Here is a 56,985-nt window from a genome sequence, read left to right as displayed (position 1 = left end):
GACAGTGAGAGAACTAGACAGCTCCACTCTCGACCGGAGGTCCTCACCCGTCTACAGCTGAATCACACCTCGACCAACGTCCCTGGGCAGCACAGCTAGAGCGTTTCGCCCAACGCCCGGTACTGGCGTTCGTGGTAGATCAGCGCCTCGTCGTCATCGCCGAGGCCGCCGCCCTCGATCTGCACTACGACCACAGCAGAGTTGTGCACGGTCACGCGCTCCACGATCCGTCCCACCATCCACGACGTCACGTTGTTGAGAACGGGCAGGCCGTACGGTCCCACCCGCCAGTGATCGCCGACGAAGCGCTCGGCGTTGGGTCCGGCCAGCCGCTCGGCCAGGGTGCGGTTGCGCAGCCCGAGCAGGTGGATGACGACGCGCTCGGTCTCGTTGATGGCCGGCCACGAGCTGGCCGACTTCGCCATGTTGAAGGTAGCCAGGGGCGGCACCGCCGACATGGACGCCAGGGATGTCGCGGTGAATCCGACGGGCTTGCCCTGAGCGTCCAGCGCGGTCACGACCGCGACGCCCGCCGCATGACGGCGAAACGCGTTCTTGAACGCGGCCAGGTCGCCAGGCGCGTTCGGGTCGGTGTCGAGGGCCGGGGCGTGGGGGAGACCTGCGGAGGGAAGACCTGCCGGTGCGGTGGTGCGTTCGTTCATAGTGGTGCCAATCGTTTCACCGATCAGCCTATTCCCGTGCGAGCACCGTTCTTGGATAAGCTGGAGTGACATGATCCAGACGATTGACCTTCGAGGAACGCGGCCTGCTCCGGCCGAACTTTTGGCCTCGGTGCCCCGGGCGCTCACCAGCGTCACGGTCGCCAGTGACGTTGCCGCCGAACTGATCGATGATGTGCGCGCACGCGGCGAACAGGCCCTGCTCGACCAGGCCGAGCGCCTCGACAGGGTACGCCCCGAGCACGTTCGCGTTCCGGCTTCCCACGTCGCCGAGGCCCTTGAGGCCCTCGACCCGGATGTCCGCGTCGCGATCGAGGAGACCATCCGCCGGGTACGCCTGGCCAGTGCCGCACAGGTGCCGCCCCTGGTGACCACCACGATCGCCGACGGCGCCGAGATCGTGCAGCGCTGGCGCCCCGTCCAGCGGGTCGGCCTCTACGTTCCCGGCGGCAAGGCCGTCTACCCGTCCAGCGTCGTGATGAACGTGGTGCCCGCGCAGGTGGCCGGGGTCACCTCCATCGCCCTCGCATCCCCGCCGCAGAGCCACTTCGATGGACGAGTGCACCCCACCATCCTCGCCGTCGCCGGTCTTCTCGGCGTCGACGAGATCTACGCCATGGGCGGCGCCGGCGCCGTGGGCGCCTTCGCCTACGGCGTGCCCGGCCTCGGCCTCGACCCCGTGCAGCTCGTCACCGGCCCCGGCAACGTCTACGTCGCCGCCGCCAAGCGGCTCGTTCGCGGCGTCACCGGGATCGACTCCGAAGCCGGACCGACCGACATCCTCGTGATCGCCGATGCCGCGGCCGACCCGGCCTTTGTCGCCGCAGACCTGGTCAGCCAGGCCGAGCACGACGAACTCGCCGCCGCCGTGCTCGTCACGGACTCCGCCGAGCTCGCCGAAGCCGTCGAAGCGCTCCTGAACGACCTGGCCACCACCACCACGCACGCCGAACGGGTCACCGCATCGCTGGGTGGCAGCCAATCGGCCATCGTGCTGGTGGACGACCTCGAGCAAGCCGCCGCGTTCAGCAACGCGTTCGGTCCGGAGCACCTCGAGATCCAGACCGAAGACCCCGACGCCGTCCTCGGCCAGATCGACAACGCCGGCGCCATCTTCCTGGGCCCGTACGCGCCGGTCAGCCTCGGCGACTATGCCGCCGGCTCCAACCACGTGCTGCCCACCGGGGGACAGGCGCGGTTCTCGGCGGCCCTCGGCGCGTACACCTTCCTGCGCCCGCAGCAGGTCGTGCGCTACACCAGAGACGGCCTCGCCGGCGTGGCCGACCACATCCTTGCCCTGTCCGCTGCAGAGGCGCTGCCCGCCCACGGTGACGCCGTCAGCGTCCGATTCAGCACGGCCGCGGAACGGTAGGCTCGTAGGCACAATGTATTGCCCGTTCTGTCGCCACCCAGATTCCCGTGTCATCGACTCCCGCACCAGCGACGACGGGCTCTCGATCCGTCGCCGCCGGCAGTGCCCGGAGTGCGGTCGCCGGTTCAGCACCACCGAAACCGCCAGCCTGAACATCATCAAGCGCAGCGGCGTGGTCGAACCGTTCAGCCGGGAGAAGATCGTCTCCGGCGTGCGCAAGGCCTGTCAGGGCCGCCCGGTCACCGACTCTGACCTGGCCATGCTCGCGCAGAAGGTCGAGGAGACCATCCGTCAGACCGGTGCGTCCCAGATCGAGGCCAACGACATCGGCCTGGCCATCCTCGCCCCGCTGCGCGACCTCGACGAAGTGGCCTACCTGCGCTTCGCCAGCGTCTACCAGGCATTCGATTCGTTGGAAGACTTCGAGAGTGCGATCGGCCAGCTGCGCACCGAGCACACCGCCGCCTCGGAATCCGATCCCGAACCCGAACGGTAGACGTGTACCCCACCCTTTTCAAGCTGGTGCTCACCCGGATCGACCCCGAGCGGGCTCACCACTTGGCCTTCGAGGTCATCCGGTGGATGCCGCGCCTCGGTCTCGGCCCGCTTGTGCACAGGTTCACCCGCCCGCGCACCGACATCGGGGTGGACACCCTCGGCTTGCATTTCGACTCGCCGTTCGGTGTTGCGGCGGGGTTCGACAAAGACGGCCACGCCGTCATCGGGCTCGGCCGGCTCGGCTTCGGGCACGTCGAGGTCGGCACGCTCACCGCGGTCGCCCAGCCCGGCAACCCCACACCGCGCCTGTTCCGTCTCGTATCCGACCGCGCTGTCATCAACCGGATGGGCTTCAATAACGGCGGTGCCGAGGCGGCCGTCGCGCGCCTGGGCCAGGTTCGCCGTACCCCCAGCCGTCCGGTCCTGGGCATCAACATCGGCAAGAGCCGAGTCACCGCGGTCGAAGACGCCACGGCCGACTACCTGGTCAGCACCGTTGCACTGGCCCCTCTCGCGGACTACCTGGTGGTCAACGTGAGCTCCCCCAACACCCCGGGCCTGCGTGGCCTGCAAGAACTCGATCAGCTCGCCCCACTGTTGCGGGCGGTGCAGGAACACGCCGGCGATACCCCGCTGCTGGTCAAGATCGCACCCGACCTCACCGATGACGAGGTGACCCGCATCGCCGGTCTCACCGTGGAACTCGGCCTGGCCGGCATCATCGCCACCAACACCACCCTCAGCCGGGAGAATCTGTTGACCGACCCGGCCGTCGTGGCCGAGGCCGGCGCCGGCGGGCTCTCCGGTGCGCCCCTGAACGACCGGTCGCTGTCCGTCCTGCGCCTCATCCGGGCCTCCGTGCCGGCCGAACTGTGCGTCATCTCGGTCGGCGGCGTCGAGACTGCGCAGCAGGTCGTCGAGCGTCTCGACGCCGGCGCCACCCTCGTGCAGGGCTACACCGGCTTTCTCTACCGCGGACCGCTCTGGGCACGCCAGATCAACCGCGGACTCGACAGACTCCTCGCGGGTCGTTCCACCGGCCCGATCCTCTCCTGACCGGCAGGCCGGCACCCGCCGGCGCCCGGCCACGAGTCAATCGGTGGGTCCGGGCGCTCCGGGATCAGTGATGAGTCCGAGGCCGGCCAGCTGGGCCGCGAGGCTCGCGCCGTCGGGTCCGTAGACCCAGAGCGGATCCGGCTTGGCCTCCACGGCGTCCTTGGCCCTACGGCCGGCCAGCACGGCCTCGCTCGGCGACAGCCGACGGATGGCGACCGCGGCGACGCACTGCGGGAAATCCTGTTGGAACTCGCTGTAAATCGCCTCGTCGTGCTGACCGTCGTCGCCGATGAGGACCCACTTCATGTCGGGGAACTCGTGCGCCAGCCTGCGCAGGTTGTCGCGTTTGTGCTCCTTGCCACTGCGGAACAGCCTGTCGTGGGTGGGTCCCCAGTCGGTGAGCAGCAGCGCCCCGGCCGGGTAGAGGTTACGGGAGAGGAACCGGCTGAGCGTCGGCGCAACATTCCAGGCACCTGTGGACAGGTAGATCACCGGAGCCCCCGGTGTCGCATCGGCGAGGCGGTCCAGCAGCACAGCCATGCCCGGCGTCGGAACGCGAGCGTGCTCGTCGAGGACGAAGGTGTTCCACGCGGCCAGGAGCGGACGGGGCAAAGTGGTGACCATGACGGTGTCGTCGACGTCGGAGATCACGCCGGTGCGCACATCGGGGGCGACCACGAAGACCGGAGCGTCGACGCTGCCGGAGGCGTGGGTGTGCAGCGAAGCGGTGTGCCAGCCCGGCTCGAGGTTGACCTGCATCACGGTGTCGACGACTCCGCCGCGGTCGGCCTGCACCCGGTGTGCCTTGCCGCCGATGTCGATGGTGACGGTGACGTCGTTGACCGGCACGCTGGTGAAGCTCCGCCAGCCGCGGATGCTCCCGTCACGTCTGTCGGTGCGACGCCGCTTGGGGGTGGTGCCGGTGGACTTCACGGGTTTTGCCAACAGGACGCGGCAGAGAATCCGCACGCGTTCCGTGGTGCCATAGCCGGTGTAAGGGATGACGACCGGCAGGTGTCCGCGCCGACGGGCGAACTTTTCCCGCTTGTCGTGAAGCCAATCCTCGATCCGCGCGGCTCGGTGCATGAGGCGCACGGGGTTGAGGGGAGTGGACGGTGTGGCGGGGGACTTTGACACAGTTCAGTCTCTCATGCGCCGCGGGGCTGCTCGGCACGGTCCCGGGGTGGAGAACCACCACGGCGACCCGCCCGGGGCAGCCGCTCCCACTCCGTTTGGGGGGTGTGTTCTGTGTCTGGGTGTCAGTCGGGGGCCCTAAGATTGTGACGTATATTCAAGGAGGACACGTGGCGCTGATCGACATATTCGGGGGAGACTCTGTCGCACAGGGGCGGCAGATCCGCACCGAGCCCATCCAGCAGCGCAGTGCCGCCAGGTTGACCGCACTTCTGGACGCTGCGGCCGAGGTCGTCGACGAGGTCGGTTTCGACCGCATCACGACGGCCATGGTCGCCGAACGTGCGGGAGCCTCGATCGGCACTGTGTACCGCTACTACCCCGATCGGGTCGCGGTCCTCGAGGGACTGCGCGAGCGTGCGGTCCAGCGCTTCCGGCAGCGTGTCGCCGACACCCTCAAGGAAACCCAGCCGGGAACCTGGTGGGAAGCCGTCGACTGCGGGATCTCGGCCTTCGTGGAGCTGTATCGCGCCGAACCCGGATTCCGCATCCTGCACTTCGCCGATCGTGAACGCGCCCAGTCCACCGGGCCGGACCAGCTGGATTCGGGATTCTTCGCCAACCAGATCGCCGGAGTCCTGTCGGAAGAATTCGGCCTGTCCGGTGGCCCCGACCTCATCTTCAGACTCGAAGTCGCCGTCGAAATGGCCGACTCCCTGCTGTCTCGCGCCTTCACCTGGAACACCCAGGGTGATGAGCGCTTCATCGCAGAGTGCCGACGCATCATGCACGACTACCTCGTCGGCTACTACGGTACGGACGCCTAGCCCGACTCGTCGCCTGTGGCGCTGACGACGAACCACGGCAATCCGCTTTGGATTCGGCTCCGAAGAATGATTGGCTGGTCATCCGCACTTGCCTGCTTCCGTCGCCCCGCATCCGCGGGAGCGAGGGACGTCAAGCCCGCACCGAGGATTGAGCCCAGCCATGATCGAGTTCCGTTCCGTCAGCAAGCGCTTCCCCGACGGCACCCTCGCAGTCGAGGATTTCAGCCTGGTCCTGCCCTCCCACAAGACCACAGTGCTCGTCGGGTCCTCCGGATCGGGCAAGACCACTCTGCTGCGGATGATCAACCGCATGGTCGACCCCACCAGCGGCTCGGTCGAGATCGACGGCGAGGACATCGCCACTCTGCCCCCCGTGAAGCTGCGCCGCGGAATCGGCTACGTCATGCAGAACTCGGGACTCCTGCCGCACCGCACCGTCCTCGACAACGTCGCCACGGTGCCGCTGCTGCGCGGCACGCCGAAGCGTCAAGCCAGGGCGGATGCCCTGGCGATGCTGGACACCGTCGGGCTGGACCGCGCGCTGGCCGACCGATACCCGAGCCAGCTCTCCGGCGGCCAGCAGCAACGCGTCGGCGTGGCCAGGGGGTTGGCCGTCAACCCGAACATCCTGCTGATGGACGAACCGTTCGGGGCAGTTGACCCCATCGTGCGCGCCGAGCTCCAGCAGGAGTTGGTTCGGCTGCAGAAGGAGCTGGACAAGACCGTCGTCTTCGTCACCCACGACATCGAGGAAGCGTTCCTGCTGGGAGACCAGATCGTGATCCTGCGGGACGGCGGCCGCATCGCCCAGGTGGGCTCGCCCGCCGAGCTGCTCGCCAACCCCGCCGACGACTTCGTCGCCAGTTTCGTGGGCGCCGATCGGGGCCGGCGGGCGCTGCACGTGGAGCGGCACGGGAATGAGGACGTCGTGGTCGACAGCGACGGGCGCCTCGCCGGTGTGCTGAAGCCAGAAAGCGCCCGATGACCTGGGTCCTGGCCAACCTCGGCCTGATCTGGGCGCGCACCCTCGACCACGTGGTGCTGAGCCTGCCGCCGATCGTGATCTGCTTCGTGATCGCCGTTCCGCTGGGCTGGTCCGCCCGGCGCTACCGGGTGAGCCGCGGGATCATCCTCACCGGCGCCGGCCTGCTCTACGCGGTGCCCTCGCTGCCGCTGATCTTCGTGCTGCCGGCCGTGATCGGCACCAGCCTGCTTTCCCCGGTGAACGTGATCATCGCCCTGACGCTCTACGGCATCGCCCTGATGGTGCGGGTCGTCGCCGACGGTCTCGCTTCGGTGGATGCCGACGTCCGCCAGTCCGCCTCCGCGATGGGCTATTCCACCTGGTCGCGGTTCTGGCAGGTGGAGCTCCCGCTGTCCGGCCCGGTCCTGCTCGCGGGCATGCGGGTCGTGGCGGTCAGCACCGTCAGCCTGGTCACCGTCGGCGCGGTGATCGGGGTGCAGAGCCTGGGCAGCCTCTTCACCGACGGTTTCCAGCGCGGAATCCAGGCCGAGATCGTCGCCGGTCTCGTCGCCACGGTGGCCCTTGCGCTCCTCTTCGACGGTGCGCTGGTGCTCGCCGGTCGGCTGCTGATGCCCTGGACCCGACGGGTCGCCCCGCCCAAGCCGAGTGTTCCTCTCGAGGTGAGCGCAGCATGAACCTCTTCGCCAGCGCCATCGACTGGATCCTCGACCCGGCCAACTACGTCGGGCTCAACGCAATTCCGCTGCGCATCGGACAGCACCTCGTCTTCTCCCTCGTCACCCTGGTGTTCGCGTCGGCTATCGCGATCCCGCTGGGCTACCTCATCGGTCACACCGGCCGAGGCCGCGGCCTCGCGGTGACGACTTCGGGAGGGCTGCGGGCCATTCCCACCCTGGGCCTGCTCACCCTGGTCGCGCTGTGGGTCGGCATCGGCGTCGTGGCCCCGTACGTGGCCCTCACGGTGCTCGCGATCCCGCCCATCCTGGCCGGCGCGTACACAGGGTTCGAGGCGATCGACCGGCGCACCATCGACGCCGCGCGCGCCGTGGGAATGAGCGAACTGCAGATCGTGCGGAAGGTCGAACTGCCCCTGGGCCTGCCCCTGTTGATCGGTGGGCTGCGCTCGGCCACCCTGCAGGTGATCGCGACAGCGACCCTGGCCGCTTATGTGGCCGATCTCGGTCTGGGTCGATATCTGTTCTCGGGGTTGAAAACCAGGGATTATGCCGAGATGCTGGGCGGGTCGATCCTCGTAATCCTGCTGGCCCTGGCGCTGGAGGGAATCTTTGCGCTGATCCAACGGTTTGTTGTACCGCGGGGTGTCTCCGGGCGCCTCGGCACCGCCCCCAAGCTTCGCACCGGCGGCCCCGCAGTCGCACGGTGATACATCTACCGAATCTTCGGTACCTGAGGAAGGACAACAGCATGTTCACAAACACACGAGGCCGGCTCGCGCTTGTCAGCGCGGTCGCGGTTGGGGCTGTCGTAGCCCTTGCAGGGTGCGCGTCCGGGGATCCCCTGGACGAGGGAGAGAGTTCGGCCGGATCCGAGACTCTGGTCGTCGGATCGCAGGACTACTACTCCAACGAGATCATCGCGGAGATCTACGCGCAGGCACTGGAGAACGGCGGTTTCACGGTCGACCGCCAGTTCCGCATCGGCCAGCGTGAGGCCTACCTCCCCGAGATCGAGGCAGGCTCGATCGACGTGTTCCCCGAATACAGCGGCAGCCTGCTTCAGGCCCTGGAGGCCGATGCCCCGACCGGCACCGCCGACGAGGTCTACACGGCCCTGGAAGCGGCCCTGCCGGAAGGCTTGACCGTGCTCGATCGGGCCGAGGCCAGCGACCAGAACTCCTGGACCGTCACCCAGGCGTTCGCGGACACCTACGGCCTCACCGACATCGCCTCGCTGTCCGAGGTCACCGAACCGATCACCGTCGGAGGCAACTCCGAGCTTGAGACCCGCCCGTATGGACCGACCGCCCTCAAGGAGGAGTACGGCATCGAGATCGCCGGCTTCACCCCGGTTGAGGACAGCGGCGGACCTCTGACGGTCAAGGCTCTTGTCGACAACAAGATCCAGCTCGCGAACATCTACACGGCGGATCCCAACATCACCTCGAACAACCTCATCGCCCTTGACGACCCCGACAACCTGTTCCTGCCGGACAACGTCGTGCCCGTCGTCTCCGACAAGGTCGACGACTCGGCGGCGGACATCCTGAACGCCGTCAGCGCTGCCCTGGACACCGACACCCTGATGGCCCTGAACGCCCAGAGCGTGAACGACCAGGCCGCGGCAGACACCATCGCGACGGAGTGGCTGACCCAGGAAGGCCTGATCTAGCCGCCTTCGTACACAAGAAACGGCCCCGTGATCTTCACGGGGCCGTTTCTTGTGTGTTCGGGTGTGTGCTCGGTGCCCTAGACGGCGGGACCGACCGGGATGTCGTTGAGCGTTCCCGGGCCGTCCACCAGGATGATCGGCTGCTTGCCTCCGTTGATCGCCACGATCTGGTCCCACGAACCGAGCGGACGTCGTGTCCCGGCCTCGACGACGTACACCGTGCCGTTGTCGGAGGTCTTCACGAAGACGTGCTCGATGGGTGCGCCGCCGCCCTGGGGAAGCACAGCGCAGGTGCCACCGGTCAGATCGGTCACGGGCATTCCATGAGTGACTCCGCCGGCCAGCGGGTAGATGCGATCTCCCGCGGCGAAATACTCCGTGGAATCGCAGCGCACGACACGCGTCAGGCTTCCGGCGGCCGCGGTATACGTGGCCAGTGACGCATCGGTCGCGTACGACCACGAGTTGATTCCGAACGCCGACGTCGTCGTGAACGAGGCCACCGGGATCTTGCGGGTGGCACCGTCAACGAAGTAGATCGTGGCGTCGCCCGGGCTGCGAACGAGCGAGGCGCCCGGCAAGTACGGGGAAGCAAGCGGGATCGCGGATCGGGCATCCTGCGAAATCCACACGATCTGAGGAGCGGAACCGTTGTTCAAGGCGAGCAGCGTGGTCCAGGTCGGTACGCCGCGAGCCGTGCCGGCCTTGACCCCGTAGACGGTGGGGCTTTCCGGCGAGATCACGAACAACGCGCCTGCAATGGTTTCGCCCCGGGGCAGCCGGGCGCACGAGTCGGCCGACAGGTCGGTGACCGGCAGGCCTGACGCTTCCGCGCCCTGCGCCAACTCGCGCAGAGAGCCGGCGGCCGCGAAGTAGGCCTTGCTGTCGCACCGAACGGTCTGCGTCAGTGCCGCACCCGTGGAGTAGGTGTCGAGCTGGGACTGCGGCACGGTTTTGAAGCCGTTCGCACCGAACTCGCTCGCCAGACCGAACGAGGCGATCGGGAGCTTACGGTCAAGCCCGTCGATGAAGTAGACGGTTGCCGAACTGGACGACCTGGCCAGGCTCATCGGTGCCAGCACGGCCTGGACGATCGGAAGCGCTGCGGCAGCCTGGGCGCTCATGGTGGCGATGTAGGGAACCGTGCCTCCGTTGAGGCTGATGACGGTCTCCCACGCGGTGATCGCGGTGCGACCGCCCGGCGACAGCATGTACACGGTTCCATCGTTGACCACGAAGAACTTGGTCATCTCGCCACCCACCGGCAACTTGGCCAGCTGGGCAGGGGAGAGGTTGACGGCCGCGGCACAGGCGAACCCGTACGAGGTCACGAGCTCACACGAGGTGAAACGATGCCGCACACCGGCTTGGACGAGCGAGATATCGCCGCTGCCCGCGTCACGCACCAGGGTGCTCGCCAGGAGGGGAGAGGTCGAGAAGCTGTCGAGGTAGCTCTGCGAAACGATCCGGAACGGGCCGAGCGCGCCGAGGGCGTTCAGGACGTCCATCGACGGAACGGCGTACTTCGTCGTTCCGGAGAGCAGGTAGATCGTGCCGTTCGATTCGGTGCGAGCGAAGTCGCCCCCGCCCTGGGTGTTGCCGAACCAGTCCGTGAAGATACGGAAGAAGTTGCGGTTGCCGTAGGTGGAGCAGCCGTCACCGGTGCCGTACATGTTGGCCAACGAGGCGCTGTTGGGTCGATACGGGGTGTAGTTGTAGAGGCCTGCCGTGGCCTGGTTCTCGATGTACACCTGTGACGATCCGCACCCGGCGTTGGGGTGCCACTGGATGGTGTTCGTCCGGCCGGCCTGGAAGTTGCGTCCGCTCGGTGTGGCCTGGTACTTCTTGTACTGGTATGCGGCGTTGTAGACCTGATTGAAGAAGCCGTAGTACACGGCGTCGCAGTCGGCGGTATCCGGGCAGCCGAACCCCGTCGCCTTGCGGTAGATGCCGGACGTGGGTGAGGTCGCACTCACCAGTCCCTGTTCTTTTTCCAGCAGGACCAGCATCACCTGCGGGTTGATGCCGCAGAGGGAGGACACCTGCCAGATGATCTCCGCAGCGCTCTGATTGGCCGGGCCGGGGTAAGCGGCGCAGCCGGCGGCCCGTTGCGGCTGATAGGACGAGTCTGCGCGGTAGTCCTTCAGGCAGACGTAGCCGGACCGGCAGGAGGGCACCTTGGAATTGAGGAACGCCTGCACCTGCGCGACGCTCATCGTGTTCGAGTTGTAGAACTGAGCGTCAGAGATGATGTTGCCGGGGTTGAAGTCGGCAGCCGAGGCGGCTTCCGCGCGGGACGGCGCCTGGCCGACCACCAGAAGCGGGGCAATGAGCACGACGGCGATGATCGCCGCGAGGAATCCCGTCCAGCGCCGAGCGCTCATCCGTAAGACATTCGGCAGACGGATCATGAGCGTTTCCCTACGTTGGCCAGCGCGTTCAGAGGTCAGATTCGGGTGGCCGCCCACAGGCAATCGCGCGCTCCCCCCCAGCAGCTGAACGCGTGTTGCCATTCAGTACTTTTAGGTACTCTATTACACTGCGTCGGCTACACCCCCTCGATGACACTCCGGCGACAGCACCCCATCTCGCGGGTCAGCGCGGCTCTTTGGAATTCCCGTCGTTAGACTGGTGGGTGAACGTCGCGGCAACATGGCCCTGGGCCGCAGGAGATCCGATCGATAGTCACCAGAGAGTCCTAATCAGAATGTTAAGCACATTTTCGCTGGAACACACGGTTTGCAGCGACGCTGACGTCGCTCGTGCCGCGTCCGCACCTAGCGCAGACGTCAGTCGCTCATGACGTCGTCGAGCGCTCGCGCGATCCAGGCCCTTTCCGTCGACCTGATGATGCCGTTCTACGGCGATCCGGCCCTGTTCCGGCTTGCCGTGGAGAGTGTTCTGGCGCAGACGGATCCGAACTGGCGACTCGTTGTGATCGATGATCAGTATCCGGATGCCGCCCCGGGAGCCTGGGTGGCCGGTCTGGACGATCCCCGCATCGTCTACCTCCGCAACGAGATCAATCTGGGCGTGAGCGGCAACTTCAAGAAGTGCGCCGAACTGGCCACCGCGGATTTCACGACCATCGTCGGATGCGACGACCTCCTCCTGCCCAACTACGTGGCCCGGATTCGTCAGCTTGTCGAGGAATTCCCCGAAGCGGACTTCGTTCAGCCGGGGGTCCAGGTCATGGACGCCACCGGCCAGGATGTCCTGCCCCTGGCTGATCGGGTCAAGGGCTGGTATCGGCCGCGCGTGGCCGGGGCGACGCAGATCTCGGGAGGACGGCTGGCATCGAGTCTTCTCGCGGGCGCCTGGACCTACTTCCCGTCCATCGCGTGGCGCACGTCACGTCTGCACCGACACGGCTTCCGGGACGACCTCGATGTCGCCCTCGACCTCGCCCTGCTCATCGACATCGTCGTAGCCGGTGGCACGCTCGTGCTCGACGACCAGCCGAGTTTCCGGTATCGCCGGCACTCCGGCAGCGTCTCCTCATGGAAGGCCGACGACGGGTCCCGCTTCGTCGAAGAGCAGCGCTACTTCGCGGAGTGTGCGGAGCGGATGACCGCCATGGGGTGGAAACGTGCGGCGCGGGTGGCCTCGCGCCACTACTCTTCCCGGCTCAACGCCGTGACCCGCATCCCCGCGTCCATCACGGCCAGGGACCGCCGGGGCACCCGCGCTCTTCTCGGCCACGCCCTGGCGATCACGCCGGGGGACCGCTCCCTCGGGAGCGTCTCGGTCCCGCCGGTCGGGGCCAGCCCGGTGAGGATCGCCCAGGACATGTCGTCGGTCCTCGCGCGTACCCTGATCGTCATGCCGGCCTTCAACGAGGAAGAGTCGGTCGGTGACGTCGTGCGTGAAGTCTTCTCCGCTCTGCCGGGGGTGCACTGCCTGGTGGTCAATGACGGTTCGGCCGACCAGACGACGGCCTTTGCCCGTCGCGCCGGCGCCGTCGTCGCTGAGCTTCCCGTCAACCTCGGGGTCGGCGGTGCCATGCGACTGGGCTTCAAGTACGCCATTGCTCACGGCTTCGACAATGTCGTTCAGATCGATTCAGACGGCCAGCATGATCCGGCGAACGTGCTGGCCCTGCTCGAGCGACTCGCTGACGCTGACCTGGTCATCGGTGCCCGCTTCGCCGGAGTCGGCGACTACGAGGCACGCGGACCTCGCCGATGGGCTATGCGTGTGCTGTCCGTCATTCTCAGCCGGACCGCGCGGACCACGCTGACCGATACGACCTCCGGGTTCAAGGCCTCCGGGCCTCGTGCGGTCGCACTGTTCGCGTCGCACTATCCGGCGGAATATCTGGGCGATACCATCGAGGCCCTTGTCATCGCTTCTCGTGCCGGCTGCCGCATCGAACAGGTGCCTGTCATCATGCGGGTGCGCGCAGGGGGGCAGCCGTCACACAACCCGCTTCGATCCGCCGCTTACCTCGGCCGGGCCTTCGTCGCCCTGTGCTTCGCACTCATCCGTCCGTCGCTGCCACTTCGACCGGAGGCCTGAGTCCGTGAGCTTTTCCACCTATATCATCGGCGTCCTTGCCGCTCTCGCGACGCTGGGCGTTGTGATCGAGATGCTGCGCCGACGTCGCCTGCGCGAGCGCCACGCGCTGTGGTGGGTCATCGCCGGCCTTCTCGCGCTTGTCATCAGCGTGTTCCCCGACACTCTCATCTGGGCGGCGGCGCGCTTCGGAGTGGATGTGCCGACCAACCTGGTCTTCTTCGTGAGCATCGCCGTGTTGTTCCTCGTCTGTATCCAGCACAGCGCCGAATTGACCGATCTGGAAAGCAAGACCCGCACTCTCGTGGAGATGTCCGCATTGCAGGATCTGCGCCTCCGGGAGTTGGAAAGCCGCGTGGATTCCGAAGATCTGCACGGTACCGCGACCGGCCGCGGAGAGCGGCTGCAGGATACCCAGGAGCTCTGACCCGAGCGCTAAACTTTCCGCGGCGTGGGCAGCCCGCCGTGATTCCTTTCCTCCCGTCCTCGGTCGCCCCCGCCGAACGGTTCAATAGATGCGGACACAGCAGCGGCATGAAGACAGCAGCAACCAGCGATACGTCATCGGCACCATTGGATCGCACCGGCCGACGATGGCGGGTCTTTGTCACCAGTTTTGTGGTCATCCTGGCCCCGATGCTGCTGTGGGCCCTGGCGTCGCCGATGATGTCAGCACCCGATGAGGCGTCGCATGCGATCCGCGCCGCCGCCGTCGCCCGCGGACAGATCGAGAGTGTGCCCTGGGACCAGGACCTGTCGCTGGCTCGCGCTGAGGTCCCGCGGTCCGTTGCCCACGCCCACGAACTCAGCTGCTACAAATTCCGGCCGGATATCTCTGCCGGCTGCGTCCGCCCTGTCGAGGGCGATCCGACCGACATCGTGGTCACCGGTACGTCCGCCGGGCTGAACAGCCCCGCCTACTACGCCATCGTCGGGCTGCCGACGCTGGTGATGGACGGGACACCTGCGCTGTATGCGATGCGAGCGCTCAGTGCGGTACTGTCCGCCGCCGCCCTGGCCGTGATGTTCATGCAGTTGATGCAGTTGCCCCGGTCCCGATGGGTCATCGTCGCTGCCGCGGTCGCGGTGACGCCGATGGTGCTGTATCTGGGCGGGTCGATCAATCCCAATGGCGTCGAAGTCGCGTCAGCGGGGGCGCTGTTCGCCACCCTGGTGCTCACCCTGCAGACACCGGCCTCCAGACGTCTCCTGTGGGAACGGGCAGCACTGGTAGTCGTCACGGCCGCGGCGCTCCTGAGCACACGAAGCATCTCGCTGCTCTGGGTGCTGATCATCGTCGGAGCGGCACTCGTGTTCGCCAATCCGCGTGTCGTGGCGGGTCTGGTCCGCCAACCGGCTGCCTGGGTGGCGATCGGAGCATGCGGCCTCGTCAGCGGACTGACGGTCGCGTGGTACCTCGGCCTGGCCACCTTCGCGGAGCACCCCACCGCCAATACCGGGAGTAGCCCGACCATCGAGTTCTTCACGATGGTGCTGCGTACGCTCGACTTCAGCGACGGGCTGATCGGGTTCTTCGGTTGGACCGACACACCGTCGCCCAGCTTCAGCATCATCGTGTTCAGCTTCGGCATCGTGACCGTGCTGGTCGCCGCCGTGGCCTGGGGATCGCGGCGGGGAAAGTTCGCCGTTCTCGGCCTGGCCCTGGTCATGGTGCTGGTGCCGGCGATCACGCAGGCCATTCTGATCAGTTCGATCGGCAGCATCTGGCAGGGTCGCTACATGCTGGCCATGATGATGTGTCTCCTGGTCGCCTGCGGCCTGGCGATCGACGATTCCGATCATCGGCCACAGCCTTCCGCGGGCCTCAAACGCTTCCTGATCACCCTGCTTGCTCTTTTGTCGATCGGGCAGGTGTTCTCGTTCGTCTCCACCCTCCGGCGGTACATGGTCACGGTCAATGGCGGCATCGAAGCCATGTTCATGGCGCCGAGTTGGCAACCGCCGGTGGGATGGCTCATTCTCACGGCCGTTCTCGTCGCCGCCGTGACCGTGGGTGCGCAGCTCACGTACCGGGCGGCATTCCGCGAATCCCGCACGGCGGTGGGCCCGCTCGACGCCGCCAGGCCCGAACCGGCCTCTGCGGCTTAACCGCGCAGACGTTCCCGGGGGACCGTCCCGGGGACCGTTCTGGGGGGCAACCCCGAACGTCAGGTCGTCAGCAGCAGCGCCGGCGGCAGCAGGAGCAGGGCGACGGTCGTGCAGACCACCAGGGTGCGCGCCGTCGTGCTCAGCCCAGGGACGTTGCCCAGCAGACGGCTCACCCGCGGCCCGACCAGGTCGGCCGAGGAGACGTCGTCGAGGCCGCCCGCGGCCGCGAGCGGCGTCTGGGTACCGGAGACCTCCGACAGGTGGGCGGTGCCCACGAGCGCGATCGCCCTGGCCAGGGTGCGGTCGTCGACAGCCTGCCTGGCCTGGTCGTCGGCCATCATCTCCACCAGCAGGGCCACCGCATTCTCGGCGCGGTTGGCGATGGGGAACCAGGGCAGGGCGCTGTGCCAGGACTTGAACGCCAGCAATACCACGTGGTGCTGCTGACGCAAGTGGGCGCGCTCGTGCGCCACGACGCCACGCAGCTGGTCGGCATCCAGCAGGTGCAGCAGACCTCTGGACAACACCGTGGCCGACCTGGTGCCCCCGGGCAAGCAGTACGCGATCGGCGCGGCATGGTCGATGACCCTGGTGCCCTCGGTATCGAAGGGCAACGGATCGCTGAGCAGTCCGATCAGGGTGTGGTGGCGACGGCGCTGCCGCTCGGCGCGGATGAACGTGGCACTGAGGTTGAGCAGCAGGTGGGTGCCGAGGATCAACGCCAGGCAGAGCGCCATCACCCCCGCCAGCGTGGCCCCGGCGGGTAGAGTGCCGGCCGCGACGTGCCCGGCGAGGGCGCCGAGGGCCGACACGGGGGTGGCTCCGAACGGGATCAGGCCGAAGACCAGCAACGAGCCGATCATCGAGATGCCACCGGCCAGGGCGATCGACTGCCACAGGGCGAGGGCCAGGCCGGGCGCGCGAGGCGGCCAGTCTGCCCCGGCAAGGAGAATCGGAACGGGCCAGGCCAGGAGTACGGCCAGCGCCATCAGGGCCAGTGCGGTGTTGAGCACGGCGCGCTACCCGGCCACGGCCGACAGGCTCGTGCCGGGGATGACGGCCATCGTCACTCCGGCGACGGGCCGATGCTCTCGAGCAGGGCGCGCAGGGTCTGCGCCTCCTGCGGGCTGACGTTGCCGATGAACCGGGCCAGCGTCGCCGTGCGGTCGCTCGTCGTGCCCAGAACCTCGTGCATGAGCTCGGCGGTGTGCTGTGCCCGGGAGCTCACTGCCGTGTACCCGTGCGGCCGGCTATCGCGGTCGCGAGTGACGAAGCCCTTGCTCTCCAGGCGCGACAGCACGGTGAGCACCGTCGTCGTTGCGAGGGGCTTCGCGCCGGTGGCGGCGGGATCGAGCAGAGCATCACGCAGTTCGTTGGCGGTCAGGGGAGCGTCGGCAGACCAGAGCAGGTCCATCAACATTCGCTCGAGCACGCCCAGACTTCCCATGAGGAAACTTTACCAAGCGAAACGGCGCTTTCTACCGAACGTAGAATAGTAGTCTTCTACGACACGTAGAAAAACCGTCTTGGAGGGCAAATGAACGAGTGGCTTGATCCGTTACTCCTGTCGCGCTGGCAGTTCGGCCTGACGACGATCTACCACTTCCTGTTCGTACCACTGACCATCGGCCTGGTCACGACGGTGGCGATCTTCCAGACCGCCTGGTACCGCACCAACAAGGCCATGTACCTCCAACTGACCCACTTCTTCGGCAAGATCTTCCTGATCAACTTCGCCATGGGCGTCGTGACCGGCATCGTGCAGGAGTTCCAGTTCGGCATGAACTGGTCGGACTACTCCCGATTCGTCGGCGACGTCTTCGGAGCGCCCCTGGCCTTCGAGGGCATCACCGCCTTCTTCCTCGAGGCCACCTTCATCGGCCTGTGGATCTTCGGCTGGGACAAACTGCCCAAGGGCCTGCACCTGGCCACCATCTGGCTGACCACGGTGGGCAGCATCGCGTCGGCGTACTTCATCATCGCCGCGAACGCCTTCATGCAGAATCCTGTCGCGTACCAGATCAACGAGGAAAAGGGTCGGGCCGAGCTCACCAGCATCGGCGAGCTGCTCACCAACCCGATCGCCCTCGCGGCCTTCCCGCACACGATCTTCGCCTGCTTCATGGTCTCCGCCGGCCTGATCATCTCGGTCGCCGCCTGGCACCTGTCCCGCAATCAACACCTCGAGACCATGCGGCCCGCGCTCAAGTTCGGCCTCTGGATGATGGTCATCTCCGGAGCCCTCACCACCCTGATGGGAGACCAGCTGAGCCTGGCGATGGTGGCGGCGCAGCCGATGAAGATGGCCGCGGCCGAGGCCATGTACAACACGGCCACCGGCGCCGAGGCCTCCTTCTCGATCTTCACCCTCGGCACCCCCGACGGTGTCAGTGAACTCTTCTCCGTGCGCATCCCGTACCTGCTGTCGTTCCTGTCCACGCACACCTTCGACGGCACGGTGGAGGGCATCAACAACCTCCAGGAGCAGTACGTGCAGCTCTACGGTCCTGGCGACTACGCGCCGATCATCTGGGTCACCTACTGGTCGTTCCGGTGGATGATCGGACTCGGCATCGCCCACATCCTCGTCGCCGTCGCCGGCCTCTGGTTCACCCGCAAGGGACGGAGCCCGAAGACCTGGATGTGGAAGATCGCGATCTGGTCCTTCCCGATGTCGTTGCTGGCCATGAGTGTGGGCTGGGTCTTCACCGAGATGGGCCGACAACCGTGGCTGGTCTTCGGCCTCCTCAAAACCGCAGACGGTGTCTCGCCGAACGTCAGCGGGCTCGAGATCCTCATCTCTCTGATCGCCTTCACCCTGCTCTACGGCGCCCTCGCCGTGGTGGAATTCCGCCTGATCCTCAAGGCGGTCCAGAAAGGGCCGGACGACGCTCCGGCGCCGGACCCGGTGTCCGGCGAAATCAAGCACACGACCACGGTCTACTAGGAGCTCACCATGGAACTCAATATCCTGTGGTTCTGGATCATCGCCGCGATGTTCATCGGCTACTTCGTCCTCGACGGGTTCGACTTCGGGGTGGGCATGTCCCTGCCGTTCCTCGGCAAGGACGACACCGACCGCCGGGTCCTGATCAACACCATCGGCCCGGTCTGGGACCTCAACGAGACCTGGGTCATCGTGGCCGGCGCCTCGCTGTTCGCCGCGTTCCCCGAGTGGTACGCCACGATGTTCAGCGGCTTCTACCTGGCGTTGCTGCTCATCCTGCTGGCCCTGATCGCACGGGGCGTGTCGTTCGAGTACCGGCATCAGCGGCCCGAGCTGAAGTGGAAGAAGTCTTTCGACACCATGATCGTGGTCGGTTCGGCCGTGCCCGCCCTGCTCTGGGGTGTGGCCTTCGGCAACGTCGTCCGCGGCGTGCCGCTGGATGAGAACTTCAACTACATCGGCAGCTTCTTCGATCTGCTGAACCCCTACGCGTTGCTCGCGGGCCTCACCACGCTGCTGCTCTTCTTCACGCACGGCGTGATCTTCGTCTCCACCAAGACCGAGGGCGACATCCGGGTGCGGGCCCGCGCCCTTGCGATCAAGTCGGGGCTGGTCACCATCGTCGTGGCAGCGACCTTCCTGGTCTGGACAACGCTCGCCTACGGCACCCTCGCCTCCGGCATCCTCGCCGCCGTCGCGGCCGTGGCCCTGATCACCGCCTACCTGGCCAACCTGCGCGGCAACGAGCGCACCGCGTTCGGCCTCATGGCCGTCACCATCGGTTTCGCCGTGCTGACCCTGTTCGCGTCGCTGTTCCCTGATGTGATGCCGGCCAGCAACGATGTGGCCAACAGCCTGACCATCGAGAACGCTTCGTCCACGCCGTACACGCTGCAGGTGATGAGCTGGACCGCGCTGATCGCGGCCCCCGTGATCCTGGGCTACCAGGGGTGGACCTACTGGGTGTTCCGCAAGCGGATCAGCCGGTCGCACATCGAAGCCGCCGTACACTAAAACGGATGCGTCCCCTCGATCCTCGGCTTCTCACCCATGCCTCCGCAGCCCGGTGGTTCCTCCTCGTCGGTGCGGTTCTGGGCCTGGCCCAGACCCTCACCATCGTCGCGTTCGCCTGGTTCCTGAGCCAGAGCATCACGCTCGCGGTCAGCGGCGAGTCGCTGGAGTCACTCAGCAGCACCGTCTCCGCGCTGGCCGCCGTGGTCATCCTGCGCGCCACACTGGTGTGGCTTCTCGAGGTCGCCGCCAGCCGGGGGGCCGCAGCCGTGAAGAGTCAGCTGCGCACCGCGGTTCTTCGCCGGCTGGCTGAGCGAGGACCGGACTGGCTGGCCGGCCAGCAATCCGCCAGGGTTGCGACAGTGGTCACGAGCGGATTGGACGCACTCGACAACTACTTCGCGAGGTACCTGCCCCAACTGCTGTTGACGGCCATCGCCACGCCGATCCTGGTGCTGGTGATGCTCTGGCAGGACCCGGCCAGCGGCATCACGGTGATCATCGTTCTCCCGCTCATCCCCGTGTTCATGATCCTGATCGGCCAGGCCACCCAGGTCGTGCAACGTCAGCAATGGGATGCCCTGCAACGGCTGTCGGCGGGTTTCCTCGATGTGGTCGGCGGTCTGGCCACCCTGAAGATCTTCGGTCGGGACCGCCGCCAAGCCGCCCGCCTGGGCAACCTCACCGACGAGTACCGGGGCCGCACCATGAAGGTGTTGCGGGTCTCGTTCCTCAGCGGATTCGCGCTGGAGCTCGCCGGCAGCCTCTCGGTGGCCCTGATCGCCGTGTCCATCGGACTGCGGCTCGTCGACGGGTCGTTGCTGCTGGGTGTGGGCCTGTTCGTGCTGCTGCTGGCGCCGGAAGCCTTCCTGCCGGTGCGACAGGTCGGCGCACAGTTCCACGCCGCGGCCGACGGCCTCGCCGCGGCCGAAGAAGTCTTCGCCATTCTGGAAGACGACGACCTCCCGGACCGTATGCCCCGGGTCGGTTCGGAAGGGACGGCCGGCGCGACTGTTCCCGCAACGCCCCACGACGTCGACAGCGTCGACACCCTCCGCTTCGACGCGGTGACCATCCGCCGCGGCGACGCCACGATTATCGACAGTCTCCGCGCTGACTTCGCCGCCGGGCAGCTCAGTGTGCTCAGCGGCCCGAGCGGCGTGGGCAAGTCCACCCTCATCGGTGCCCTTCAGGGCTTCATTCCGTACGACGGCCGGCTGTTCCTCGGCGCCAAGGCCGTGCTCCCCGACGACAGCCGGCATTGGCTCGCCTGGTCCGGGCAACGCGCCGGCCTATTTTCCGGCAGTATCTCGAGCAACGTCGCCCTCGGCGCAGACGTCACCGACGATGCCCTGGTCACCACCGCGCTGCGGTGGGCGGGCGCCGGCGATCTGGATCCCGCACTGCGCCTGGGTGTCAACGGGGCCGGACTGTCCGGCGGTCAATCCCAGCGGGTCGCCGCCGCGAGGGCCATCTACCGGTGCATCTCCCTGGACTGTCCGGTCCTCGTGCTCGACGAGCCGAGTTCGGCTCTCGACACGACCGCCGAGCAGGCCCTCATCGAGGGACTGCGCCGGTTGGCCGGCCAGGGCCGCATCGTCATCGTCGTGAGTCATCGCCCGGCCTTCGTGTCCGCCGCCGACCACGTCGTCCACCTGAACGAGGTCGCCCATGTCTGATCGACGTTCTCCCTTCGCGCTGGGTGTGTCCACGGCGACCCGGTCCGTGCTCAGACTCGCCCAACCGCCGGCACGCCGCAGCCTGCCCGGCCTCGCGGCCGGGGTGGGCAGCGCCGCCAGTGCGGTGGCGCTCCTGGCCTGCTCGGCGTGGCTCATCACCCGCGCCGCCGAAATGCCGCCGATCCTGTTCCTCGGCCTGGCCGTCGTCGGTGTACGCGCGTTCGCCCTGTCCCGCGCGGCGCTCCGCTATCTGGAGCGACTGCTCAGCCACGATGCGGCGTTCCGCCAGCTCGGAGAACTGCGGCTGGGCATCTTCGCCCGTCTGCTGCCCCTGGCCCCCGCCGGACTCGCCGGCACCAGGAGGGGCGACCTACTGACCCGGCTGGTGCGCGATGTCGACGACCTGCAGGACCTGCCGCTGCGGGTAGTGCAGCCCCTGGCGACCTCTGGCCTGGTGGCCGTTCTCAGCGTCGTCGGGGTCTGGTGGGTGCTGCCGTCGGCGGGGCTCACCCTGATGGTGTGCCTGATCGTGGCCGGCATCGTCGGCACCCTCGCGACAGCGGCGCTGTCGGCCCGCTCCGAGCGCGACCTGGCACCGCTTCGAGGTGCCCTGGCCGACGAGGTGCTCGAGGTCGTCGAGAACCTCGACGTGCTCACGGCCTTCGGCGCCCTCGAGACCCGACTGACCGAACTCGCAGCGGTGGAGAACAGGCTGCGGACGGCGTCGCTCCGCAGCTCAACGGGAGCCGGAGTGCAGGCCGCCGTGATCTCACTGTGCGCCGGCGCCGCGACCGTACTCGCACTCATTGCGGCAATCCCGGCCCTGGGCTCCGGCGGTGTGTCCGGCCCCGCCCTCGCCGTGGTCGTGCTGATTCCCATGGCAGTGTTCGAGGTCTTCGCCATGATCCCCCCGGCCATCAGTGCCTGGCGCCAGGTCCGCTCCAGTGCCGAGCGGGTGGCGACGGCGGTGCCCGAGACGATTCCAGCCGAAATCCCGTCGGATGTCGCCCTGCGAGAGGCATCAGAGCCGACCGCCGTCGTTCCTCAGACCGGCAACCCGCTCATTGAGCTCACGGCGCTGGGAGCCAGCTGGCCGGGAACAGATCATCCCGCGCTGGCCGGGGTGACGCTACGGCTGAACGCCGGCGACCGCGTCCACCTGGCGGGGGCCAGTGGAGCGGGCAAGACCACCCTCGCGCAGACCTTGGTGCGTTTCCTCGACTACACAGGGTCATACAGGGTCAACGGCGTCGAAGCCAGAGACCTGGCTCCGGCCGAGGTGCGGCGGATCGTGGGACTGTGCGAGCAACGACCGTGGCTGTTCGACGACACCGTACGGCAGAACCTGCTCTTCGCGCGGGACACCGCCACCGACGATGACCTTCTCGACGTGCTCGCCCGGGTCGGGCTCGCCGACTGGGTTCGCCGGCGCGGCGGCCTGGATGCCCGGGTGGGCGAGCGCGGGGCCCTCGTCTCCGGCGGCCAGGCCCAGCGGATAGCCCTGGCCAGGGCGCTGCTGGCCGACTTCCCGGTCCTCATCGTCGATGAGCCCACGGCCAACGTAGACACCGGACTCGGCGACACTCTCGTGCGGGACATCCTGTCGGCGGCGGCCGGCGCCGGCCGGGCCGTGTTGCTCATCTCGCACACCCCGGTTCCGGTCGGGCTGATCACGAGCACCTACACTCTCACGGCCGGATCCGGCCTGAAGCTGGACCCTACTCCGGGGGAAGCTCTCGTTCCATGAATCTGGCCTCCCGGCGCTTCAGCCAGCGCTTGACGAGGACCACAACCACGCCGAAGGCAGCGATCGCGCCGACGAACAGGTACCCCGCGAAGTGCAGCTGGTCTGAAATGCTGCGGTATCCCTCGGCCGCCGCGGCGCCGACGCTCACGTAGGCCACGGTCCAGAGCACACAGGCGGGCACCGTCCAGGTCAGGAAGGTGCGGTACCGCATGGTGCTCATGCCCACGGTGAGCGGGATGACCGAGTGCAGCACCGGCAGGAACCGCGAGAGGAATACGGCGATCCCGCCGCGCCGTGCCAGGTAGCGCTCCGCGGCCGCCCAGTTCTTCTCACCGATGCGCCGGCCGAGCCAGCTGAGCCGGATCCACGGGCCGAATCGGCGCCCCAGATAAAAACCGATGCTCTCACCGGCCAGTGCGCCCAGGATGACCGCCAGCACCAAGCCGACGTATTCGACGGGTCCCTCCACGGCCGTGCTCGCCACGATCACGATGGTGTCGCCAGGGACGACCAATCCGATCAGCACCGACGTCTCCAGGAGCATGCCCACGCCCGCCAGCAGGGTGCGCACGACGGGGTCGACGGAGCTCACGGCGTCCAGGATCCAGTTGAGTACGTCGTTCACCTCGCCAGCCTAAAGCGTGTGCCTGCGCGGGTGGTGTGCGCCCGTGCGTGCGGGCGTGGCTGGGGATCAGTCATCCCCTGAACTGGGTGCTGGACCCTGCAGAATGCGTGCACGACCATGGACCATGGCAACAAGGATGCGCGGCCCCCACCCTGGCGAAACCGTCAGGATGGTGCGCACCGCCGCCGCATCGTGATCCAGCGCCGAAGCGCCCTGCACCTGCTCTGGGCGATGCCCCTGGTTTTCGTGGTCAGCCTGCCCGCGCTCGCTATCGCCAGACTCAGCTGGTGCCCATGGGGCGGGTGCAGCAGCTGGCAGGGACCGTACCCCGCAGACACCGGCACGGCGATCACCGCCTGCATCGCTGCCGCCGTGGCCATGACCCTGGCTCTCGCACTTATCCCGTGGCTCAGGCCGCGTACCATCAGGATCGCCTTGGCTCTGCTGACCGGTGCCTGCTGGGGCCTCGTCATCGCGCTCATCGCCCACGAGCTGTAGACAGGGCCACGAGGACAGGCCTGCCCCTCCGGGAGTCATCTCCGCGGCTCTAGGCTGAGAGGATGCCGTCGACACCCAGCCTCCCGCAACCGGACGTCACCCAACGCCCGGCCCCGATGCTGCCCGACCCGGTGTTCTCCCGTCGGCTCCCGCACTGGATCGACCCGGCCGCGGCCTTCGATCTATTGCACCGCGAGGCCAGCCATGCCGTCTGGCTGGACGCCGGAACCGGCGCGACGGCAGGTGTGAGCTATCTGGCGGGCGCCCACGACGGCTCTCGTTTCGTCACCGCCTCGGCCCGGACCGGAACGGTAACGTGTTCCCGGCCGCTCGACGCCGCCACTGAGGCCCGTACGACGGCCGGCACCATCTTCGACTTCCTGCGTGCCGACCTGAACACAGTGCGCGCGACGTCGGCGGACGGGACCTCTCCGGACGAGGTCGGTTTCCGGCTCGGCTGGATGGGCTGGTTCGGCTACGGTCTGGCGGCGACCGCCGCCGGTCTCCGGGCGGGGGAGCAGGCCGGCGATGCTCCCGATGCCGCGCTGCTCTACGTCGACCGTGTCATCGCCTTCGACCACGCCGCCCGCACGGTCACCCTGCTCGCGAGCAGCGGACCCGACCTCTCCCCTGCCGCCATCGAGGAGTGGGCACTGCACATCTCTCGGGACCTCAGCTCTCGGAACCTCAGCTCTCGGGACGTCAGCAGCCGGCTGCCCGACTCCGCTCCGCAGGACACGCCGGCGCGACCGCTGCTGCATCTGGCATCCGCCACGGCCGTCGACGTGCGTTGGCGGCACGACGCCGGCGAGTACGCGCGCCTGATCGAGGCCTGCCAGGATCGCATCGAAGCCGGCGACGCCTATCAGCTCTGCCTCACCAACGAGGTCACCATCGCCGGCAGCTTCGACCCCGTCACGGTGTACCGGCAGCTGCGCGCGGGCAGTCCGAGTCACCACGGCGGCCTACTCAGGTTCGGCTCGCATGCGCTGTTGAGTGCCTCTCCGGAGGAATTCCTCTCCGTGACACCACGGGGTCGGGTGCAAACGCGTCCCATCAAGGGCACCAGGCCTCGATCTCCCGATCCGGTCACCGACCGGATGCTCGCCACCGAACTGCTCGCCAGCGACAAGGAGCGCGCCGAGAACCTGATGATCGTCGACCTGATGCGCAACGACCTCGGCCGGGTGGCCGCCCTCGGTACGGTCGCGGTGACGTCGTTGCTGCAGGTCGAGAGCTACCCGCACGTGCACCAGTTGGTCAGCACCGTCGTCGCCCAGCTGGCGCCGGGGATGACCGCGGTCGACGCCATCGAAGCCACCTTCCCGGCCGGGTCGATGACCGGGGCGCCCAAGGCCAGCGCCATGAGCATCCTCGCCGCGCTCGAAGGTGGCGACCGTGGCATCTACGCGGGGGCCTTCGGCTACCTCGGCAACGACGGCGCCGTCGATCTGGCCATGGTCATCCGCAGCATCGTGCTCGGCCCGGCGGGCGCCTCGATCGGAACCGGGGGAGGCATCACGGCGCTCTCGGTGCCCGCCGAGGAGATCGAGGAGACCCGGATCAAGGCCAGGGCCCTGATCGGCGCGATCCTGGCGTCCGCCGCGGCGCCGGACCCGGCGGATGGTCAGGGTTTAGTAACCTAGGAGCTTGGGCGTCGCCAACGGGGTACAGACCCGCTGTGCAGAACGCCACCTCACCACAATGAATGAGAGTCACGTGGCACACGAGCACGACACCATGTCCAACGGCCCCGAGGACGAAGACGGTTACGACTTCGCCGCCATCCAGGCGAAGTGGGCGCCGATCTGGGACGAGCTGGAGCCGTTCCGCACCAGCGACCCCGACGACACCCGGCCGCGCAAGTACGTGCTGGACATGTTCCCGTACCCGTCCGGCGACCTGCACATGGGCCACGCCGAGGTGTACGCGCTCGGCGACATCGTCGCCCGCTACTGGCGCCAGCAGGGTTTCAACGTGCTGCACCCGATCGGCTGGGACTCCTTCGGCCTGCCCGCCGAGAACGCCGCCATCAAGCGCGGCATCGACCCGCGCGGCTGGACCTACGACAACATCGCGCAGCAGAAGAAGAGCATGAAGCTCTACGCGGCATCCTTCGACTGGTCCCGCGAGCTGCACACCAGCGACCCCGAGTACTACAAGTGGAACCAGTGGCTGTTCCTGCAGCTGTACAAGAAGGGCCTGGCCTACCGCAAGGACAGCTGGGTCAACTGGGACCCGATCGACCAGACCGTGCTCGCCAACGAGCAGGTGCTCGCCGACGGCACCAGCGAACGCAGCGGCGCCGTCGTGGTGAAGAAGAAGCTCACCCAGTGGTACTTCAAGATCACCGACTACGCCGACCGCTTGCTCGATGACCTCAACCAGCTCGAGGGCACCTGGCCGGCCAAGGTCCTGAACATGCAGCGCAACTGGATCGGCCGCTCCATCGGCGCCGACGTCGACTTCACCATCGAAGGTCGCGCGGAGCCGGTCAGCGTCTTCACGACCCGCCCGGACACCCTCTTCGGTGCCACGTTCATGGTCGTCGCCCCCGACGCCGACCTGGCTGCCGACCTCGTCGCCGACGCCTCACCCGAGGTGCGCGAGCGCTTCGCGGCGTACCTGGTGCAGGTGCAGAACAGCACCGAGATCGAACGCCAGGCCACCGACCGGGAGAAGACCGGCGTCTTCCTCGAACGGTACGCGATCAACCCCGCCAACGGTGAGCGCCTGCCGATCTGGGCCGCGGACTATGTGTTGGCCGACTACGGTCACGGCGCCGTGATGTCGGTTCCGGCCCACGACCAGCGCGACCTCGACTTCGCCCTGCGCTTCGACCTTCCGGTACGCGTCGTCGTCGACACCACGGCGCCGGTCACCGGTGTCATCCCGGTGATCACCCCGGGGATGCTGGACGGCTCCGAAGAACTGCCGTCCCTCGACTCCGACGCCCTCGACCCCGCCCAGACCGGCGTCGCGCTCACCGGCGACGGCCGCCTGGTCAACTCCGGGGCCCTCAACGGCCTCACCAAGGCCAACGCCATCAAGCGGATGATCGACAAGCTCGTCGCCGACGGCACCGGGCGGGCGGCCAAGAACTACCGCCTGCGCGACTGGCTGATCTCCCGTCAGCGCTACTGGGGAACCCCGATCCCGATCATTCACGGCGAAGACGGCACCGAGATCCCGGTTCCTGAGGACCAGCTGCCGGTGTTGCTGCCGCCCACTGACGGCCTCGACCTCAAGCCCAAGGGCACCTCCCCGCTCGGCGGTGCCGCGGACTGGGTGAACGTCGTCAACCCCATCGACGGCACCCCGGCCAAGCGCGACGCCGACACCATGGACACCTTCGTGGACAGCTCCTGGTACTTCCTGCGCTTCCTCAACCCCACCGACGACACCAAGGCGTTCGACCCGAAGGAAGCCGACAAGTGGGCCCCCGTCGACCAGTACGTCGGAGGTGTCGAGCACGCCATCCTGCATCTGCTCTACGCCCGCTTCATCACCAAGGTGCTCTTCGACCTCGGCTACGTCACCTTCACCGAACCGTTCACGGCTCTGCTGAACCAGGGCATGGTCATCCTCGACGGTGCGAAGATGTCCAAGAGCAAGGGCAACCTGGTCTACTTCACCGAGGAGGTCGACAAGTACGGCGTCGACGCCGTCCGGTTGACCATGGCGTTCGCCGGCCCGCCCGAAGACGACATTGACTGGGCCGACGTGTCCCCGGTCGGTTCGGCGAAGTTCCTGGCCCGTGCCTGGCGCGTCGCGCGCGACGTCACCAGCGCCCCGGATGTGGAGTGGAAGACCGGGGACGTTGCCCTCCGCCGCGTCACCCACCGGTTCCTGGCCGACGCCCCTTCGCTGATCGAGTCGTTCAAATTCAACGTCGTCGTGGCGCGAATGATGGAGCTCGTCAACGCGACCCGCAAGGTGATCGATACCGGTGCCGGACCGGCCGATGCCGCCGTGCGCGAAGCCGCCGAGGTCACCGCGATGGCGTTGAACCTGTTCTCCCCGTACACGGCCGAAGACATGTGGGAGCGGCTCGGCTACGAACCGTGCGTCGCGCTAGCCCTGTGGCGGAAGCCCGACCGCAGCCTCCTGGTCGCCGAGTCGGTGACCGCGGTGGTGCAGGTCGACGGCAAGGTGCGCGACCGCCTCGAGGTTTCCCCGAAGATCAGCAGCGACGATCTCGAGGCCCTCGCCCGTGCGTCGGCAGCCACGATCCGTTCGATCGGCGACCGCGAGATCATCAAGGTGATCGTGCGGGCGCCCCGGATGGTGAGCATCGTCACCAAGCCCGCCGCTTAGGCCGCACGCCCCGCCTCCACAGTCGGGCCCGGCTCCGCCCCGCGCACAGGTTCCCCTCAGGGGCCGGTGCGCGGGGCGGAGCGCTGTAACCACCACTAACGTGGACCGGCTCTAAGACCCCGGCGCCCCGCGGGGGGTTCCTCCACAGGCTGGCCGGTAGTCGCCCCGACACAGATCCCCTCACGGAACCGGTGCGAGTGGCGGCGCTGTTTAGCCTGTCCGCATGGATTTTGACCCGTTCGCCAGTTTGACGCCGTCATCCCGCACGCGCTCTGGGGAGCCAGGGGCCCTGTCGGCCGGCCCCGGTCGCACCCGCATACGCGTCGGGGTGGGCGCGGCCATCGTCCTGTTGCTCGCGGCGCTGGGCATCAGCGTGACCGTGACCGCCATCGGGCAGGTCAGCCACAGCGTTGCGGTGCCGGCGAATCCGGGCGCGGACCCGCTGGTGGACGACGCGAGTGCGAGCCAGACAGCGGATCCACCCACCGGCGCGACCCCGGAAGCGCAGGCCGACCCGCGCGGCACCGGTGCGCCGACCGGCGAAGCGGAAGCACCCGGAGTGTTTGTGCACGTGCTGGGTGCCGTCGCGCATCCCGGCCTGTTCGAAGTGCACGAGGGTGCCAGGGTCATCGACGTGGTCGCCGCCGCTGGCGGTCTGCTCCCCACCGCAGACGAGGCCGGCCTCAATCTGGCTAGACTCGTCGCCGACGGCGAGCAGCTCTACGTTCCGGCGCACGGCGAGGTCGTGCCCGGTCCGCCTGCCGGGGCGCAGGCCGGAGGCGCCGGGACGCCCGGCGGCGCACCCGGCGCCGCGAACGGGGGTGCAGCGGCGAAGGTCAACCTCAACACGGCCACGTTGGAGGACCTCGACACGCTGCCTCGGATCGGCCCGGTGATGGCCCAGCGCATCCTCGACTACCGCGCGGCGGAGGGCAGATTCGCGAGCATCGACGATCTGCGCAACGTGACCGGGATCGGCGAGAAGACCTTCGCCGCGCTCACGGACCTGATCACCGTATGAACCAGGACGGCATGACCCGAAGCCGGAACAGCGTGGACCTGCGGCTGGTGCTGCCGGCCGCGGCATGTTGGTTGTCGGCCGGGCTGCTGGTGGCGACGACGACGGATGCAGCCCTCGTGGCCGGCCTGGCTGCGGCCGCCGCCGTCCTGCTGACCGTCGGTGCACTCGTGACCGGGTCGCGAGCACGTGGCGCGGGCTTCCTGGTGCAGCGCGTCCGCCCGGTACTGGCCACCGTGGCCGTGTGCTGCGTTGCGGCCGCATTGGCCGGGCTGTCCGTCGCGGTGCAGGCGCCGGTGCGGTTGCCCGAATCCGTTCGCGCTGTCGCAGCCGAACACGGCGAGGCCTCCGTGGTTCTCACGGTCTGGTCGGCGCCGGCGCAGAGCAGTCGGTCGGCCATCGGGGGTGGGGCGCAGATGCGGTTCCGGGCCACGCTCACCACCATCGGCGAGCCACCCGGTCAGGCGAGCACGGGGGAGGCTTCCCCAGCCGGGACCGGCCTCTCGGTGCCCGTCGTCGTATTCGCCCCGGCATCCGCTGAGACCCCCGCCATCGGCGAGGGGATCCGGATGACGGGCACTCTCGGCGCAACGGAGCCGGGTGACGCGGCCGCCGTCCTGATCTTCGGGCGAGCCCCACCGGAACCGGTTCACCCCGCGCCGTGGTGGCTGGCCTGGGCGAACGCCGTTCGCGAGGGGTTCGCGACCGCGTCCGCCGAGCTGCCCGGTGATGGAGCGGGCCTGCTGCCCGGGTTGGCGATCGGCGACACCACGGCGGTGGATGACAGCCTCGACCAGGACATGAAGACGAGCTCGCTCAGCCACCTCACCGCGGTGTCCGGAGCCAATTGCGCCATTGTGCTCGCCATCGTCCTGGTGGCAGCAGCCGCGCTGGGCCTCGGCCGGGGGTGGCGGCTGGTCTGCGGGCTGGTCGTGCTGGCCGGCTTCGTGGTGCTCGTCACTCCGGAACCGAGCGTGGTGAGGGCCGCGACCATGGCGACCATCGTTCTGCTCTCAGGTTCGCTCGGTCGGCCAGGGCGGGGGCTCCCTGCCCTGGCCATGGCCTCGCTGTGTCTGCTGATCTTCGATCCCTGGCTGGCCCGCAATTACGGCTTCGCGCTGTCGGTGCTGGCCACCCTCGGGCTGCTGGTGTTGGCGGGGCCGCTCAGCCGTCGGCTCAGACGCTGGCTTCCCACACCCGTCGCCGCGGTACTCTCGATCCCGATCGCCGCTCAGCTGGCCTGCCAGCCGGTGCTGGTCATGCTCAGTCCGACGCTCCCGGTGTACGGGGTGCCGGCGAACCTGCTCGCAGCCCCCGCCGCGCCGGTGGCCACCGTTGCCGGCCTGGTCGCCTGTCTGCTCCTGCCGTGGGCACCCGTTCTCGCGACCCCGCTGGTGTGGCTGGCCTGGCTGCCGGCCACCTGGATCGCCGCTGTCGCGACCACGACCGCCGGTATGCCTGCCAACAGCCTGCCCTGGCCGGGTGGACCGTTCGGAGTGGTCCTCATCGTGGCCTGTACCGTCGCCGTGCTGACTGTGCTTGCCGCCCGAGGCTCCGGCCGGGTGACAGTGCTGGTGCGGACCGTGAGCGGGACCTTGGTCTGCGTGGTCGCCGGGTGGGCGATCGGAGGCGCGGTCGGCTACGAGGCGGGCCGGGCCGCAGTCTTCCCCACGGCCTGGCAGATCGCCGCCTGCGACATCGGCCAGGGCGATGCCGTGCTCGTGCGTGACGGTGCGTCGGTCGCGCTCGTCGACGTGGGCCCGGACCCGGCGCTGCTGGCCGACTGCCTGGACACCCTCGGCATCGACAGGGTCGATCTTCTGGTCCTCACCCACTACGACCTGGACCACATCGGCGGTCTGGCCGCGGTGATCGGCCGGGTGGACACCGCACTGGTGGGCCGGCCGGAGACCAGCCAGGATGCGGCGCTGCTCGACCGGCTCGCTGCCGGCGGGGCCGACGTGCGCGAAACCGCCCGCGGCGACACCGGCGCCCTCGGCGCACTGACCTGGGAGATCCTGTGGCCGATCCGCGGCTCGACCCTCATGCAGACCGGGAACCCCGGTAGCGTCAGCATGGCGTTCGACGGCGGCGGCATCCGGTCGCTTTTCCTCGGCGACCTCGACGAAGAGGCGCAAAAGGGGCTTATGGCCGCCGGTCAGATCGGTGCCGTCGACGTGGTCAAGGTCGCCCATCACGGTTCTCGCGACCAGAGTGCCGCCCTCTACGCCGAGATCGAGGCGAGCATCGGAGTCGTATCGGTCGGTGCGGACAACGGCTACGGACACCCCACCAGGTCGGTGCTCGACATCCTCGGCGCGGCGGGAACCACCGTGCTGCGCACCGACCGGGACGGGATGGTGGTGGTCGCGCCCGGCACCGGTGCCCCGACGGCCCGCCGGGGACTCGTGGTCTGGACGGAGAAGGTCACAGGTGCCGGTTAGGCTGGGTTGGTAGCGAAGGGAGCCGCGTGGCCGCACGAACAACCGCACAGGCACGAACCGGCAAACCGGCCGCCAAGGCCGGCGCGGCGAAGATCCCGCAGCTCGCCTGGCATCAGGTGCGCCCGGCGCCCGTCGTGCTCGTCTCTGGTACCGAGACCTTCCTCGCCGAACGCGCCATCCGGTCGCTGCGGGACTTCCTCAAGCTGGAGGACCCCAGCCTCGAGGTCAGCGACATCCAGGCCGACAGCTACGCGCCCGGTGAGCTGCTCACCCTGGCCAGCCCCTCGCTGTTCGGCGAGCCGCGGCTGATCCGCGTGAGCAACGTCGAGAAGTGCAGCGACACCTTCCTCACCGAGGCCATCGATTACCTGCAGAACCCCGCAGACGACACCTACGTCGTGCTGCGCCACGGCGGCGGCGTGCGCGGCAAGAAGCTCCTGGACACCATCCGCAGCGGCGTGGGCGGCGCCGTGGAAGTGGTCTGCGCCGAGCTCAAGAAGGATTCGGACAAGCACGACTTCGCCACCGCCGAATTCCGCTCGGCGGGCAAAAGAGTCACCCCGAGCGCATTGCGGTCGCTGGTGGCCGCGTTCTCCGACGACCTGGCCGAGCTCTCCGCCGCCTGCCAGCAGCTCATCGCCGACACCGGAGCCGAGGTCACCGAGACCACGGTGGACCGCTATTACGGCGGCCGAGTCGAGACCAACGCGTTCAAGGTCGCCGATTCCGCCATCGCCGGGCGTCTCGGCGAGGCACTCGTCACCCTGCGGCACGCGCTGTCGTCAGGAGCCGACCCGGTCCCGATCGTCGCCGCGTTCGCCAGTAAGATCCGCACCATGGCGAAGCTGTTCGGCGTGCGCGGCGGGTCCGCCCAGCTGGCGGCCACCTACAGCCTGGCCCCCTGGCAGGTGGAGCGCGCCCAACGCGATATGCGCGGCTGGAGCGATGACGGTCTGGCCCGGTGCATCGTGATGCTCGCCGAGACCGACGCGGCCGTGAAGGGCGCCGGCAGAGACCCGATCTTCGCGCTCGAGCGGCTCGTCACGGTCATCGCCAAACGCGGCGAATGAGGGCGGCCGGTCACGGACCGGGCGGCCGAGGCCGACTCAAGGCTGGCCGGACACCGTGACCGAGGAGCGGTTCAGGTAGATCCACACCCCGTCGGTGAACTCGGGGTCGCCGCAGATATCCCCGCTCACCTTCACCGGCAAAATGGTTGAGGAGCCGGCCAGATCGGCCCGCGATGCCGTCGCGGCGAACGACGCCGGCAGGGACGGGCAGTATTCCAGCTGGACCCTGCCATACAGGTCGGTGAACTGCACCATGATCCGCTGGGTGGGCATCGGCAACAGTACCGTGAGCACCACCGCGAGAGCGGCCAGCGCGAGGCCGACGACGCCGAACACCGACCCGAGGATGGTCAGCCCCCGCCGAGGGGATGCCGTGTGTGCTGCCGGGTGCGCTGCAGGCTGAGCTGCCGGCTGCGCGGCAGCTTCGGTGGCCGGCGGCGTTGCGGCGGGCGCAGTGATGGACGGTGCGGTGATGGACAGTGCGGCGGTGGACGGTGTCGTGTTGGGGGGCGCGGTGGGCAGCGAGGCCGCGAACAGGACGCAGGCCCCGGTCAACACGAGGATGAAACCGAGCAGCCCCGCGAACACCCAGGGGTTCAGGCCCTCGTATGCGGTGACTGCGGGGGCCGACCAGAGGCCGACGGCGATGACGGCGGCTGCTACGGCGAACGCGCCGCCGAGGAACCGGGCCTGATGGCGCCAGGCGGACGGTTTCACCGGGCCGGTCTGCTCGCTTGTCACGACGCCACCATAGCGTCGGCCGGGCACCTCGGAAAGGGCCGGCCGGATCCGGCGGCAACACAGAAAACCCCCGCCCAGGAGGGCGGGGGTGTGTCTGTACTTCTGAACTGCTGAAGAGCGGTGCTGCTTAGAGCGCGTTGACAGCCTTGGCGATAGCGGACTTCTTGTTCGCTGCCTGGTTCTGGTGGATGACGCCCTTGCTGACGGCCTTGTCGAGCTTCTTGGAAGCAACGGCGAGGCTGGCGACAGCCTTGTCCTTGTCACCAGCGGTGACGGCGAGGCGCGTGGCCCGGATAGCGGTCTTGAACTCGCTCTTGACCGCCTTGTTGCGCTCCTGCGACTTCTTGTTCGTGAGGATCCGCTTGATCTGCGACTTGATGTTTGCCACGTTTTATACGCTTTCGTTAGGTTCTTGTTCGGATGGGCCGCCCGGCGATAGAGGGCACCGTGCGGCGAAAATCGTGTGGGGTGGGACCCAACACGCAAGCCAACAGGCAACGATACCAGTTATCTGCCCGGCTGGCTGACCGAATCGGGGGAGCTCTGATCGAGATCGGCCTCGATCTCAGTGATGATGCACCTGAGCACAGTATCAAACCGGTGCGGCCGATGCAGGCTGACCAGGTGGCCGGCCCCGGGAACCGTCACGAGGGTGCCTCGCTGCGCCGCCGCGAGGAACCGTCGTTGGTGCAGGCGGAAGTGATCGTACGCGCCGTTGACCAGCCAGACCGGTCCGGGAAACGCCCTGAGATCGGCTAGCGGCGACAACCGCCCCGTCGCCGCGAGGCCCGCGTCCATGACGTCCAGGCCTACGCCGCCGGCGAGCACATCCCGCACCCCGGCCGGCGGGAGCATCCGCCGGACCAGGAAGGTGTGCAGCCAGAGACCGCGGTCCGGGAACCTGTGGATGATCCGGGCGAGCCAGCGATAGGCGGCCAGTCCCGGCCCGCCCGGTTCGAACGACGACCCGGCGGCCACCAGGCCGAGCACCCGGTCCGGGTTCCTGGCCGCGTAGGCGATGGCGTAGTAGCCGCCGAGCGACAGTCCGACGAGCAGCACCGGCCCCTCGACGGCGTCCACCGCCCCATCGATGGCACCGAGCGCACCGTCGAGGGTGAACGGCTCGCCCAGGCGCGAGCCGTGGCCGGGCAGGTCCACGGCGACAACCGGATGTCCCGCCGCCGCCAGCCACTCCAGCTGGTGCCGCCACATGCTGGCCGAGGTGCGGATCCCGTGCACGAGCACGACGGGGACCCGGTAACCGGCGGTGGGCATCAGGCGCCCCGCAGGGTGCCCGACGCGCGGGCGCTGGCGACGGCGGAGGTCCGCGACCCGACGCCGAGCTTGCCGAAGATGTGCACAAGGTGCGACTTCACCGTCGCCTCGCTGAGGAACAGGTCCTGACCGATCTGCCGGTTGGAGCGGCCGGCCGCCACGAGGGCAAGCACCTCGACCTCGCGGGGGGAGAGCCGGCCCTCCGGAACGAGCGACCGATCGGCCAGCCGGGTCACGATGGCCGGAGCGAGTGCGCTCTGTCCCGCCGCCGCGGCCCGCACGGCGGCGACGAGTTCGGCGGGCGGCGCGTCCTTGAGCAGGTACCCGCTGGCGCCGGCCTCGATGGCACCGAGGATGTCGGCATCCGTGTCGTAATTGGTGAGGATCAGCACGTGCGGGGCGCCGGGTCGGGACCGGACCAACCGGGTGGCCTCCGCGCCCTGCATGGGGGTGCCCGGTGGGTCGGTATTGGGCAGCGCACCACCGAACTGCAGGTCCATCAGCACCACGTCGACCCGGCCGGAGGCGGCCAGGGCCACGGCTTCCTCCGCCGTGCCGGCCTCCAGCTCGACCTCAAGGTCTGGCTCGGCGCCGAGCATGGCGCGCAGTCCCGCCCGCACCACGGGGTGGTCGTCCGCGAGCAGCACCCGGATCATGCCAGCGCCTGACGAATCGGGAATCGCACCGCGACCGCGGTGCCCAGGCCCGGTGCGGACTCCAGGACGAAGGAGCCGCCGAGCGCTTCGACACGTTGCCGGATGGCGACCAGGCCGAACGAGTCCGGACTCTGAGCCGTGGCGTCCGTGAGGGTGAAACCGCGCCCGTCGTCGACGACGTCGAGGGCCACCTCATCGGTCATGTAGCTCAGGGTGACCTCCGCGCGGTTGGCGCCGGCGTGTTGGGCGACGTTGGCGAGCGAGCCCTGCGCGATCCGCAGCAGGGTCGTCTCCAGCGACATCGGCAGCGCGATCGGGTCACCCGTCACATGCAGGCTGACCCTGGTGGCATGGTCGCCGACCGGTGCGGTGCGCTCTGCCGACGAGGCGAGCCTGGCGAGTGCGCCCGGCAGGGTCTGGCTGTCCAGGGCCGGCGGGGTGAGCTCCCGGATGAACCGGCGGGTCTCCTGCAGATTGGCTGCCGCGGTATCCCTGGCCAGGCGCAGGTGCTCCAGGGCCGCCGGATCGGACACCCGGCCCTCGACGGCGTGCAACAGCATCTGGATGCTCGACAGCCCCTGCGCCACGGTGTCGTGGATCTCCCTGGCCAGGCGTTCCCTCTCGGCGAGGGTGCCCGCGTCACGTGCGGTGGCCGCCAGCTCGGTGCGCGTGGTGAGCAGATCTTCGATCAGGTTCTGCCGTTCGGCGGCCTCGCGCAGCAGTGCCCGGTAGCCCAGGCCCACCGCCACCGCCACGCCCGCGCCCACCAGCGGGCCGAGGGTGGCGCCCAGGCTCAGGCCCACGTGGAAGCTCATCGCCCAGATCGTCAACAGCACGCTGAGCAGGACCAGGGGGATGCCGGCCCTGAGGGGCAGCACGTGCAGCTGCAGGAAGAACAGCGGGAAAACGATGAAGGCGGCATCCGGTGCCAGCAGGGTCAGTGCGAGCCACTCCACCAGCAGCACGGCCATCCAGACCGGCACGACCCATCGCCACGGCCGCCGGCGGGCCAGCTCGCTGCCGCCGACATAGCTGGCCAGGAAGAGCAGCGACAGGCTCACCACGGCGACGGGGTTCGGCACCGCCCCCAACAGGGTCCGCACGATGACCAGCCCGGTCAGCCCGATGATCAGAACGTGCAGGCCGATCCGCAGGCCGGAGAACACCGGGGTGAGCGCTGAGTGCGGAAGACCCTCGCCGATGCTGGCGGGCGGCATGGGATCCCGGCGGAGCGGGGAGGTGCGGAGTGCGAGGCTGGACATGGTGCGCCCAGCCTAATCAGGACCGCTGGTTCCGTCATCCGTCGAATGGATGACCGACTGCCACCCGGGCAGGTCACACCGATGCTGCGGGGCATGGGAGAATTGGGCCATCATGTCACCGAGAGCTCTCAAGGCGCTGGAACCGGCCGCCACCGCCCCCGCGTTCATCCGTAACTTCTGCATCATCGCGCACATCGACCACGGCAAGTCCACGCTGGCCGACCGGATGCTTCAGATCACCGGCGTCGTCGACGACCGTTCCATGCGTGCCCAGTACCTGGACCGGATGGACATCGAACGCGAACGCGGCATCACCATCAAGAGCCAGGCGGTGCGGATGCCGTGGGAGATGGACGGTCAGACCTACGCGCTGAACATGATCGACACCCCCGGCCACGTCGACTTCACCTACGAGGTCTCCCGCAGCCTGGCGGCCTGCGAGGGCGCCATCCTGCTCGTCGACGCCGCCCAGGGCATCGAAGCCCAGACCCTGGCCAACCTCTACCTGGCGCTCGAGAACGACCTCACCATCATCCCGGTGCTCAACAAGATCGACCTGCCGGCCGCCGACCCCGACAAGTACGCCAAGGAGCTCGCCAGCCTCATCGGCGGCAGCCCCGACGACGTGCTTCGAGTCTCCGGCAAGACCGGCGTCGGCGTGTCCGAACTGCTCGACCGGGCCACCTCGCTGATCCCCGCCCCCGTCGGCGACGCGAACGCGCCGGCCCGCGCCATGATCTTCGACTCCGTCTACGACAGCTATCGCGGCGTCGTCACCTACGTGCGCATGATCGACGGGCACCTCAGCCCGCGCGAGAAGATCCAGATGATGTCGACCCGCGCCACCCACGACATCCTCGAGATCGGCGTCACCAGCCCGGAACCCACCCCCAGCAAGGGCCTGGGCGTCGGAGAGGTCGGCTACCTGATCACCGGCGTGAAGGACGTGCGCCAGTCCAAGGTCGGCGACACCGTCACCACCGCGATGAAGCCCGCCACCGAGGCGCTACCCGGCTACACCGAACCCAAGCCGATGGTGTTCTCCGGCCTGTACCCGATCGACGGCAGCGACTACCCGGCGCTGCGCGAAGCGCTCGACAAGCTCAAGCTCTCGGATGCGTCGCTGGTCTACGAGCCCGAAACCTCCGTCGCCCTCGGCTTCGGCTTCCGGTGTGGCTTCCTCGGCCTGCTGCACCTGGAGATCATCACCGAGCGCATCGACCGGGAGTTCAACCTCGACCTGATCACCACCGCGCCCAGCGTGATCTACGAGGTCACCACCGACGACAAGAAGACCGTCACGGTCACCAACCCGAGCGAGTTCCCCAACGGCAAGATCGCTGTCGTCGAGGAACCCATCGTCAAGGCAGCGATCCTCGCGCCCAAGGACTACGTCGGCGTGATCATGGAACTCTGCCAGGGTCGCCGCGGCACCCTGCTCGGCATGGAGTACCTCGGTGAGGACCGGGTCGAGATCCGGTACACGATGCCGTTGGGCGAGATCGTGTTCGACTTCTTCGACCAGCTCAAGAGCAAGACCGCCGGCTACGCGTCCCTCGACTACGAGCCCATCGGCTCGCAGGAGGCCGATCTGGTCAAGGTCGACATCCTGCTGCAGGGCGAACAGGTCGACGCCTTCAGCGCCATCGTTCACCGCGACAAGGCCTACGACTACGGCGTGCTGATGACCGGACGGCTCCGGAAGCTCATCCCGCGCCAGCAGTTCGACGTGCCCATCCAGGCCGCCATCGGAGCCCGCATCATCGCCCGCGAATCGATCAGCGCCATCCGCAAGGACGTCCTCGCCAAGTGTTACGGCGGCGACATCTCCCGCAAGCGCAAGCTGCTGGAGAAGCAGAAGGAAGGCAAGAAGCGCATGAAGATGGTCGGCAGGGTCGAGGTTCCGCAGGAGGCTTTCATCGCCGCGCTCTCCGGCGACGAGCCGGCCAAGAAGGAAAAGAAGTAACGATCATGCGCCGCTCGACCTTCACCGACGCCGCCGTGACCTACGCCGCCATCGGCGGCACCCTGGCCCCCGACCTGATGCGCTACCCGCCCAAGGGCCACCGCCCGCTGGAGCGTACGGTGCGCCTGGGCAGCGGCGAGGAACGGTTCCGGGTGGCCACGACGGCGTTGATGACCTGGGGCATCCAGCGCGGCAGCGGCATCGACGTCACCGACCTCGACGCCGGCACCGGCGTGCAGTACACCGGCATCGTCTTCACCGAGAACGGCACCCCGGCGCCCAACCAGGAACACCCGGTGAACGAGGCCACCTTCGCCGAGGACGGCACCGCGTTCATCAGCAACGGGATGACCGCCAAGCTGGCCATCCCCACCGGCCCGTTCACCGTCGCCGCACCGGTGCGCGTCGTCTACGTTATCGACGAGGCCGACAAGATCGGCTTCGCCTACGGAACCATGCGCGGCCACCCGCAGACCGGCGAGGAATGCTTCATCGTCGACCGTCGCGCTGACGACTCCGTCTGGCTCACCATCCGCTCCTTCTCGCGTCCCAGCACCTGGTACTACACGCTGGCCTGGCCCATCCTGCGCGTCCAGCAGGAGCGCTACACCCGCAAGTACCTGCGCGCCCTGCACCCCGTCGGACGAGGCTGACCGGATGGCTGGACCGCACCCGGTCGGCGACCCCGCACCACTGGATGGCCTCATCCCGGCTTCGGCCGCGCTCGGCGCCTCGACCCGCGACTTCGGGGTCTACCTGCACGTACCGTTCTGCAAGGTGCGCTGTGGCTACTGCGACTTCAACACCTACACCGCCACGGAACTGCGCGGGGTGAAGCAGAGCGACTACGCCAGCCAGGCGGTCCTCGAGGTGGAGTCCGCCGCCCGCATCCTGGCCGAATCCGGTGTGCCGGCCCGGCCCGCCGCGACGGTCTTCTTCGGCGGCGGCACCCCCACGCTGCTGCCCGCAGACCATCTGGTGCGGATGCTGCATGCCGTGCGCGACACCTTCGGCATCGTGCCGGGCGCCGAGATCACCACCGAGGCCAACCCGGACTCCGTCGACCTGGCCTATCTCCGCCAGCTCAAGCAGGCCGGTTTCACCCGGGTGTCCTTCGGCATGCAGTCCGCGGTACCGCGGGTCCTGGCCACCCTCGAGAGAACGCATGATCCCGAACGGGTCCCGCTCGTGGTGGCCTGGGCGCGCGAGGCGGGCCTGGACGTGAGCCTCGACCTGATCTACGGCACACCGGGGGAGACCATCGAGGATTGGCGGGCAAGCCTGGACGCGGCCATCGGCCAGCAGCCCGACCACATCAGCGCCTATTCGCTCATCGTCGAGGACGGTACCAAGCTGGCCAGGCAGATCCGCCGGGGCGAGCTCGTCCAGCCCGACGAAGACCTGCAGGCCGACTTCTACGAACTCGCGGATGCGCGTCTGGCCGAGGCCGGTTACGGATGGTACGAGGTCAGCAACTGGTCCCGGGGAACCGAACACCGGTCCCGGCACAACCTGTCCTACTGGCGCAGCGCCGACTGGTGGGGCATCGGCCCCGGCGCGCACAGCCACGTGGGTGGGGTGCGTTGGTGGAACGTCAAGCATCCGGCGGCGTACGCCGACCGCATTCTGGCCGGCCACTCACCGGCCGCCGGACGGGAAACCCTGGACGAGGCCACCCGCGAAACCGAACGGGTGCTGCTGCTCACGCGCATCCGTGAGGGAATCCCGGTGGCGACGTTGTCGACGCTCGGCCGCCGAGAGGTCGCCGGTCTGATCGCCGACGAGCTCATCGACGCTCGCGCGGCCATCGGCGGCAACATCGAACTGACCCTCACCGGTCGGCTGCTCGCCGACGCCGTGGTGCGCCGACTGCTTTCCGACTAGTGAGGCCCGGTTCTTACGATCAGCTGACGAACTTGATCGTCAGCGGGTAGGTGTACCACTCGCCCTTGTTCGCGGCGATCGCGGCCATGATGCTGAAGACGATGCTGAGGATCCAGGCGGCGGCCAGGATCAGGAAGCCGACGAGGATGACGGTGAGAATCGATCCGACCAGGTAGGCGATGGCCAGGGTGATCTGGAAGTTCAGGGCCGTCGCGGCGTGTGCGCGGATGAACGGACCGCGGTCCTTGAGCACGATGTAACCGATCAGGGCGGGCAGGAAGCCGAAGAGGATTCCGCCGATGTGGATCAGGGTCGCCCACAGCTTCTCGTCGGCCGGGCTCAGCTGGCTGGGTGCCTGGTACGGGTTGGCGGGGGGAGGCGTTGCCTCAGACATTAAATCTCCTTCGTGGGCGCTCGGGGGAGCGAGGATGGTGCTGGTCGAGCTGTCACCAGAATAGCGCCGGTCTCGGGCGCCCGCAGTGAGAAAACTAGCTGATCGGGCGCTAGTTGATCAGGCGCAGCGCGAACGGGTAGCGATACGGGCGGCCGTCTCGGGCGCTGACAAAACCGAGTACCGAGAAGATCGCGCCGATCAGCCAGAGCACCCAGGTGAGCGAGCCGAGCCCGGCCAGCAGGCCGAAGGTGAGAAGTGCCAGGACGGTGCTGAGCACGCTGATGGCGAGATAGCCGATCAACAGCGTGATCTGGAAGTTGAGCGCCTCCTTGGCCTCGCCGGCGGTGAATCGCCCGCGCTCCTTGAAGACCAGCCAGATGATCAGGGCCGGCAGGAACGAGAGGATGCCGCCCAGGTGCGCCAGGGACGCCCACAGCTTGTCCTGCTCCGGAGTCAGCGCAGCAGCGGTGCCCGACCCTGTCGGTTGTCCAGGCCCATTGGGATAGCTCATGACGATGCCCTTCGACGTGCAAGTGGATTCAGCGATGGAGAACAGCGGTGGATACCGCCACGGAGATACGTGTGCCACCACGGTACTGCGCGAATTCGTCCGTGAGCAACGGGTATCCCAGACGCCCGCGTTATGATTGGCAGTCATACGAAGAGAGTGCCAGCCGTCGGCGGCACAAACGGGAGAGGGAGGCGAGCGTCCAGTGGTATCAGACCGCAGCCTCGAAGTCCTTCGGGTCATCGTGCAGGACTACGTGGCCTCCCGCGAACCGGTCGGGTCCAAGTCGATCGTCGACCGGCACGCTTTCGGCGTCTCGGCCGCCACGATCCGCAATGACATGGCCCTGCTCGAAGAGGAAGAACTCATCGTCGCGCCGCACACGTCGTCGGGGCGCATCCCCACCGACAAGGGCTACCGACTGTTCGTGGATCACCTGGCCGACCTGCGTCCACTCACGGGCGTCCAACGGCAGGCCATCGAGGTCTTCCTCGGCCAGTCCGCCGATCTCGACGAAGTGCTCGCCCGCAGTGTCCGCCTGCTCTCCCAGCTCACCCACCAGGTGGCCCTGGTGCAATACCCCTCGTTGTCGCGGGCCACGGTGCGCCACATCGAGCTCGTGCCGCTCAGCGACACCCGGGTGCTCTCGGTGCTGATCACCGACTCCGGCAGGGTGGAGCAACGGGTCGTTGAACTGCCGCGCCCGATCGAGGAAGCCGCCCTGGCTGAGCTGCGCTCCAGGCTGAACGCCGTCGTCGGCGGCCTCGGCATGGCGGCCGCCGCCACGGCCCTGAGCGGCCCGACCGGTCTGGGATCGCCGGAGCAGACCGAGCTCGTCGATCTCATCACCGGCACCCTGCGCGATCAGGTCGGAGCGAACCGGCAGGACCGCCTGGTCATGGCCGGAGCCGCGAACCTCGTGCGCACCGAGGAAGACTTCACCGGGAGCATCTATCCGGTTCTCGAGGCCATCGAGGAGCAGGTGGTGCTGTTGCGCCTGTTCGGCGAAATGGCCACAGACCAGCACGGCGTGTCGGTGAGCATCGGCCGGGAGAACGCACCGTTCGGGCTCGGCGAGACCTCCGTGCTCACCAGCGGCTATACCTCCCGCGGCGACGCCGCCCGCCTGGGTGTGCTCGGCCCGACCCGGATGGACTACTCCAACAACATGGCGGCCGTGCGCGCCGTCGCCCGGTACCTCTCCCGACTGCTCGGCGAGAACTAGCCGCCCCACACCTATCTCGACCCGACTTCCCCACCCCAGAACCCCAAGGAGAGCCAGCTTTGGCTGACCACTACGAAGCACTCGGCGTCGCCCGCGACGCCAGCACCGACGAAATCAAGAAGGCGTACCGCAAGCTCGCCCGCCAGCTGCACCCCGACGTGAACCCCGGCGCCGAGGCGTCAGAACGGTTCAAGACCGTCACGCACGCGTACGACGTCCTCAGCGACCCCAAGCAGCGCCAGAACTACGACCGCGGCGGCTCCGGCAACGGCCAGGGCGGCGGCTTCGACGCCGGCAACTTCGGCGACATCTTCGAGACCTTCTTCGGCGGTGGCGGCGGCGGCAGCCGTGGTCCCCGTTCCCGGCGTGAACGCGGCCAGGATGCCCTCATCCGCGTCGAACTCGACCTGGACGAGGTCATCTTCGGCACCCACCGCGACATCGAGGTGGACACGGCGATCGTCTGTGCCACCTGTTCGGGCACCTGCTGCCAGCCGGGTACCTCCCCGGTCACCTGCGACATCTGCCACGGCACCGGCAGCATCCAGCGCGCCGTGCGTTCGCTGCTCGGCAATGTGATGACCTCCAGCCCCTGCGGCTCCTGCCGCGGCTACGGAACCATCATCGCCACCCCGTGCGTCACCTGCCAGGGCCAGGGCCGCGTGCGTGCCCGCCGCACCGTGCCGGTCGACATCCCCGCCGGCGTGGACACGGGCCTGCGCCTGCAGATGCCCGGCAGCGGCGAGGCCGGGCCGGCCGGTGGCCCGAACGGTGACCTGTACCTGGAGATGAAGGTGCGCCACCACGACGTCTTCAGCCGCGACGGTGACGACCTGCTCTGCACCCTCGAGGTGCCGATGACCGACGCGATCCTCGGAGCGACGGCCACGGTGAAGGCCCTCGACGGTGACATCGAAGTGGAACTGCGCCCCGGCGTACAGGCCGGCGAGATCCTCACGGTCAAGGACCGCGGCGTCACGAGGCTCCGCGGCAACGGCCGCGGTGACCTGCGGGTCGGCGTGCAGGTGCTCACCCCCACCAAGCTCGACCACAAGGAGCGGGAACTGATCGAGGCCTTCGCCGCCAGGCACAAGGTTCCGGCGCCCGCCCTCAGCCAGTTCCAGCAGGGCCTGTTCGCGAAGCTCCGCGACAGGTTCCTCGGCTAGGACCACGTTCGATGGCGCACTTCTTCCTGTCAGAGACCCTCGGCGCCTCCGCCGACGGCTCGCCAACCGCGGACCCCGCGGTCGGGGCCACGGTGAGCATTACCGGGGCTGAGGCCAAGCACGCCGTCACCGTCAGCCGGGTGCGCCCCGGCGAGACCCTGCTGCTCGGTAACGGCGCCGGCCTGGTGCTCGGCGTCACGGTCCTGTCGGCCGCGCCGGCCGAGCTCACGGCGCGGGTGGACACCGTGACTCGGACGCCGCCGGCCGTGCCGCGCATCCTGCTCGTACAGGCCCTGGCCAAGGGTGACCGCGACGAACTCGCCGTGCAGGCCGCCACCGAACTCGGCGTCGACGGGGTCATCCCGTGGGCCGCCGCCCGGTCGGTGGCCCGCTGGGAGGGCGTCAAGATCGCCAAGGGGCAGGCGCGCTGGTCCGCCATCGTGCGGGAGGCCAGCAAGCAGTCCATCCGGCCGTGGCTGCCCGACGTGCTGCCGCTGACCAGTACCAAGCAGCTGGCCCAGCTCGCTGGGACCAGCCGGATGCTGTTGCTCGAGCCGACCGCCGAGCTCAGATTGACCGCGATCGCCGTGCCCACCGACGACCGGGATATCGTGCTCGTCGTCGGGCCGGAGGGCGGCATCGCCCCGAGTGAACTGGACATCCTCGAGCAGGCCGGCGCCAGCCGGGTGCGCCTGGGCGATACCGTGCTGCGCACCTCGACGGCCGGCCCCGCCGCGGTCGCCATCCTGAACGCAACCCTCGGGCGCTGGTAGGAGCGCTTAAGATAGAACCATGGCTTCCTCCGGTGCAGAACCCACGATCTTCAGCCGCATTACCGCGCGCGAAATTCCCGCGACCATCGTCGCGGAAACCGATGACATCATCGCGTTCAACGACATCGCCCCGCAGGCGCCCGTGCACGTCGTGGTGACCACGAAGTCGCAGCAGTACCGCAACGTCGGTGAACTCGCCGCGGGGGACCCGGCGCTGTTGGCCGAGCTGATCGCCGTGGCCGGCCGGGTGGCCGACGAACACTGCGCCGGCGAGTACCGCCTGGTCTTCAACACCGGAGCCTCGGCCGGTCAAACCGTCTTCCACGTGCACGCGCACGTCCTCGGTGGCGCTCTTGAGGAGGGCACGCTTGCTGCCCTCTGACGCCGAAACTCCCGACGGCGGTGCGCTCGACGTGGTGCGCAAGCTCCTGGTGGACGGCGTCGCCATGGTGCGCCTGCTCGGCCCGCAGGACCGGTTCCTCAGCACCATCGAGAAGGAATACCCCGACGTCGTCGTGCACGTGCGCGGCAACGAGGTCACCCTCACCGGCGCGGCGGTCTCCGTCGAGGCCGTGGTGCGGTTGATCGAGGAGCTCCAGCTGCTGCTCCGCACCGGCGCCGACCTCGGCGAGGCCGAGGTGAGCACCTCCGCCAGGATGCTCGGGGCCGACGCGACCTCTAGCCCCTCCACGGTGCTCGGGCAGGCCATCCTCACCTCGCGTGGCCTCACCGTGCGGCCCAAGACCCTCGGGCAGAGCGACTACGTCAACGCGATCGACGAGAACGCCATCGTCTTCGGCATCGGCCCGGCCGGCACCGGCAAGACCTACCTCGCCATGGCCAAGGCCGTGCAGGCCCTGCAGCGCAAGGAGGTCGACCGGATCATCCTCACCCGGCCGGCCGTCGAAGCCGGCGAACGGCTCGGCTTCCTGCCCGGCACCTTGACCGACAAGATCGACCCGTACCTGCGACCGCTCTACGACGCCCTGTTCGAGATGATGGACCCCGAGCTGGTGCCCAAGCTCCTCGCGGCCGGCACCATCGAGGTGGCCCCACTGGCCTACATGCGCGGCCGCACCCTCAACTCGGCGTTCATCGTGCTCGACGAAGCGCAGAACACCACCCCGGAGCAGATGAAGATGTTCCTCACCCGCCTCGGCTTCGGCTCCCAGATGGTGGTCACCGGCGACATCACCCAGGTAGACCTGCCCGCCGGCGCCAGCGGCCTCCGCCTGGTCACCAAGGTCCTCGACGGCATCGACGACATCGCCTTCGTGCGCCTGACCAGCGCCGACGTCGTGCGCCACAGTCTCGTCGGCCGCATCGTCGACGCCTACACCGAATACGACGCGCAGAAGCAGGCCCAACGCTACGAAAGCGAACAGGCCCGCGACTTCGCCTCCCGCGCTCCGCACCAGGGGAACCCGCGCGATCGCACCCCGAAACGGAGATCCAGTTGAGCATCGAAATCAACAACGAGTCGGCCATCCCGGTCGACGAAGCCACCATCCAGCGCCTCGCCGCCTTCGCGCTGGACACCATGCATGTGCATGCCGACGCCGAACTGGCCATCGTCCTCGTGGACGAGGGCGCCATGGAAGCGCTGCACGTGCAGTGGATGGACGAGCCGGGTCCCACCGACGTCCTGAGTTTCCCGATGGACGAGCTGCGCCCGGGCACCGAAGACGCCCAGACCCCGCCGGGTCTGCTCGGCGACATCGTGCTGTGCCCGCAGGTGGCCCAGGGCCAGGCCGAAACCGCCGGCCACAGCACCCTCGACGAACTGCTGCTGCTCACCGCGCACGGCGTGCTGCACCTGCTCGGTTTCGACCACGCCGAGCCCGACGAAGAGAAGGAAATGTTCGGCATCCAGCGCGACATCCTGATCGGCTTCGCCATGCAGGAACGACGCCGGCCCCGATGATCGTCGGGTGGTTCCTGGCCGCCGCCATCCTGCTCGTCGCCTTCGGCGGGCTGATGGCCGCCGTCGATGCGGCGATCATGTCCCAGTCCAGGGCCGATATCGCCGAGCTCGCCGTGACGGCGCGATCCAAGCGGTCCCTGAGCGCGATCGCCGCCGACACCGGCGCGCACCTGAACGCCATCAACTTCGTGCGCATCATCGCGGAGACGACCGCAGCAGTAATGGTGACCCTGGTCTTCGCCACGACCATCGACGCGATCTGGCTTGCCCTGCTGTTGTCGGCCCTGCTGATGACGGCGGTGTCCTTCGTCCTCGTCGGGGCGAGCCCCCGCAGCGTCGGCCGGGCTCATCCGCAGACTCTGCTCATGCTCACAGCCGTCCTCGTGCACTTCCTCAGGGTGCTTCTCGGCCCGGTCGCCAACGCCCTCGTCGCCCTCGGCAACCGGGTCACCCCCGGCCGAAGCCGGCTTGCCACGTTCACCTCAGAGGACCAGCTGCTGAGCATGGTCGACGAGGCCACCGAACTCGACGTGATCGAGGAAGACGACCGCGAGCTGATCCACTCGATCTTCGAGTTCAGTGAGACCGTCGTGCGCGAGCTCATGATCCCGCGCACCGACATGGTCACCATCGACGCCGACTCCAGCGTCGGTGCGGCGATGGGTCTGTTCCTCAGCAAGGGCTTTTCCCGGGTCCCCGTGGTCGACGGCGAAGTCGACGACGTGACAGGCATCCTGTATCTGCGGGACGTGTCCAGGCTGGTCTACGAACGGCCCCGCAACCTCGAGACGTTGCGGGTGGGCGAACTCGCCAAACCCGCCCAGTTCGTGCCGGAGTCCAAGAAGGCCGACGCGCTACTGCGCCAAATGCAACTGGAGTCGAACCACCTGGCCATGGTCGTCGACGAGTACGGCGGCATCGCCGGCCTGGTCACCCTCGAGGACCTGATCGAGGAACTCGTCGGGGACATCTCTGACGAGTACGACCGGGACGTCGTCGAGATCGAGGATCTCGGCCACGGCCGTTTCCGGGTCAGCGCCCGCCTGCCCGTCGATGAACTCGGAGAACTCTTCGACCTCGACCTCGACGACGACGAGGTCGACTCCGTCGGCGGACTGTTGGCCAAGGCGCTCGGCAGGTTGCCGGTCGCCGGCTCCGAAGCCAGAACCAGCGGATTGATCCTCACCGCGGAGCGAACCGAGGGTCGACGCAAACGAATCAGCACAGTGCTGGTTGAACCAGACAAGGCGTTGAGAAACGCACAGTCCGCATTCCTGGGAATGCCGGACACCGAAGGAGCACACGGCAATGACACAAGAACCTGATTTCCGGGCGGGATTTGTATCCTTCGTCGGGCGCCCCAACGTGGGCAAGTCCACCCTGACGAACGCCCTGGTGGGAGAGAAGGTGGCGATCACCTCGTCGAAGCCGCAGACCACCCGCCGCGCCATCCGGGGCATCGTGCATCAGAAGAACGGCCAGCTGATCCTGGTCGATACCCCCGGCATCCACCGGCCCCGCACGCTTCTCGGTGAGCGGTTGAACAGTCTCGTGCAGTCGACGCTCAGCGGCGTCGACGTCGTCGGCCTGTGCATCCCGGCCAACGAGCCGATCGGCCCCGGCGACAAGTTCATCAACGAACAGCTGGACAACTTCCCGCGCGCCAAGAAGGTGGCCATCGTCACCAAGATCGACATGTCTTCCAAGACCAGCGTCGCCAACCAGCTTCTCGCGGTCTCGCAGCTGCGCGATTGGGAGGCGATCGTGCCGATCTCGGCGACCAGCCGCATCCAGCTCGATGTGCTCAGCAGCGAGCTGCTGCGCCTGCTGCCGCTCAGCGACGCGCCGCTGTACCCGGCGGATGCCGTGACCGACGAAAGCCTGGAATCGCGCATCTCCGAGTACATCCGCGAGGCGGCGCTCGAGGGCGTCACCGACGAACTGCCGCACTCGATCGCCGTGACGATCGACGACATCATCGAACGTGACGACCAGGAACTCGTCGAAATCTACGCCAACCTCTTCGTGGAGCGGGACAGCCAGAAGGGCATCATCATCGGCAAGTCGGGCAGCCGGCTCAAGGACGTCGGCATGCGCGCCCGCAAGCAGATCGAACCTCTCGTCGGCAAGCGGGTATTCCTCTCGTTGCGGGTCAAGGTCGCCAAGGAATGGCAGCGCGACCCGAAGCAGCTCGGTCGGCTGGGCTTCTAACCGAGCGCCCGGTCGGGTCCGGTCGCACCAGACCCTGGAACCTGTCCTCGCGGGCGACCGACCTCACCCATCGGTCGACCCTGTCGAGACCCTCGCTGCCCGTCCCTTTGGCTCAGAACTGCGTTCGATATGTGCTCGAGAATTTGCTGACATTTCCTCGCATATAGGTGCGATTCGTGAGAGAATGGGGGTATGGACGACGAGCTGGATAGTGGCTCCACCGCACCGACGGGAATGACTCCCACCGGTCCGAACCTGCACGACTGGAACACCGGTCTGGCCGGTCCGGATCCCCTCTCGGCCGTGGATGCCGCCAGTCTGAGCGGCACTTCCGACACGAAGACCGCCGCTGCCGCCGGCCCTGCGGCCGGCCCCGCGACGGGCTCGTCCCGTCCCGGTCGGGCCGGTCGGGGTCCGTCTAAGCCGCGGCCTGAGTGGCGGGATCCGGCCGAGCTGCCGGGGGTGCAGCGCGCGCATACCGGTGCGTTCGGTCAGAAGCTCCAGGCGTTGGATGATGCGGCGCGGATGGTGATGGCGGTGATGGGCTCCATTGACGTGAACGCGTTGAGCGACCCTGAGGTGGTCGCGTTGACGCAGATGGTCGAGCGGACCGGCCGGCCGGTGGATGCGGCCCGGGTTAGCACGGCGACCGTGGTGGGTTACCGGTCCCGCAGCGGGCTGGGCACGGAGTCGTTGGCGTGGCGGTTGGGGGCGTCGCACCAGAATGATCTGCTGATCGGGCTGACCGGCACGTCGGTGCCGGAGATGAAACGACGCGTGGCCCTGGGTGAGAAGGTCGCCCCGCGGATGTTGGGCGGCATGGTCCTCGAGCCCGAGTTCCCGTTTGTGGCCGCGGCACTGAGCGCCGGGGAGATCGGTCTTGATGCGGCGGAGAACATTGTGAAGGGCCTGGCCGACTACAAAGTGCACGGCCGCTTCGACGCGGACCAGTCGCTGGTGGACGGTGGTGAAGCCGAGCTGGTGGAGTCCGCGACCGGGTCCGTGTTCGGCCGCACCCCTGGACCCGGCGACATCGCCACCGCCACCGCTGCCGATGATGCCGGCGCCGGCGCTGGTGCCGGACAAGTCTGCACCGGCCCGGTCCGGCGTTTGGGTGCGTCGGCGGGGTTCACTTTCCCGGCGGACCGGATCCGGGAGATGGCGGCGACGTGGCAGGCGGTGTTGAACCCGGACGGGGCCGCGCCCACCGCGGAGATCCTCGAGGCGAAGTCCACGTTCTCATTCGGCAAACTCAGCCAAGGCCTGCATCCGTTGCGCGGTGGGGTGACGCCGGAGCTCAAGGGCATCATGCAGAACCTGTTCGACACGTTCCTGTCCGCGCGCAGCGCTCCCGCGTTCCCGTCCGCGGAGGAGCAGCAGCGCATCGAGGCCGGCGAACTGGTGCCCGGTGAGATCCTCGACGAGCGCGACGGCGGTCAGAAACGTGCCGATATCCTCCGTGGCATCCTGGTCCAGGTCGCCCAAGACCCTCGCACCCCGACCATGGGCGGGATGCCGCCGACGGTGATGGTGCACGTGAACGCAACCGACCTCGTCAACGGGGTCGGGGTTGGCTGGATCGACGGCGTCGAGGGCCCCGTCTCGATGAAGACGATCAATCAGATGGTCGACAACGGTGGCTTTCGGCCGATCTTCTTCGGCGGCACCGGCGCCGTCCTCGCCCTGGGCGATAAGGTCCGGTGTTTCACGCCGCTGCAACGCAGGGCGATCACCGCCCGAGACGGCGGCTGCATCATCCCCGGCTGCACCTGCCCACCGCAATGGACCGAAGTGCACCACGTGAAGCCGTGGCAGCACGGCGGCCCGACCAACGTCTCGAACGGGGTACTGCTGTGCTGGCGCCACCATCACGGCATCGACAACGCCGGCGGCTGGAAAATCCGGATGGTCCTGGGCATGCCCGAAGTCAAAGCCCCCCACTGGATCGACCCCACCGGCACCTGGCGCACACCACCCCAACACCGCGCCCACGACCCCAAAACCCGACGGCCACCCCACACTGAATGACTGGGGGCACCCGGGCGGTGAGGACTGACTCTGCAGCCGACCCTGCCGCCGACCCTGCCGCCGACCCTGCCGCTGACGCTGCCGCGACTTTGCCAGAATGGTGTCGGGCACGGTCCATCTGGGCGCCGGAGCCTGGATCGAAGGAGTCAACATGTCGCAGGTAACAATGTCTGAGCCGGTCATTGCCGTTGTCGGCGCCGGGGCCGTGGGCGGCCTGCTCGCTGCGCTGCTGGACCGCGCCGGCGTCGAGGTCGTTGCCGTCGCCAGACCGCAGACCGCTCGAGCGATCGCGGCGGAGGGACTCACCATCCACAGCCCGCACTTCGGCGACGGTGTCTCGAGGATCACCGCGGTCACCGAGATACCCGACGGTGCCAACGTCATCCTCGCCACCAAGGCTTTCGCACTCCCCGCCGTGACCGGCTCGCTCGCTCAGGCGCGGCCCACTGAGGTGGTATCCCTGCTCAACGGCATCGAACACCTGGCGATCCTCCGCGACCACGCACCGGGAGCCCTCGTCGCCGGAGCCTCGGTGGCGGTCGAATCGACGAGGCTCAGCCCCACCGTGATCGAGCATCGCAGCCCGTTCCTTCGGCTCACCGTTCCGGCCACTGCCGCCGACTCCGGCATCACCGCGGCGTGGCGGAAGGCCGGACTCGACGTCACGGTGGCCGGCACCGACCAAGAGGTGCTCTGGGCCAAATTTCGCTTTCTGGCCCCGATGGCCTTGCTCACCTCGTACTGGCGGTTGCCCATCGGCGCCGCCCTCGAACGCGACGCCGCACTGACGACCGCGGTGCTGACCGACGTGGCTCGGGTCGCCAGCCTGGACGGCGTGCCCACGGACGCCGGGCAGCTGGCCACGGCCCTCGCCGCGTTGCCGGCGTCTATGCGCTCGTCGCTGCAGAACGACCTGGAGGCGGGGCAGCGAAGCGAGCTGGATGCCATCGGGGGAGCCCTCGCCCGCCGCGGTCGCAGTCTCGGTGCGGACACCGCCGCCGTGGATGGGCTGTTGGCGGACCTCACTGCGAGATGACTTTCGGAACGGCTACATCGCTGGGATGACTTCCCGGGGACGCCGGGATGATCTGGTGGCCGGAACCCGGACGCGGCTCTGGGGGAGCCCTACGCTGTAACCATGCCGGTTCCAGGGTTTCTCACGCGTGCCGCCCCGCACCGCTGGGCACTTGAACCCGCGCTCGGTCTGGCTGTGGCCCTGGTGTGGGGGATCCCGGCCCTCTGGGCGGGCCAATCGGCGGCACTGCTGGCGGTCTGGATGTTCGCGATCGCGGTGGGACTGTCCCGCTTCGCCCCTCTGCTGGGGCTGACCATCGGCGCTGTCGCCACACTGGCCGTGGTCACCGCCGGAACCGGCCACTTGACCGGGCCGGGCGCCGTACCGCTGCTGCTCACCTCCGGCTGCCTGGCGGTCTGGGGCGCCGGACTCCACGGGCGGCGCTGGGTCAGGTTCGTCGGCCTGGCCGCGGGGCTCCTCCTCGGCATGCTTGTCACAGTCTTCCTCTTACTGCCTCTGTCGATGCAGGGGGCGCAGGACCTGGACGGGACGCTCCGGTTCTTCGGCGACCTCGGATTTCGGCTCACCGGCGGCTTCCTGGCCGCCCTCGCTCTCGTAGGCGGCTGGGCGCTGGCGCTGGTCGTTCGGGGCCGGGCCGATCGCCGTGGTGCCGCAGGGCCGGTCGAGGCAGATGCCCTCACCCTGGAGACCTGGCTGATGCTGCCGCAGGGCGCACCGACGGGCACGGTGACGATGGGCGTTCCGATCCGAGGCCCCCTCAGCGCCCTGCTCGGTGACCGCACCGGCGGCCGGCTCGTCTTCCGCCCGGTCTCACGGCGCACCGTCACCGTCGACGTCGGAATCGCGGTCACCTTCTCCCTCTTCTGCCTCATCATCGATGCCGGCAATGGCATCGTGTCGTTCCTCGTATTGGTCGGCTTCACGGCCGCCCTGGCCGTGCGCCGGCTGTCACCGGGCCTGGCCCTGACGATCGCCTGGGTCAGCGCCCTCGCCCAGATGCTGGCCGGGCTGCCGGTGCTGACCGGCAACTTCGCGGTGTTGGCCGTTCTGTACGCCACGGCGGCCTACGGCGACAGGATGCTGCGCTGGGTCGGCCTGGTTTCCGTGGGGATCGGCGCCGTACTCGCCGCCGGCTACATCGCGGTTATCCAACAGGGCGCGCTCTCCATCGGCGAGGCACTCGCGCAAGGCAACGCGGCCGGCCTGGTCTGGTCCTTCGTGGCCACCCTGATCGCGAGCGTCGCGGTGCTCGGTCTCTCCTGGACCCTCGGACTACTCATGCGAACCTGGCAGACCGCCAGGGCGGGCCGGCTCAGCCAGCATCGAGCGGTGGAGGAACAGCGCGTCGCGCAGCGCAGCGTGGTCGTCGAGCAGGAACGCAACCGCATCGCCCGCGACATGCACGACGTTGTCGCCCACTCCCTGGCCGTGGTCATCGCCCAGGCCGACGGGGCCCGGTACGCGCGTGCCGCGAACCCCGAGGCCGTCGACGAGGCGTTGACTACCATCTCGACCACGGCCAGGGACGCCCTGGGCGACGTGCGCATCCTGCTCACCCGTCTGCGCCAGGACGCGGCCGACGGACCGCAACCCGTGCTCGCCGACCTCGACCGCCTGGTGGCGCAGATGCAGAGCACCGGGCTCGACATCGAGTGGACCACCACGGGCACACCCACCACCCTGGGCTCCGGCGCCCAGCTGGCCGTCTACCGCATCGTGCAGGAGGCCCTCACCAACGCCCTCCGGCACGGTGACGCTGGTCGGGCGGTATATTTGAGCCTCGCCTGGACGGACGGATGGGTTGCGGTGACGATAGACAACGCGGTGCGACCGAGCCCGGCCGCCGACGCATCCGGTGTACTCGGCCACGGACTACCCGGCATGCGCGAACGGGCGCTCCTCGCCGGCGGCTCGTTGACCGCGGAGCCCATCGGCGGCCGGTTCATCGTGGCCGCGCGCCTGCCGGCCATCACCACCAGTGCCCTGGTACGGCCCACCGTGCTGACCCCGGCCCCGCCCCGACCAACGGAGAACGCCCATGAGTGACGTCCACCCGGAGGATGCTCCGCGCATCCGGGTCGCCCTCGTCGACGACCAGGCCCTCTTCAGGGCCGGGATCCGCATGCTGGTCTCCTCCCAGGACGATCTGGAGTTCGTCGGAGAGGCCGGCAACGGCGCCGCCGGCGTCACCATGGCCGCCGCTGTCTTCCCCGACGTGATCCTGATGGACATCCGCATGCCCGTGATGGACGGCATCGACGCCACTGCGGCCATCATCGCCGCCGCCACCCTGGCCGGAACGACCCCGCCGCGGATCATTGTGCTCACCACCTTCGAACTCGACGAGAGCGCCAGCCGGGCCATCCGCGGCGGGGCGAGCGGCTTCCTGCTCAAGGACGCCGATCCGGAGTTCCTGCTCGCCGCCATCCGCACCGTGCACGCCGGCAGCGCCGTCATCGCCGCCTCCGCCACCCGCGAGCTCTTTGCCCACTTCGACGCTCCGGCCCCGGAGCAGGAGGTGCCGGTGGCGTACACCACCCTGACCAGCCGGGAACGGGACATCTTCGCCCTCGCCGCCCTCGGCCTGAGCAACGCCGAGATCGCCGCAGGTGAGTTCCTGAGCGAGGCCACCGTCAAGACTCACATCAGCCGCATCCTGGCCAAGCTCTCGCTGCGCGACAGGGTGCAGCTCGTGGTCTTCGCCTTTCAGCACCGCCTCACCCAGTAGCTCTGCTCCAACCGGTAACCGCCCAGCGGATGACCCGGCACCGCCGGCACTCATCCGTCCGGCCCCGCTGATTACACCCGGGGCCCGATGCGGCCGCTGGCACCGGATTCGTACCGTGGAAACATGGAAAATTCACCGTCAGAACTCGGCCTCGCGGCCAGAGTCACCTCCCTGCGCAAGACCTACGGCTCCGCCACCACGTCGGTGACGGCCCTCGACGACGTGTCCATCGGCATCCGTCGGGGCCAGTTCACCGCCATCATGGGCCCGAGCGGCTCGGGCAAGTCCACCCTGATGCACATCATGGCGGGGTTGGACACGGCGAGCGCGGGCCAGGCCTGGCTCGGTGACACCGAGATCAGCGCCCTGGATGACGCCGCACTGACGGTCCTCCGCCGGCGGCGGATCGGCTTCATCTTCCAGGCCTTCAACCTCGTACCCACGCTGGACGTGCGCGGCAACATTTTGCTGCCCTTCGCCCTGGACGGCCGGAAGCCGAGCACCACCGAGAACAACTGGATCGAGCAGCTCATCGACTCGCTCGGCCTGGCCGACAGGCTCACGCACCGGCCGCACGAGCTCTCCGGCGGACAGCAGCAGCGCGTCGCCATCGCCAGGGCCCTGGCCACCCGGCCTGAACTGGTGTTCGCCGACGAACCCACCGGCAACCTCGACTCACGGAGCGGTCGGGAGGTGCTGGCCCTGCTCAAGGCGGCGAGCACCGGCTACGGCCAGAGCATCGCCATGGTCACCCATGACCCCATTGCGGCCAGCTTCGCCGACCGGATCCTCTTCCTCGCCGACGGCCGCCTGGTCGAAGACCGGGAACGGTCCTCGGCCGAAGACATCTCCCGCATCATGCTCGGCATGGAGCAGCGCGCATGAGCGGCCGCGGTGCAAGCCTGCTCGTAGCCGGCCTCGCCTCGGCCTTCGGCGTGGTGCTGCTGCAGGTCACCAGCGTGCTCGCCACGGTGATCAGTGGTGACGGCGTTTCCGACATCGGGGCGGTGCGCTCGGCACTGTCAATCGTGGCGGTCCTGTTCATCACCATCGCCGTGTACGTCAGTTCGATCGTCACCACGAACACCGTCGCGACGATCATCGCCGGCCGCACCCGCACCATCGCCCTGATGCGCCTGATCGGCTCCAGCGCACGTGATCAGCGCCGCGCGGTGGCCAAGGAAGGCCTTCTCGTCGGTGCCGTCGGCGCCGTCCTCGGCGCGGTCGTGGGATCGGTGCTTCTCAGCATCGGACTGTGGATAGCCGTGGCCGCCGGCACGCTCCCTGACCTGCGGTACAGCCTGATCGAACCGCTCCTGGCGCTTCCCGTCCTCGTTGTGGTGCTCTCCACCTGGTGCGCGGCCTGGGTGGGCTCGCGCCGGGTGCTCTCGGTCAGTCCGATGCAGGCCGTCGGCGCCGCCCAGGAACGCTCGCTCGAGGAAACGGTCCGACGTCCGGCCCGCAACATCGTCGCCGTGCTGCTGATCGTGGCCGGGGTCCTGTTCCTCGCCGGCGGTGTCGTCGTGGGCCAGATCAGCGAGTACGGAGTCCTGCTGGGCCTGGTAGGCGGGCTGCTGTCCTTCAGCGGGCTCGTGCTGGGCTCGCACCTGATCATGCCGCCCGTCCTTGGCCTCGTGGGTCGTCTGCTGGGTTCGAACGCACCGTCCAGGCTCGCGGCCGCCAACGCGCAGCAGCATCCGGAGCGGAGCTCCAGGGCCACCATCGGCCTGGTCATCGGCGTGACGCTGATCACTATGTTCGCCGTCGCCGGGGCCACCTTCGAGAAGATGATGGCGCTGGCCATGGAGGACCCGTCGGTGCGCGCAGCGATCAGTGAGATGGTCGGCATCAGCCTGGCGGTGATCTCAGTGCTGGTGGGCTTCAGTGCCCTCATCGCGGCGGTGGGCATGGTGAACAACCTGGCCCTGAGCGTGCTCCAGCGGTCCAGGGAGATCGGGTTGCTGCGGGCGCTCGGCTTCACCGGCGGACAGGTGCGCAGGATGATCCTGGCCGAGAGCCTGCAGATGACCGTGGCCGCGGTCGCCCTCGGGCTGGCCCTCGGCGTCGTCTACGGCTGGGCTGCCGCGCAGTCGCTGTTCGGCACGGTGGCCAACATCGGTTTCGTCACACCGGCGGTGCCCTGGTTGCTCGTGGTGCTCAGCGTGACCGGGACCGCCGTCCTGGCAGTCGCTGCGACCATCGTGCCCGCCCGGCGCGCGGTGTCCGTCGCCCCGGTGACCGCCCTGGCCGCCGGCTGAGCGGATGCTGAGGAAATCTTCGGCAATCGGTGTTACCCTCTTTGTGTGCTGTTCGGTCTGCTCCTCCTT

The 56,985-nt window shown here is 68.3% G+C and carries 51 protein-coding genes and 1 pseudogene; 39 read left to right on the top strand and 13 right to left on the bottom strand.

All coding sequences use genetic code 11. The features are described from left to right. Nucleotides 1-95: 95 nt before the first annotated feature. Nucleotides 96-662, bottom strand: coding sequence for a flavin reductase family protein (locus E3T19_RS17130; protein ID WP_088456073.1), 567 nt, complete (start codon nt 660-662; stop codon nt 96-98). A 70-nt stretch (nt 663-732) separates the two neighbouring features. Here E3T19_RS17130 and hisD point away from each other — a divergent pair, with 70 nt between their 5' ends. Genes hisD through E3T19_RS17115 form a run of 3 tightly spaced genes read left to right on the top strand, consistent with a single transcriptional unit; the run spans nt 733 to nt 3,606 of the window. Continuing rightward, a complete protein-coding gene (gene hisD / locus E3T19_RS17125) occupies nt 733-2,052 on the top strand; it encodes a histidinol dehydrogenase (RefSeq protein ID WP_088456074.1) in 1,320 nt (439 codons plus the stop codon). Nucleotides 2,053-2,065: 13 nt separating this feature from the next. Next, nucleotides 2,066-2,548 (top strand): transcriptional regulator NrdR, encoded by a 483-nt coding sequence (gene nrdR / locus E3T19_RS17120; protein ID WP_088456075.1) that lies wholly within the window; start codon nt 2,066-2,068, stop codon nt 2,546-2,548. A gap of 2 nt (nt 2,549-2,550) precedes the next feature. Then, the gene (locus tag E3T19_RS17115) at nt 2,551-3,606 is read left to right on the top strand and encodes a quinone-dependent dihydroorotate dehydrogenase (protein ID WP_134409422.1); all 1,056 of its coding nucleotides are present in this window, start codon (nt 2,551-2,553) and stop codon (nt 3,604-3,606) included. Nucleotides 3,607-3,642: 36 nt separating this feature from the next. Here E3T19_RS17115 and E3T19_RS17110 read toward each other — a convergent pair whose 3' ends face one another. Further along, on the bottom strand, nt 3,643-4,692 hold the full coding sequence (locus E3T19_RS17110; RefSeq protein ID WP_088457979.1) for an App1 family protein: 1,050 nt from the start codon (nt 4,690-4,692) through the stop codon (nt 3,643-3,645). Between the two features lie 218 nt (nt 4,693-4,910). Between E3T19_RS17110 and E3T19_RS17105 the strand changes: the two genes are divergently transcribed. The 5 genes from E3T19_RS17105 (at nt 4,911) to E3T19_RS17085 (ending at nt 8,901) form a co-directional block, all read left to right on the top strand. Beyond that, nucleotides 4,911-5,567 carry a TetR/AcrR family transcriptional regulator gene (locus tag E3T19_RS17105; RefSeq protein ID WP_088456077.1) on the top strand — a complete coding sequence of 219 codons (657 nt, stop codon included), beginning with the start codon at nt 4,911-4,913 and terminating at the stop codon, nt 5,565-5,567. Nucleotides 5,568-5,727: 160 nt separating this feature from the next. Continuing rightward, entirely contained in the window at nt 5,728-6,552 is an 825-nt protein-coding gene (locus tag E3T19_RS17100; RefSeq protein ID WP_088456078.1) for an ABC transporter ATP-binding protein, read from the top strand. Further along, nucleotides 6,549-7,226: an ABC transporter permease gene (locus E3T19_RS17095; protein ID WP_134409421.1), complete on the top strand. Its 678-nt coding sequence runs from the start codon at nt 6,549-6,551 to the stop codon at nt 7,224-7,226. The genes E3T19_RS17100 and E3T19_RS17095 overlap by 4 nt, the downstream gene beginning before the upstream one ends. Continuing rightward, nucleotides 7,223-7,936, top strand: coding sequence for an ABC transporter permease (locus E3T19_RS17090; RefSeq protein WP_134409420.1), 714 nt, complete (start codon nt 7,223-7,225; stop codon nt 7,934-7,936). Before E3T19_RS17095 ends, E3T19_RS17090 begins: the two co-directional genes overlap by 4 nt. A gap of 41 nt (nt 7,937-7,977) precedes the next feature. Continuing rightward, entirely contained in the window at nt 7,978-8,901 is a 924-nt protein-coding gene (locus E3T19_RS17085) for an ABC transporter substrate-binding protein (RefSeq protein WP_088456081.1), read from the top strand. Nucleotides 8,902-8,978: 77 nt separating this feature from the next. Here the strand turns inward: E3T19_RS17085 and E3T19_RS17080 are convergent, their stop codons facing one another. Then, a complete protein-coding gene (locus E3T19_RS17080) occupies nt 8,979-11,285 on the bottom strand; it encodes a hypothetical protein (protein ID WP_134409419.1) in 2,307 nt (768 codons plus the stop codon). 415 nt (nt 11,286-11,700) lie between these two features. Here E3T19_RS17080 and E3T19_RS19450 point away from each other — a divergent pair. From E3T19_RS19450 to E3T19_RS17060, 4 genes and pseudogenes are all read left to right on the top strand, one after another. Next, nucleotides 11,701-12,243 (top strand): annotated as a pseudogene (locus tag E3T19_RS19450) (glycosyltransferase family 2 protein); the annotation flags it as partial. Nucleotides 12,244-12,690: 447 nt separating this feature from the next. Then, the gene (locus E3T19_RS17070) at nt 12,691-13,419 is read left to right on the top strand and encodes a glycosyltransferase family 2 protein (RefSeq protein WP_088457980.1); all 729 of its coding nucleotides are present in this window, start codon (nt 12,691-12,693) and stop codon (nt 13,417-13,419) included. Nucleotides 13,420-13,423: 4 nt separating this feature from the next. Then, a complete protein-coding gene (locus E3T19_RS17065; protein WP_088456083.1) occupies nt 13,424-13,843 on the top strand; it encodes a DUF2304 domain-containing protein in 420 nt (139 codons plus the stop codon). Between the two features lie 107 nt (nt 13,844-13,950). After that, nucleotides 13,951-15,525: a DUF2142 domain-containing protein gene (locus E3T19_RS17060; RefSeq protein ID WP_134409418.1), complete on the top strand. Its 1,575-nt coding sequence runs from the start codon at nt 13,951-13,953 to the stop codon at nt 15,523-15,525. Between the two features lie 59 nt (nt 15,526-15,584). Here E3T19_RS17060 and E3T19_RS17055 read toward each other — a convergent pair whose 3' ends face one another. Together E3T19_RS17055 and E3T19_RS17050 are read right to left on the bottom strand one after the other, a co-directional pair. Further along, nucleotides 15,585-16,538: a M56 family metallopeptidase gene (locus tag E3T19_RS17055; protein WP_240632447.1), complete on the bottom strand. Its 954-nt coding sequence runs from the start codon at nt 16,536-16,538 to the stop codon at nt 15,585-15,587. A 53-nt stretch (nt 16,539-16,591) separates the two neighbouring features. Continuing rightward, on the bottom strand, nt 16,592-16,972 hold the full coding sequence (locus E3T19_RS17050; protein WP_088456085.1) for a BlaI/MecI/CopY family transcriptional regulator: 381 nt from the start codon (nt 16,970-16,972) through the stop codon (nt 16,592-16,594). Nucleotides 16,973-17,062: 90 nt separating this feature from the next. Between E3T19_RS17050 and E3T19_RS17045 the strand changes: the two genes are divergently transcribed. Genes E3T19_RS17045 through cydC form a run of 4 tightly spaced genes read left to right on the top strand, consistent with a single transcriptional unit; the run spans nt 17,063 to nt 22,909 of the window. Next, nucleotides 17,063-18,472, top strand: a complete 1,410-nt coding sequence (locus E3T19_RS17045; RefSeq protein ID WP_088456086.1) for a cytochrome ubiquinol oxidase subunit I — start codon at nt 17,063-17,065, stop codon at nt 18,470-18,472. A 9-nt stretch (nt 18,473-18,481) separates the two neighbouring features. Continuing rightward, the gene (cydB, locus tag E3T19_RS17040; RefSeq protein ID WP_088456087.1) at nt 18,482-19,486 is read left to right on the top strand and encodes a cytochrome d ubiquinol oxidase subunit II; all 1,005 of its coding nucleotides are present in this window, start codon (nt 18,482-18,484) and stop codon (nt 19,484-19,486) included. Nucleotides 19,487-19,491: 5 nt separating this feature from the next. Beyond that, on the top strand, nt 19,492-21,162 hold the full coding sequence (gene cydD, locus E3T19_RS17035) for a thiol reductant ABC exporter subunit CydD (RefSeq protein ID WP_134409417.1): 1,671 nt from the start codon (nt 19,492-19,494) through the stop codon (nt 21,160-21,162). Further along, the gene (gene cydC, locus E3T19_RS17030) at nt 21,155-22,909 is read left to right on the top strand and encodes a thiol reductant ABC exporter subunit CydC (protein ID WP_134409416.1); all 1,755 of its coding nucleotides are present in this window, start codon (nt 21,155-21,157) and stop codon (nt 22,907-22,909) included. The genes cydD and cydC overlap by 8 nt, the downstream gene beginning before the upstream one ends. On the opposite strand, the gene E3T19_RS17025 is transcribed toward cydC, so the two are convergent. Further along, a complete protein-coding gene (locus E3T19_RS17025) occupies nt 22,881-23,534 on the bottom strand; it encodes a DedA family protein (protein WP_088456090.1) in 654 nt (217 codons plus the stop codon). The two genes, cydC and E3T19_RS17025, sit on opposite strands and share 29 nt — an antisense overlap. A 117-nt stretch (nt 23,535-23,651) precedes the next feature. Here E3T19_RS17025 and E3T19_RS17020 point away from each other — a divergent pair, with 117 nt between their 5' ends. The 6 genes from E3T19_RS17020 (at nt 23,652) to holA (ending at nt 32,881) form a co-directional block, all read left to right on the top strand. Continuing rightward, nucleotides 23,652-24,032: a hypothetical protein gene (locus tag E3T19_RS17020; RefSeq protein WP_134409415.1), complete on the top strand. Its 381-nt coding sequence runs from the start codon at nt 23,652-23,654 to the stop codon at nt 24,030-24,032. A 62-nt stretch (nt 24,033-24,094) separates the two neighbouring features. Continuing rightward, nucleotides 24,095-25,678 (top strand): anthranilate synthase component I family protein, encoded by a 1,584-nt coding sequence (locus E3T19_RS17015; protein ID WP_241980332.1) that lies wholly within the window; start codon nt 24,095-24,097, stop codon nt 25,676-25,678. 94 nt (nt 25,679-25,772) lie between these two features. Next, the gene (gene leuS, locus E3T19_RS17010; protein WP_134409423.1) at nt 25,773-28,349 is read left to right on the top strand and encodes a leucine--tRNA ligase; all 2,577 of its coding nucleotides are present in this window, start codon (nt 25,773-25,775) and stop codon (nt 28,347-28,349) included. 223 nt (nt 28,350-28,572) lie between these two features. Then, complete coding sequence (locus tag E3T19_RS17005) at nt 28,573-29,370, top strand: helix-hairpin-helix domain-containing protein (protein WP_088456092.1); 798 nt, start codon at nt 28,573-28,575, stop codon at nt 29,368-29,370. Between the two features lie 11 nt (nt 29,371-29,381). Beyond that, the gene (locus tag E3T19_RS17000; RefSeq protein ID WP_166788913.1) at nt 29,382-31,811 is read left to right on the top strand and encodes a ComEC/Rec2 family competence protein; all 2,430 of its coding nucleotides are present in this window, start codon (nt 29,382-29,384) and stop codon (nt 31,809-31,811) included. A 26-nt stretch (nt 31,812-31,837) separates the two neighbouring features. Continuing rightward, complete coding sequence (gene holA / locus E3T19_RS16995; RefSeq protein WP_134409413.1) at nt 31,838-32,881, top strand: DNA polymerase III subunit delta; 1,044 nt, start codon at nt 31,838-31,840, stop codon at nt 32,879-32,881. Between the two features lie 36 nt (nt 32,882-32,917). Here the strand turns inward: holA and E3T19_RS16990 are convergent, their stop codons facing one another. From E3T19_RS16990 to E3T19_RS16970, 5 genes are all read right to left on the bottom strand, one after another. Continuing rightward, complete coding sequence (locus tag E3T19_RS16990; protein ID WP_134409412.1) at nt 32,918-33,622, bottom strand: hypothetical protein; 705 nt, start codon at nt 33,620-33,622, stop codon at nt 32,918-32,920. Nucleotides 33,623-33,749: 127 nt separating this feature from the next. After that, nucleotides 33,750-34,010, bottom strand: a complete 261-nt coding sequence (rpsT, locus tag E3T19_RS16985) for a 30S ribosomal protein S20 (protein WP_088456096.1) — start codon at nt 34,008-34,010, stop codon at nt 33,750-33,752. Between the two features lie 119 nt (nt 34,011-34,129). Further along, on the bottom strand, nt 34,130-34,897 hold the full coding sequence (locus tag E3T19_RS16980) for an alpha/beta fold hydrolase (protein ID WP_134409411.1): 768 nt from the start codon (nt 34,895-34,897) through the stop codon (nt 34,130-34,132). Beyond that, nucleotides 34,897-35,553: a response regulator transcription factor gene (locus tag E3T19_RS16975; RefSeq protein WP_088456098.1), complete on the bottom strand. Its 657-nt coding sequence runs from the start codon at nt 35,551-35,553 to the stop codon at nt 34,897-34,899. The genes E3T19_RS16980 and E3T19_RS16975 overlap by 1 nt, the downstream gene beginning before the upstream one ends. Beyond that, nucleotides 35,550-36,815, bottom strand: coding sequence for a sensor histidine kinase (locus E3T19_RS16970; protein WP_240632449.1), 1,266 nt, complete (start codon nt 36,813-36,815; stop codon nt 35,550-35,552). Before E3T19_RS16970 ends, E3T19_RS16975 begins: the two co-directional genes overlap by 4 nt. Before the next feature lie 112 nt (nt 36,816-36,927). Between E3T19_RS16970 and lepA the strand changes: the two genes are divergently transcribed. Genes lepA through hemW form a run of 3 tightly spaced genes read left to right on the top strand, consistent with a single transcriptional unit; the run spans nt 36,928 to nt 40,665 of the window. Then, nucleotides 36,928-38,781 carry a translation elongation factor 4 gene (gene lepA / locus E3T19_RS16965; protein WP_088456099.1) on the top strand — a complete coding sequence of 618 codons (1,854 nt, stop codon included), beginning with the start codon at nt 36,928-36,930 and terminating at the stop codon, nt 38,779-38,781. A gap of 5 nt (nt 38,782-38,786) precedes the next feature. Then, on the top strand, nt 38,787-39,434 hold the full coding sequence (locus E3T19_RS16960) for a DUF1990 family protein (protein WP_134409410.1): 648 nt from the start codon (nt 38,787-38,789) through the stop codon (nt 39,432-39,434). Between the two features lie 4 nt (nt 39,435-39,438). Then, nucleotides 39,439-40,665, top strand: a complete 1,227-nt coding sequence (gene hemW, locus E3T19_RS16955) for a radical SAM family heme chaperone HemW (protein WP_134409409.1) — start codon at nt 39,439-39,441, stop codon at nt 40,663-40,665. A 19-nt stretch (nt 40,666-40,684) separates the two neighbouring features. Here hemW and E3T19_RS16950 read toward each other — a convergent pair whose 3' ends face one another. Further along, entirely contained in the window at nt 40,685-41,059 is a 375-nt protein-coding gene (locus tag E3T19_RS16950; protein WP_088456102.1) for a DUF4870 domain-containing protein, read from the bottom strand. A gap of 109 nt (nt 41,060-41,168) precedes the next feature. After that, nucleotides 41,169-41,570, bottom strand: coding sequence for a DUF4870 domain-containing protein (locus tag E3T19_RS16945; RefSeq protein ID WP_088456103.1), 402 nt, complete (start codon nt 41,568-41,570; stop codon nt 41,169-41,171). Between the two features lie 202 nt (nt 41,571-41,772). On the opposite strand from E3T19_RS16945, the gene hrcA reads away from it, so the two are divergent. The 14 genes from hrcA (at nt 41,773) to E3T19_RS16875 (ending at nt 56,916) form a co-directional block, all read left to right on the top strand. Next, entirely contained in the window at nt 41,773-42,792 is a 1,020-nt protein-coding gene (gene hrcA / locus E3T19_RS16940; RefSeq protein WP_088456104.1) for a heat-inducible transcriptional repressor HrcA, read from the top strand. A gap of 59 nt (nt 42,793-42,851) precedes the next feature. Then, a complete protein-coding gene (dnaJ, locus tag E3T19_RS16935; RefSeq protein WP_088456105.1) occupies nt 42,852-43,958 on the top strand; it encodes a molecular chaperone DnaJ in 1,107 nt (368 codons plus the stop codon). Nucleotides 43,959-43,969: 11 nt separating this feature from the next. Beyond that, the gene (locus E3T19_RS16930; protein ID WP_088456106.1) at nt 43,970-44,731 is read left to right on the top strand and encodes a 16S rRNA (uracil(1498)-N(3))-methyltransferase; all 762 of its coding nucleotides are present in this window, start codon (nt 43,970-43,972) and stop codon (nt 44,729-44,731) included. A 19-nt stretch (nt 44,732-44,750) separates the two neighbouring features. After that, entirely contained in the window at nt 44,751-45,113 is a 363-nt protein-coding gene (locus tag E3T19_RS16925) for an HIT domain-containing protein (protein WP_088456107.1), read from the top strand. A 64-nt stretch (nt 45,114-45,177) separates the two neighbouring features. Next, a complete protein-coding gene (locus tag E3T19_RS16920; protein ID WP_088457985.1) occupies nt 45,178-46,191 on the top strand; it encodes a PhoH family protein in 1,014 nt (337 codons plus the stop codon). Next, a complete protein-coding gene (ybeY, locus tag E3T19_RS16915; RefSeq protein WP_088456108.1) occupies nt 46,188-46,655 on the top strand; it encodes an rRNA maturation RNase YbeY in 468 nt (155 codons plus the stop codon). The genes E3T19_RS16920 and ybeY overlap by 4 nt, the downstream gene beginning before the upstream one ends. Then, nucleotides 46,652-47,980 (top strand): hemolysin family protein, encoded by a 1,329-nt coding sequence (locus E3T19_RS16910; RefSeq protein WP_134409408.1) that lies wholly within the window; start codon nt 46,652-46,654, stop codon nt 47,978-47,980. The genes ybeY and E3T19_RS16910 overlap by 4 nt, the downstream gene beginning before the upstream one ends. After that, complete coding sequence (gene era / locus E3T19_RS16905; protein WP_088456110.1) at nt 47,964-48,866, top strand: GTPase Era; 903 nt, start codon at nt 47,964-47,966, stop codon at nt 48,864-48,866. Before E3T19_RS16910 ends, era begins: the two co-directional genes overlap by 17 nt. Nucleotides 48,867-49,058: 192 nt before the next feature. After that, a complete protein-coding gene (locus tag E3T19_RS16900; RefSeq protein ID WP_134409407.1) occupies nt 49,059-50,894 on the top strand; it encodes an HNH endonuclease signature motif containing protein in 1,836 nt (611 codons plus the stop codon). A gap of 151 nt (nt 50,895-51,045) precedes the next feature. Then, on the top strand, nt 51,046-51,930 hold the full coding sequence (locus tag E3T19_RS16895; protein WP_134409406.1) for a ketopantoate reductase family protein: 885 nt from the start codon (nt 51,046-51,048) through the stop codon (nt 51,928-51,930). A gap of 102 nt (nt 51,931-52,032) precedes the next feature. Further along, nucleotides 52,033-53,976: a sensor histidine kinase gene (locus E3T19_RS16890; RefSeq protein ID WP_240632450.1), complete on the top strand. Its 1,944-nt coding sequence runs from the start codon at nt 52,033-52,035 to the stop codon at nt 53,974-53,976. After that, nucleotides 53,969-54,658, top strand: coding sequence for a response regulator transcription factor (locus tag E3T19_RS16885; protein WP_134409405.1), 690 nt, complete (start codon nt 53,969-53,971; stop codon nt 54,656-54,658). Before E3T19_RS16890 ends, E3T19_RS16885 begins: the two co-directional genes overlap by 8 nt. Before the next feature lie 123 nt (nt 54,659-54,781). Next, nucleotides 54,782-55,543, top strand: a complete 762-nt coding sequence (locus E3T19_RS16880) for an ABC transporter ATP-binding protein (protein ID WP_088456114.1) — start codon at nt 54,782-54,784, stop codon at nt 55,541-55,543. Beyond that, on the top strand, nt 55,540-56,916 hold the full coding sequence (locus tag E3T19_RS16875) for an FtsX-like permease family protein (protein WP_134409404.1): 1,377 nt from the start codon (nt 55,540-55,542) through the stop codon (nt 56,914-56,916). The genes E3T19_RS16880 and E3T19_RS16875 overlap by 4 nt, the downstream gene beginning before the upstream one ends. The last annotated feature ends 69 nt before the right edge of the window (nt 56,917-56,985 follow it).

Source organism: Cryobacterium sp. TMT4-31, assembly GCF_004403385.1.
Lineage (GTDB): Bacteria > Actinomycetota > Actinomycetes > Actinomycetales > Microbacteriaceae > Cryobacterium > Cryobacterium zongtaii.
The sequence above is the reverse complement of the archived record's forward strand: the minus strand, read 5'-3'. Positions and strand labels throughout refer to the sequence as shown.

Coding starts and splice junctions, on each gene's coding strand:
- E3T19_RS17130 (WP_088456073.1), bottom strand. CDS start 662: ATGAACGAACGCACCACCGCACCGGCAGGTCTTCCCTCCGCAGGTCTC.
- hisD (WP_088456074.1), top strand. CDS start 733: ATGATCCAGACGATTGACCTTCGAGGAACGCGGCCTGCTCCGGCCGAA.
- nrdR (WP_088456075.1), top strand. CDS start 2,066: ATGTATTGCCCGTTCTGTCGCCACCCAGATTCCCGTGTCATCGACTCC.
- E3T19_RS17110 (WP_088457979.1), bottom strand. CDS start 4,692: ATGCACCGAGCCGCGCGGATCGAGGATTGGCTTCACGACAAGCGGGAA.
- E3T19_RS17100 (WP_088456078.1), top strand. CDS start 5,728: ATGATCGAGTTCCGTTCCGTCAGCAAGCGCTTCCCCGACGGCACCCTC.
- E3T19_RS17095 (WP_134409421.1), top strand. CDS start 6,549: ATGACCTGGGTCCTGGCCAACCTCGGCCTGATCTGGGCGCGCACCCTC.
- E3T19_RS17090 (WP_134409420.1), top strand. CDS start 7,223: ATGAACCTCTTCGCCAGCGCCATCGACTGGATCCTCGACCCGGCCAAC.
- E3T19_RS17085 (WP_088456081.1), top strand. CDS start 7,978: ATGTTCACAAACACACGAGGCCGGCTCGCGCTTGTCAGCGCGGTCGCG.
- E3T19_RS17080 (WP_134409419.1), bottom strand. CDS start 11,285: ATGAGCGCTCGGCGCTGGACGGGATTCCTCGCGGCGATCATCGCCGTC.
- E3T19_RS17070 (WP_088457980.1), top strand. CDS start 12,691: ATGTCGTCGGTCCTCGCGCGTACCCTGATCGTCATGCCGGCCTTCAAC.
- E3T19_RS17060 (WP_134409418.1), top strand. CDS start 13,951: ATGAAGACAGCAGCAACCAGCGATACGTCATCGGCACCATTGGATCGC.
- E3T19_RS17050 (WP_088456085.1), bottom strand. CDS start 16,972: ATGGGAAGTCTGGGCGTGCTCGAGCGAATGTTGATGGACCTGCTCTGG.
- E3T19_RS17045 (WP_088456086.1), top strand. CDS start 17,063: ATGAACGAGTGGCTTGATCCGTTACTCCTGTCGCGCTGGCAGTTCGGC.
- cydB (WP_088456087.1), top strand. CDS start 18,482: ATGGAACTCAATATCCTGTGGTTCTGGATCATCGCCGCGATGTTCATC.
- cydD (WP_134409417.1), top strand. CDS start 19,492: ATGCGTCCCCTCGATCCTCGGCTTCTCACCCATGCCTCCGCAGCCCGG.
- cydC (WP_134409416.1), top strand. CDS start 21,155: ATGTCTGATCGACGTTCTCCCTTCGCGCTGGGTGTGTCCACGGCGACC.
- E3T19_RS17020 (WP_134409415.1), top strand. CDS start 23,652: ATGGACCATGGCAACAAGGATGCGCGGCCCCCACCCTGGCGAAACCGT.
- E3T19_RS17015 (WP_241980332.1), top strand. CDS start 24,095: ATGCCGTCGACACCCAGCCTCCCGCAACCGGACGTCACCCAACGCCCG.
- leuS (WP_134409423.1), top strand. CDS start 25,773: ATGTCCAACGGCCCCGAGGACGAAGACGGTTACGACTTCGCCGCCATC.
- E3T19_RS17005 (WP_088456092.1), top strand. CDS start 28,573: ATGGATTTTGACCCGTTCGCCAGTTTGACGCCGTCATCCCGCACGCGC.
- E3T19_RS17000 (WP_166788913.1), top strand. CDS start 29,382: ATGACCCGAAGCCGGAACAGCGTGGACCTGCGGCTGGTGCTGCCGGCC.
- E3T19_RS16980 (WP_134409411.1), bottom strand. CDS start 34,897: ATGCCCACCGCCGGTTACCGGGTCCCCGTCGTGCTCGTGCACGGGATC.
- E3T19_RS16975 (WP_088456098.1), bottom strand. CDS start 35,553: ATGATCCGGGTGCTGCTCGCGGACGACCACCCCGTGGTGCGGGCGGGA.
- E3T19_RS16970 (WP_240632449.1), bottom strand. CDS start 36,815: ATGTCCAGCCTCGCACTCCGCACCTCCCCGCTCCGCCGGGATCCCATG.
- lepA (WP_088456099.1), top strand. CDS start 36,928: ATGTCACCGAGAGCTCTCAAGGCGCTGGAACCGGCCGCCACCGCCCCC.
- E3T19_RS16960 (WP_134409410.1), top strand. CDS start 38,787: ATGCGCCGCTCGACCTTCACCGACGCCGCCGTGACCTACGCCGCCATC.
- hemW (WP_134409409.1), top strand. CDS start 39,439: ATGGCTGGACCGCACCCGGTCGGCGACCCCGCACCACTGGATGGCCTC.
- E3T19_RS16950 (WP_088456102.1), bottom strand. CDS start 41,059: ATGTCTGAGGCAACGCCTCCCCCCGCCAACCCGTACCAGGCACCCAGC.
- E3T19_RS16945 (WP_088456103.1), bottom strand. CDS start 41,570: ATGAGCTATCCCAATGGGCCTGGACAACCGACAGGGTCGGGCACCGCT.
- E3T19_RS16930 (WP_088456106.1), top strand. CDS start 43,970: ATGGCGCACTTCTTCCTGTCAGAGACCCTCGGCGCCTCCGCCGACGGC.
- E3T19_RS16925 (WP_088456107.1), top strand. CDS start 44,751: ATGGCTTCCTCCGGTGCAGAACCCACGATCTTCAGCCGCATTACCGCG.
- E3T19_RS16920 (WP_088457985.1), top strand. CDS start 45,178: ATGGTGCGCCTGCTCGGCCCGCAGGACCGGTTCCTCAGCACCATCGAG.
- E3T19_RS16910 (WP_134409408.1), top strand. CDS start 46,652: ATGATCGTCGGGTGGTTCCTGGCCGCCGCCATCCTGCTCGTCGCCTTC.
- era (WP_088456110.1), top strand. CDS start 47,964: ATGACACAAGAACCTGATTTCCGGGCGGGATTTGTATCCTTCGTCGGG.
- E3T19_RS16900 (WP_134409407.1), top strand. CDS start 49,059: ATGGACGACGAGCTGGATAGTGGCTCCACCGCACCGACGGGAATGACT.
- E3T19_RS16895 (WP_134409406.1), top strand. CDS start 51,046: ATGTCGCAGGTAACAATGTCTGAGCCGGTCATTGCCGTTGTCGGCGCC.
- E3T19_RS16890 (WP_240632450.1), top strand. CDS start 52,033: ATGCCGGTTCCAGGGTTTCTCACGCGTGCCGCCCCGCACCGCTGGGCA.
- E3T19_RS16885 (WP_134409405.1), top strand. CDS start 53,969: ATGAGTGACGTCCACCCGGAGGATGCTCCGCGCATCCGGGTCGCCCTC.
- E3T19_RS16880 (WP_088456114.1), top strand. CDS start 54,782: ATGGAAAATTCACCGTCAGAACTCGGCCTCGCGGCCAGAGTCACCTCC.
- E3T19_RS16875 (WP_134409404.1), top strand. CDS start 55,540: ATGAGCGGCCGCGGTGCAAGCCTGCTCGTAGCCGGCCTCGCCTCGGCC.